This window comes from Brackiella oedipodis DSM 13743, from assembly GCF_000621025.1.
GTDB lineage: Bacteria > Pseudomonadota > Gammaproteobacteria > Burkholderiales > Burkholderiaceae_B > Oligella > Oligella oedipodis.
Genome location: NZ_JHZJ01000009.1, coordinates 57672 through 113493 on the forward strand (window position 1 = coordinate 57672; position 55822 = coordinate 113493).

The window sequence follows — 55822 nt, forward strand, 5'->3', positions numbered from 1 at the left end:
AGAAATGCACAAGGCAAACCAGAGTTAGTCCACACCCTCAATGGTTCAGGCTTGGCCGTCGGTCGGGCTCTAGTCGCGGTGCTCGAGAACTATCAACAAGCGGATGGTACAGTCAAAGTACCAGAAGTCTTACAACCTTATATGGGTGGTTTGACGGTGCTCACTCCTGATGCTTAACAATCGATTGACAAGGATAAAAAATGCTATTTGTTTTATCTCCTGCCAAAAAACTGGATTATGACTCGGCACTTTCTCAGGATTATGACGCGACCCAACCCTTGATGGTGGAGCCGGCGACAGAACTCATAGCAGTGCTTAAGCAAAAATCACCGCAAGAAATCGCTGACTTGATGAAACTTAGCGATAATCTAGCGCAACTCAATTATGAGCGTTACCAAGATTGGCAGCCAGAGTTTAACCAAAGCAATGCCAGGCAAGCCATTTTGGCCTTTAATGGTGATGTCTACGAAGGCTTACAAGCGAATACATTAAATCAGCAGCAGATGCAATGGGCGCAAGAGCACGTCTTGACCCTTAGCGGGCTTTATGGCGTGCTTAGACCGCTTGATCTCATGCGTCCTTACCGTCTCGAGATGGGCACCCGTCTAGCCACAGACAAAGGCAAGAACCTGTATGAGTTCTGGGGCAGTCATATTGCAGACTATATTAATCAACGCTTGGCCCACCACAAGAGTCAATTTCTGATCAACCTGGCCTCTGAGGAATACTTTAAGTCGGTTGACCGCAAAACGCTCAAGTACCCTGTGATCACTGTCGTGTTTCAAGAAAAACGCGATGGTAAGTACAAGGTGATAAGTTTTAATGCTAAAAAAGCACGTGGCTATATGACACGTTTTGCTATTGAGCAAGAGGCACAACGTCCAGAAGACCTCAAGGCCTTTAACACAGAGGGTTATGCGTTTGATGCGAGTGCCTCTGATGAAGAGACATTCGTGTTTAGGCGCGAGCAGCCTTAGAGTTTCAGAGGTGTCATTGCCATTACCGTGATGACTTACTTTATAAAAAAGGTCGGTGCCTTATGAAGCACCGACCTTTTTTTTGGCTAAGTGTGCCTGACGCCTACGACTTAGTCTCGACCATTTGCAAAGGCTCTGACGCTTGTTGCTCAGCGACTTTACGTTTGCGACCTAATTTAGGCGCTTGAACAGGGGGCGTGTCTTGCACTAACTCAGCTTTTGTTTGTACCAGTTGTAACTCGGCCTGAGCGGCAATTTGCTCAAGTGAGTCAGTGCCGTTTGTGCGCTCTGCGTGGCTAGGTGCAGTGGCTTGAGAGGCCGGAGCCGCGTCGTTACCATCTTCTGACTCTTCAAGACTGGCAATCGACTCGACTGCCGCCGGCTCGATGCGCGGCGCAGGCTCAGCGCTTGCTGCTGCCTGAGTGTCAGGTTGGGCCGCTGAGGTTTGAACCTCGTCATTGCCCGCCACTGACTCGCCAGCCGCTTTGGCCGTTGCAGCAGGAGCTACTTTCGTAGCGGTCGTGGCTGAGTCATCTGACGCCGTGGCGACTTGATCCCCGGATACTGTAGCTGCCGTAGAAGAGGATGTCGCCGCGGCCTGATCCGCCTCTGGCGTTTTAGCTTTTGGGGTAGGGCTTGGCGCCCCTTGCTGTTCCTGAATAGGCTCACTGACCGTTGGCCAAGGCTCACTGACAGCAGCTTCCTCTTGTTGCGCAATTTGCTCAGAGACGCGCTGGTAATTATCATCGCCTGCGTTTAGCATGACCTCGTTTGGCACAAAGGCAGGTACGCCAGTGTTGGCATTGTCAGAGCGCTCGTTACGATCATTTCTATCGGCGCGACGACCACGACGATTACGACGACGGCGAGGGCGATTTTCGGTGTCACCTGTATGGTCGTCATTCTCTGAAGCCGTGGTATCCTCAGGCTTAGCGTCAGCGGCTGAGCTTAACGCGGCATTGTCTGCTGCAGCTGGCACGTCGGTAGCAGCTGTCTGCTTGGCTTGGGCCTCATTGACCTTGGCTTGCTGTGCGTTGTCTGCGCCTGCTTGAGCTGTTTGATCCACTGATTCCGCTTTTGTAGACTCTACGTCCCGCTCAGTTGCCTGATCTTCTCTCTGTGGCGCGCGAATCGATGCTTTAAAGCCTTTAGGGATCTGCGGTGCAGTAGTTTCTTTAGCTGCACGTTGAGTCTTGTCATTAGAGTTTTTATTTTTGCCCTTATTAGATTCATTACTACGCTCTTGTTTGTTGCGAGCATTGGTTTTTTCAGCCTGCGTATTTTTGGCATTGGCTTTGTTCGCGTTTTTGCCATTATCATTGGCTGGAGCCGTCGAGTTTTCGTCTTTGTTAGGTCGTTTATCGGCTTGATTTGAGCTATGACGACTACGTTTGTTTTTGCCATCTTGGTTTTGTTCACTCAAGACCTTGTCGTCAGACTTATTCGTTTGACCACGTTTACGTGGCGTACGACGTTTGTTAGAGCCCCCATCTTCGGTTTTTTCGAGACGTTCAGCACGGCGTGATTTACCCATGCTATGAGAAGCGTCTTTTTTGCGTTTATTGTCTTGCTTAGATTGGTTACTAGCACGTCGCTGCGTCTGAGACGATGATGGGCTTTGTGCGCTTTGCTCTGACTCTGGACGATTAGGTGTATTTTCGGAGAATTTGAACCAACCTAAAACACGTTGAATAAAGCTTGGGTGCAAGCTGACATCGGCATTTTTGCTGTGCGCTTTGACGGCTTGTTTAGGCGCAGGCTCAGCATGTGTAATGCCTTTGACAATGGCTACTGGTTTACTGCGATTTTCGGTTGTGCTCCTGTCAAAATCGTAGCTCTGCACACCTTCTTGGGTTTCGACCAAATCAACGCTGGAAATTTGCTCATCTAAGCGGCTGTCATCATAACGAATACGTTCGATATGATGATGCGGTGTATCCAAGTTGCGGTTTGGAATCAGCATGACATGGACTTTCATGCGAGCTTCGAGTTTGACGATATCGGTGCGTTTCTCGTTGAGTAAGAAGGTGGCCACATCAACCGGTACTTGCACGTGCAAGGCCGCGGTGTTGTCTTTCATGGCTTCTTCTTGTAGTAAACGCAAGATATTGAGCGCGCTCGATTCTACATCACGAATCACGCCTGTGCCATTACAACGTGGGCAAGTAATGTGTGAACCTTCATTGAGTGAAGGGCGTAGACGTTGGCGTGACAACTCCATAAGACCAAAACGTGAAATCTTGCCCATTTGGACGCGGGCACGATCTACTTTGAGAGATTCGCGAAGTTTTTGCTCGACTTGGCGTTGGTTTTTGTTGTCATTCATATCGATAAAATCGATGACAATCAGCCCCCCTAAATCGCGCAAGCGCAGTTGGCGAGCGACTTCTTCAGCGGCTTCTAAATTTGTCTTAAGCGCGGTTTCTTCGATGTCGGTACCACGAGTCGAACGCGCAGAGTTAACATCGACGGCGACTAAAGCTTCTGTGTGGTCAATGACAATGGCACCACCCGAAGGTAATTGCACGGTGCGAGAATAGGCCGTTTCAATCTGATGCTCAATTTGAAAACGTGAAAAGAGTGGCACCGCATCTTGATAGCGTTTAACGCGAGGCAGGTTGTCTGGCATCACGTCTTGCATAAAAGCCCGTGCTTGCGAGGTGATGTCATCAGTATCGATTAGAATTTCGGCAATATCGGGAGAAAAGTAGTCGCGAATCGCGCGAATGACGAGACTGGATTCTTGATAAATCAAGACGGGGGCTGGATATTGAGAAGCCGCTTTATCGATTGCCGCCCAGAGCTGTTGTAAATATTTTAGGTCCCAATCCAACTCTTCGACACTACGACCAATGCCCGCCGTGCGCGCAATAATACTCATGCCTTGAGGCAGAGATAATTGGTCCATAGCTTCGCGTAATTCTTGACGATCTTCACCCTCAATTCGGCGAGAAATACCACCACCGCGTGGGTTGTTGGGCATAAGCACTAAATAGCGACCCGCCAAAGAAATATAGGTAGTGAGTGCCGCGCCTTTGTTGCCACGTTCCTCTTTGTCGACCTGGACAATCAGTTCTTGGCCTTCACAAAGGGCGTCCGTAATGCGGGCGTTACGAAAATCAGTGCCTTCTTTGAAGTAGCTACGTGCCACTTCCTTAAAGGGTAAAAAACCATGGCGCTCGTGACCATAATTAATAAAGCAAGCTTCGAGGCTAGGCTCAATTCGAGTAATCACCCCTTTGTAGATATTGCCTTTACGCTGTTCACGACCAGCGGTTTCGATGTCGATATCTACCAATTTTTGGCCATCGACGATAGCAACGCGTAATTCTTCTTGATGCGTTGCATTAAATAACATGCGTTTCATAGAACTCTCCGAAAATATCAATGCATTAGGATTAATGCATTCCCGGAAGTTCCTGGTTTGATTTGTCTTGTTGTCTGGCTCGGACCAGTATTATTGTGAAGGTTAAGTGAGTACTAGGTTGTATAAGACAAAAGATACACAAGTCAACTTAATCGCAACAAACAAAACCCTCGGTAACCTTAACTCTTAACTAAGGCATGGAGTGTAGCGGGTATCCTCCCGCTCCTCTGACAGGCATGACGCTTTTGAGAACTACAGCACGATCGCTTGAGCCACGCCGTAATAACTTAGGCGGGCGTTTTTGGGCCGCCAGCAAGCCGCCTACAGATAGGTAGGAGCAAAGCAGCAGGCTAGACAAAAATCTTAGGGGATCTAACGCAGTGTTCATGCAGTTAATGGGCTAATACAATAATCTGGAAAATGGCTACGACTAAAACACCCAGGCGATAGTAGAGTTTGTGGAAATTTATTGGTTCTATTTCTGCAAAGCCGACTATCTACCTGTGATGCATAAAAATACGGATACACAAAGACAATTCAGGTTTATTTTTGGGGGCTGTGGGCAGAAATATAACACTGCCGCATTAAAAACAAGCACGCCAAACAATAAAGCTCCCAGTCACTTCGGAAAATAGTGCGTAATACCGCCATCAAGGGGATCTACTAGGTGCCTCTAACAGGTGATCCTAAGAGATGGTCCTAACGTATGCCTTGATTGTCAGTACGTTACAATATAGACAATGAAAACACCTTGGGGCGGAGTGCGAAATCATATGTATTGCCTCTACGCAACCCAAGGTACACCCTATTCTCCACAGGGTATATTGATTATAAAGTAGTATCGAATATATGTGCAAACAATCTTCATCGCCAAATTCATCTTTTTCCGTGCAATGGGTGACGGTGGATGCCGCCTCCGATGGCCAACGAATTGATAATTTTTTGCTCAAATACTGTAAAGGCGTCCCCAAAAGTCATCTCTATAAAGCCTTGCGCTCAGGTCAGGTGCGTGTCAACAAAGGTAGGATCAATGCACAGTACCGTCTGCAAGTCGGAGATGTGCTGCGTATCCCGCCTTTACGAATGGCACAAAAAGATCAAGCGATCCCTGCCCCCAAGGCCGAGTTTCCTATTGTTTTTGAGGACGATGCCATAGTCGTGATTGACAAGCCGGCCGGCGTAGCCGTGCATGGTGGCAGTGGCGTTTCGTTTGGGGTGATTGAACAAATGCGCGCGGCTCGACCCCAAGCCAAGTTTTTAGAATTAGCGCACCGTCTCGATAAAGAGACCTCAGGGTTGTTAATCATTGCCAAAAAACGCTCCGCCTTAGTAAAACTGCACGATATGTTTCGTCAAGGTAAAGGCGAAAAGCATTATTACGCTTTAGTGTGTGGTGATTGGCAGAACCAACGGCAGCATATAAAATTGCCGTTGACTAAATACCTGACGCCGCATGGTGAGCGTCGAGTTCGGGTTGATAAATCTGAAGGAAAGTTTGCCCATACGATTATTGAGTGTATACAACGTTTTGGTGATTATAGTTTAGTCGATGCTGAGTTGCGCACAGGACGCACACATCAAATCCGCGTTCACTTGGCGGCCAGTGGCTTTGCGATTGCGGGTGACGAAAAATACGGTTCCGATGAAGTGCGTGCTAAACTGCAACAAGCGGGTTTCAAGCGCATGTTCTTACATGCCCATCATCTGATTATCGAGCACCCATTGACGGCCCAGCTGCTCAACCTCAAAGCGCCTTTGCCACCCATGTGTCAGGCACTGTTGCAGTCACTTCAGTCTCGGGGCGTGCCTTCATCCAAATCTTAACCCTCTTAGGAATTCTCATGGCATACAATACGATAGTTTTCGATTGGGACGGTACCTTAATGGACTCAACGTGGTCGATTGCAGTCGCCATTCAGGGGGCTTGTCGAGATTTAGGGGTGCCTGAACCAACGATGCAAGAAGCCAAGTGGGTGATTGGTTTAGGCATGAGCGAGGTCATCCCCAAAATTGCGCCTAATCTTTCGCAGCCCCAGCTACAAGAGTTTTTGCAAGCCTATCGCCGCCATTATTTTACCCAGGACCAGGATTTAAAGCTCTTTAATGGAATTCCACAATTACTCCAACAACTCAAGCAGCAAGGGCTAAACCTCGCCGTTGCTACCGGTAAAAGCAGAGTGGGGCTTAATAGAGCCCTCGACAAACATCAACTGACGCCTTTATTTGACATCACACGTACGGCTGATGAAACTCGCGGTAAGCCCCATCCGCAAATGCTTTTTGAAATTATTGATGAGCTCATGGTTGAGCCAGAGCAAGTGGTGATGATTGGCGATACCAGTCATGACATTCAAATGGCTCAAAATGCGGGCGTCGATAGTATAGCGGTGACCTATGGTGCCCACGAAATCGAAGAGTTGGATAAGGCCCAACCAAGTAAAACCGCCGCCTCAGTAGAAGAATTGGCCAGATTATTGGAATTATTTACTGTACATTAATGCCTGGGCTGACTTTTCTTAAATATAGGTAGAAAATATAAGGATAGATCAGTCTAGGAAATACACATGGTACACAGATTAAGTCACCATAAGCATTTTAATCAAGAAGAATCGATAGCTTATTTTCGTAAATTTAGAAGCCATTTTATGGTGTTGTTCGCTATCCCCGGCCTACTAGGCTTGTGGATTAGTCTCGATCCAGCCACTAAAGAATCTTCACAGTGGGCGCTGTCACTGCTGTATTACAGTAGCTTAGCCGCCTTATTGATGTTAGTGATTGCGCTATTGATTAAGCCCATCCGAGTGTTTAGTGGGCGCTTAGGTATCAATCTATATCGTGCGCCTGCACTTTATTATGCGGCAGCTTATGCCAGTGCTTTTGCTTTGATCTGGTTTTGGGCAAATATCAATCATCATGCCTTACTAGCACAGGCTAATTTGAGTTTCAGTCTTTATGCGCTCTTAGCAATGGCGTCATGGCTTATATTAATAGTGCTGGCGATTTCTGCCAGCTCACTCATGATTCGCAAAATCGGTAAAGCCTGGCATCTCCTACAGTGGTTATTTTATGCGGGATGTGTAGCCTGGCTGGTTCATGTTTGCGTCGATTTTGAGCTCAGCGCTGCGGATATCGGGCTGTGTGCTGTCTGTGTATTATTATTAGCGTGGCATGCGGGTTATGCGATCTGGCAGCAGCAAAAACAGCAAAAAACGCTGGCCAATATTAAACCACCTACCAAGGAATAAGGTAGCCTATTGGATCTTGCTAGCATTTAAGCGCTCGTGATTCGAGCGCTTAAGTGTATTAAGGGTGCTTAGGCCAAGAATAAAAACAAGGTGGCTAATTTATTGAGATCGGGTAAGCTTTGTTGCCGCCATTGTGCCACCGTATAGGTTTGAATCAGTTCTTGTGGCCCGGTGAGGTCTCTGGCCACACACAAGCGAGTGTCAGGCTTAAGCGAACTGATTAAGGTCTCTAACATGGCCTGATTGCGATAAGGGGTCTCAATAAAAATTTGCGTTTGCTGTAGCTTATGCGAATCGCTCTCCCATTGTTTGAGCTGCTGCGTGCGTTCATGAGGTTTGATGGGCGCATAACCATGAAAGGCAAACCGTTGGCCATCCAAGCCACTGGCCATCAGTCCCAACAAAATAGAGTTTGGACCAACATGAGGACGTACCTTAAAGTTCAGTCGTTGTGCTTGACTAACGACTATCGCCCCTGGGTCGGCAACAGCCGGGCAGCCGGCTTCAGACACTAAGCCGATAGCACCGTCGCTTGGCACGGCTTGTAACCATTGTTTTACCTCAGAGGGCTGGGTACTTTTGCTGAGGGTATGGATTGTGATGTCACGAATGGCTTTTTGGGGCTCGACCAGTTTCAGAAAGGCTCTAGCCGTTTTAGCATTTTCGGCAATATAAAGGTCGAGTTGGGCAGCCATTTGGCGACTGTGAGTTGGTAACCACTCTTGAATGGGCGCTTGGCTTAGGCCCACGGGGATCAAATGTAAAGTCTTCATAACTGAGCAGACAGCGTTGGATTAACACCAAAATGGCGTAACATGCGGCATAATTCAATCAAGGGTAAACCAATGATGGCGGTGGGATCGTCCGAACGCATGCTTGACATCAGACTAATGCCCAGCGATTCAGCTTTGGCGCTGCCCGCCGTGTCATAAGGTTGTTCGACCTCAAGATAATGCTGGATCTCGGCATCCGTTAGATCTCTAAAGTGACATTCAGTGATGACATCATAACTGAGGGTCTCGGCACCACAACAGACCGCCAGTGCGCTATGGAATTGGACGCTTTGGCCACTCAGAGCCTGCAATTGCTGAAATGCCTTTGCAAAACTGCCGGCTTTGCCAATGATGTTGTGACCGAGAGTGGCGACTTGATCAGCGCCAATCACAATGCTGTGAGGGTGTTGTTGAGCAATGGCCTGAGCCTTGGCAATGGCTAAACGTTGCGCACAAGCAGGCGGGGTTTCGCCCTTTTGTGGTATTTCGTCCACATTTGGACTCATGCTCTGAAAAGGCAGCCCCAGCCTTGCAAACATCTGTTTTTTGTAGATTGAAGTCGTCGCTAAGATGATATTTGCGTGGTCTAAACTCATGATTTATATTGACCTGTAACTTGATTGCAGGTTATTATACTATGTTTACTAGTAGTTAAGTGCAAGGGTATAAGTGACTTGTGATTTAGGTAAATCAGTCCCAAATACTGTCGAGGATCATACACAAGTTATTAGACAATTGTATTTGTCTAATGTTTATGATTTTATTCGCAAGGGGCAATCGATAAGCGGTCAAGCGCCGCTGGCGACCTTTGAGCGCGTAATGACTAGTTTGGCTGATGATATGCTGGAATGGTTAGCGGATCATTCTCCAGAAGCCGGTAATTCTGCACAGGGCGTTACGCAACGCCCCCAAGGATCAACCGCTTTGTCGTCTAGCGCTCATCACGACAAGCCGAATTTATCGAGTTTGAGCCAAGCTAAGCAAGCCCTGGTGGCTTCTGTGCTTGAGCAAAATAAATCTCAACTTGTGCAATGGCAGTTACAGCCCGAACTGGCGCATAGCGAGCAGTATTTTTTGCATTTTCACGTGCAAGCCAACGTTGTTTTGCTGTGCCAGCGTTGCCTTAAACCGTTTATCTTTGAGGTCGATAGCCGAGCCACGGTGCAACCCGTTAATTCTGAGCAGGCTTTTGATGATCTGGATGAATCGGGTTTTATTGATGAGCAGGCCTACGATAAGTTGCTGGCTAACCCAAAACTGGATGTGGCGCATTTACTCGAAGATGAAATTCTCCTTAGTTTGCCTTATATCCCAAGGCATGAGAACGAGTCCTGTATAGACATGACAGCGTATGCCCCCCAAAAAGACCCTTCGCCGTTTGCCATACTAGAAAAACTCAAAAAAGAGTCATAGTCGTTGCGATTGGTTAGCGACTAGCTCACTGAATATTCCTTTAATAGATTTTGCTTATTGCTTTGTTTCACAAAGCTTTTTAACTTGGAGTCATCATGGCTGTACAACAAAATAAAAAATCTCCTTCACGCCGCAATATGCGTCGTTCTCACGATGCCATTTCTGCGCCTTCTACAGCAGTAGAGCCAGGTAGTGGTGAATTACATTTGCGTCATCACATCAGCCCTAACGGCTTTTATCGTGGTCGCAAAGTGCTGAAATCAAAAGACGAAGAGTAATCATTCTCTAACCAAACAGAATATAACTCTTAAGTAATTTGTCATAATACTGTAATATTCTGTTTTACGTTTTTTTGACAGAATTTATTGTGATTAAAATTGCTATAGATTGCATGGGTGGTGATCACGGACTGAGCGTGACTATCCCCGCTGTATTACAAGCTGCCCAAAAACTTCCAGATGCCCACTTTATCTTAGTGGGTTTCAAGGATCAGATTGAGGCAGCTTTACGCAGCGCCACCGTGCCTAATGCATCACAGTTTGAAGTCTTACATGCCTCCGAGGTCGTCACTATGGACGATTCAGTGGAGGTCGCTTTGCGTCGCAAAAAAGACTCATCCATGAAAGTAGCCATTAACTGCATCAAACAAGGTCAAGCCGATGCCTGTGTGTCGGCTGGCAATACGGGTGCATTAATGGCTATTTCGCGTTTTGTTCTCAAAATGCTCGATGGTATCGATCGTCCAGCAATCGCCACTTTATTGCCCAACCAAAAAGGCACAGGTACCACTGTGCTTGACTTGGGCGCCAATGTGGATTGTAGTGCCAAGAATCTCATGGAGTTTGCGATTATGGGATCCGCCTTGGCACAGTCCATTGATGGCTTGAGTAATCCTAGCGTGGGTTTACTCAACGTGGGCGAAGAAGCCATCAAAGGTAACGAGACCGTCAAACAGGCTTCGCAACTCTTACAGCGCAGCAATTTGAACTTCATCGGCAATGTCGAAGGCGATGATATTTTTACAGGCAAAAGTGATGTCATTGTCTGCGATGGCTTTGTGGGTAATTCTGTGCTCAAATCCATCGAAGGGGTATCGCGTTTAGTCAACAACGTCATGAAAACTGAGTTCAAACGCAATATCTTTAGCAAATTGCTTGCTATATTATCTTTGCCAGTTCTCAAAAATATTCGTGGCCGCCTAGACAACCGTCGCTACAATGGCGCTTCATTGTTGGGCCTGCGTGGTGTTGTCATCAAAAGTCATGGTTCAGCGGACGTTTTGTCTTTTGCCTGTGCCATTGAGCGAGCCTACGAAGCCGTGTCCCATAATCTCTTAGCCAAAATTAGCAACAGCGTTCAGCACATTAACCAAATGGTGCATGCGGATGCAACGGCTGCTAATGCTCCCGAGCAAACGAGCACGCCCGTCGCCAGCAGTCATGCGGCGCCTGACAGTATTTCATGAATTAATCATTTACCTTGCCGGCACTGGGCAACGGTCTTTTGTGGAGTTTATTAATGAGTCTATATGCCAAAATCATAGGTTCAGGCAGCGCTTTACCCGAAAAATGCGTCTCTAACGACGAACTGGCCGCACAACTGGCCACTCAGGGTATCGAAACTTCCGATGAATGGATCCGAACCCGAACGGGTATTAAACAACGCTATTTAGCGGCGCCTGAGCAAGAAACCAGTGATTTGGCAGCAAGCGCCGCTAAACAAGCACTGCAAAGTGCCGGTGTACAAGCCAGCGATGTCGATCTCATTATTGTGGCCACCTCGACCCCCGACCATATTTTTCCAAGCACGGCGTGCATGGTTCAAGCGAAATTAGGGATTAGTGGCTGTGCATCGTTTGATGTACAAGCCGTATGTAGCGGTTTCGTGTATGCCTTGACTACCGCCGATAGCTTTATTCGGGCAGGTAATGCCAATTGTGCGCTGGTGATTGGCGCCGAGGTATTTTCTCGCATTCTCGATTGGCAGGACCGTAGTACATGTGTCTTATTTGGCGACGGTGCTGGTGCAATGGTTCTCAAGGCCGATAAGCAGCCGGGCATTAAGGCGACTCAACTCAATGCTAACGGTTCACTCTATCCCATTCTCAATACCGAAGGCCGTGTGGAACATGGCCATATTGTCGGTGATCCCTTCCTCCGCATGGATGGCCAGGCCGTCTTTAAAACAGCAGTGTCGGTACTCGATCAGCAAGCGCGAGAGGTCTGCCAAAAGGCGCAACTCGATGTCGAGCAAATCGATTGGATGGTGCCACATCAAGCTAACGAGCGCATTATTTCCTTCTTAGCTCGTAAACTACACTTGCCATTAGAGCAAGTAGTGATCACTGTGAATCAACACGCTAATACTTCTGCGGCCAGTGTGCCACTCGCCTTCGATGTGGCGCAAAGAGACGGCCGCCTCAAAACCGGTCAGCATGTCTTGTTACAAGGAGTAGGGGGCGGTTTTACTTGGGGCTCAGTGCTCGCTCAACTATAATTTAGACTCATCATTTAAAAGGGGTAAATGTATGACAAAAGTCGCGTTTGTTTTTCCAGGTCAAGGCTCACAAAGTATCGGTATGATGGATGCTTGGGCTGATAACAAAGTGGTACAAGCGGCCATCCAAACCGCCTCTGAAGCACTTGGGCAAGATCTTGCGTCCCTTATGGCACAAGGCCCTGAAAGTGATTTAAATTTAACGACGAATACGCAACCCGTCATGCTTAGTGCTAGTGTGGCTATGTATCAAGCCTGGCTCGAGATGGGAGGTCGTGTCCCTGAGGTCATGGCGGGACATAGTTTGGGAGAATATTCTGCCTTAACCGCTGCTGGCAGTCTCGATTTAGCCAGCGCTGTCAAGCTCGTACGCGTTCGCGCGGATGCCATGCAACAAGCCGTACCGGTGGGCACAGGCTCGATGGCGGCTATTTTGGGTCTCGATGACGATACGGTTTTGCAAGTGTGTGAGCAAGCGGCACAAGTTCCCGAAGTTGTCGAAGCCGTCAATTTTAATGCACCTGCACAAGTCGTGATTGCTGGTCATGTCGACGCCGTTGAGCGCGCGTGTCACTTAGCTAAAGAAGCAGGTGCGAAACGCGCCTTGGTATTGCCGGTATCAGCGCCGTTCCATTCCTCCTTACTCAAGCCTGCGGCGGCTGTCTTACAAGACGCCTTAGCGCAGATCAATCTAGCGGCCCCTAAAGTCCCAGTCATCAATAATGTTGATGTCAAGATCGAGCAAGAACCTGCTAAAATTGCAGACGCGTTAGTACGCCAAGCTTGGCATCCAGTACAATGGGTCAAAACCATTCAAGCCATGAAAGCTCAAGGTATCACCCATATTGTTGAATGTGGTCCAGGTAAGGTCCTCACCGGTTTAGTTAAACGTATTGATCGCGATCTTACGGCGCTTACGATTAACGATCCAGCCTCTCTGCAAAACGTATTGCAAACTTTAAACTCCTAAGGAATGACAATGTCAGAACCCGCTCCTCTGAAAGATAAAATTGCTTTAGTGACTGGTGCAACGCGCGGTATTGGTAAAGCCGTGGCACTAGAATTGGCACGACAAGGCGCTCGTGTGGTCGGCACCGCTACCTCTGAGGCCGGTGCGCAAGCCATTAATCAATACTTAACCGAATTTTCTGGTCGAGGCGTCGTCCTTGACGTGACTGATAGTCAAGCTTGCGACGATTTATTAGCGGATCTTGCTAAAGAGGGCGGTCCGCATATTTTAGTGAATAATGCGGGTATTACTCGCGATAATTTAGCAATGCGTCTCAAGGACGATGATTGGTCAGCAGTGATCGAAACTAATCTCAACTCGATTTTCCGTTTGAGCCGTGCCGTCATCAAACCCATGATGAAGGCTCGTTCTGGTCGTATTATCAATATCACCTCGGTCGTCGCCTCTATGGGTAATCCAGGGCAAGCGAATTATGCCGCTGCCAAAGCGGGGGTTGCGGGTATGTCACGAGCCCTAGCACGTGAACTCGGTAGTCGCAATGTCACCGTCAATTGCGTGGCGCCTGGCTTTATTGATACGGATATGACGCGGGCTTTGGGAGATGAGCAAACCGACGCCTTGCTCAAACAAATTCCGTTGGCACGTTTAGGTAAGCCCGAAGATGTGGCCCATGCTGTGGCCTTTTTAGCAGGTCCAAATGCGGCTTATATCTCTGGCACAACATTGCATGTCAACGGCGGTATGTACATGATTTAGCGCCAAATTGCGTTAAAATTAGCATTTATTCGTGGTATGAAACTACACAAGGATTCAAAAAATCAAGTTTCTTGCAAAGAAAAGATGTTTTTAATGAATCTTGTAATAAATTTTTATAAAATGCTGTATTGTTTTTAAACAGTATTTTATTTTTTGATACTTAAATGATGTTTTAAGTATTCGCTTTTTTCTTATAACTCATCCGAGTTCAATTGATAACTTATAGGGCAAAGCCCAAATTGGAGAATTACATGGACAGCATCGAACAACGTGTTAAGGCAATTATTGCAGAACAACTAGCAATTAAAGACGAATCAGAAATCAAAAATGAATCTTCTTTCCTTGACGACCTAGGTGCAGACTCTTTGGATATGGTTGAATTAGTTATGTGTCTAGAAGACGAATTCGAAACTGAAATCCCAGACGAAGAAGCTGAAAAAATCACTACTGTTCAACAAGCTATCGATTACATCGAAAAAAATAGCAAAAAATAATTACATTACAATGGCTCTTTTCTAGATTGGAACTTTGTACCAAGGATGAGAGCCATTTTTACGTCATTACGATAAGCCGCGCTTGCTCGTTGCGGTGACTAGTTCTACGACTAGATCTGTTGATGCAGCTCGCTGTATCTGCACGTAACGGTTATTTTCTTTGCTTTTTACGTACAGCTCACACAGCTTGTATAGTTAATTTTTATTTCTAGCTACCAAGCTGGGGATACTGGAGTTTTTTGTGAAAAAACGTGTCGTCATTACAGGTTTAGGTATTGTCTCCCCTGTAGGTAATACCATTCAATCTGCATGGGACAACCTTATTAACGGTCGTTCTGGCATTAGCAAAATCAGCCGCTTTGATGCGAGTAATTTTAGTTCTCAGATTGCGGGTGAGGTCAAAGACTTTGATATTACCCAATACATCAGTGCCAAAGAAGCCAAACAAATGGATACCTTTATCCATTATGGGATTGCTGCTTCGCTTGATGCTTGGCGCGATTCAGGCCTCGAAATCAGCGCAGAAAACGCCGATAGAGTCGGTGTTATTGTAGGCTCTGGCATTGGGGGGTTACCACGCATCGAAGAAACCCAAGCTGATTACCTCAAAAAAGGCCCACGCCGCATCAATCCATACTTTGTACCGGCGTCTTTAGTCAATCTAATTTCTGGTCAACTCACGATTCTTTTGGGAGCCAAGGGCCCGAGCTACGCCGTCGTTTCTGCTTGTACCACAGGTTTGCATTCTATTGGTGATGCTGCTCGTATCATCGAATATGGCGATGCCGATGTCATGGTGGCTGGTGGTGCAGAATCTACAGTTTCTCCTCTAGGTATTGGGGGCTTTGCGGCGATGCGTGCTTTATCGCAACGTAATGACAGTCCAGAGACAGCTTCACGTCCTTGGGATATCGATCGTGATGGTTTTGTCTTAGGTGAAGGCGCGGGCGTCTTAGTCCTTGAAGAGTACGAACACGCCAAAAAACGTGGTGCCAAGATTTATGGTGAGTTTGTTGGCTATGGTATGAGTTCAGATGCGCATCATATTACGGCACCTAATAGCGACGGTCCACGTCGTGGTATGCTTAATGCAATGCGCAACGCCGGTATTAATCCAGAGCAAATTCAGTATGTGAATGCGCATGGCACCTCGACGCCACTCGGTGACAAAAACGAAACAGCGGCGCTTAAACTTGCCTTGGGTGAGCATGCCCAAAACGTCGTGGTAAACTCTACCAAATCAATGACAGGCCATTTATTGGGGGCTGCCGGTGGTATTGAAGCTGTCTTCACGACTTTAGCGGTTCATAATCAAGTATCACCACCGACCATTAATATCTTTAACCAAGATCCTGAATGTGATTTGGATTATTGTGCTAATCAAGCGCGTGATGTAGCCATTGATTATGCCTTATCTAATTCATTTGGCTTTGGTGGTACCAATGGCTCAATGATTGTTAAACGTTTTAATGACTAATGATGCAAAGCAAAGACTAGACAAGATATGGCAGCAAACGCTGCCACTTGTGCCACTTAAATACCAGAACTTAGTGGTTACCAGTCTAGTCTTTGTTTCTGTACTCAGTATTTTTAATTACGAAGTTGCCGCTGTTATGGCGGCGCTAACGCTTTTAAAGCAATCCACTCAACTCTCTACCGAGCCGCCCACCTTGCTGTTACAAGCACAGCGTCAATGTCTTTTAATCCGCCAGGGTCAGGCCTCGGCTTATCACATCCACAAAATTCGTTGTAGCTTTACGTGGTGTCATCTCGTTTTGCGCGATCCACTAAGCCAACGTCAATCTTCCTTTATCTTTAGTCTCTGGCAATGGTCGCCCGAACAACAACGACGTTTTCGTGTGCTATATCATTATTTGCGACAGCAGGGTGCCCATGACTGAAGCCAACCAAGACACACTCTGGGTTACACAGGCGCAACAGGGTGATAAAAAAGCCTTTAGCCTCCTGATGCTTAAATACGAGCAACGGATTTTACGTTTGCTCTCACGGCTATTGCGCAATCCTGCCGATGCCGAAGATGTAGCCCAAGAAACCTTTATAAAGGCCTATACCGCCTTGCCGCGTTTTCGCAGTGATAGTTCTTTTTATACTTGGCTGTATCGTATTGCCGTCAATACCGCCCATAATCACCTCAAAAAAGGCAAACAAAATCTACATCTAAGTGCAGAGTTTGCCAACCAAGATGGTGAAACTTTTAACAAGATCAATACTCTAACAGATGAGGAAACCCCAGAGACACAACTCATCAACCAAGAGATTGTGCAGACGGTTAACCAAGCCATAGAACAATTATCCGATGAGTTGCGCGAGGCCATTGTGCTGCGTGAGCTCGAAGGCATGAGCTATAAGCAAATTGCCGATGTTCTCGATTGTCCCGAAGGGACAGTACGCTCTCGGATTTTCAGGGCCCGAGAGGCAATTGCCAAAGCTCTCAAACCCGTATTAGACACAACAGGTAAGCAACGATGGTAATTTTTCTTAATAAGGTTCTGCTATGAATACGCGCCCAAGCACCTGCTCTGAGCCCGAAAGTTTTAGTGCCTTCATAGATAATGAGTGCTTTGATTTTGATCCTATAGCACTCAATGCACAGCAGCAGGAGAATTGGTATACCTACCATTTAATTGGTGATGCACTACGTAGCCAATCGGCCAATGTCGTGTGCAGCAGCCAATTTGTAGCGCGCTTGCATAGTGAACTCGATAAATTACCTTGCCACCACAAGACGGCACAAGCAGAATCGCAAGCCGTCCAGCTGAGCCAATTACAAAAAGCTAAATGGCGATTTTTTGGCACTAAGGCCAGTGACGCCAGGCCTAAAATTTTTGCCTGGCTCGGTTCAGGTGCGATGGTGACGGCGGTGCTGGCCTTAGTCGCGGTGATTATTAATCAAGGGGCCCATACTGAGTCTAGTCGCTCAGACGCTGTGTTAGCCGCTCATCAAGCGGATGCTGTGAGCGATGAGGCGCCTGAGGTTTTGGTAAAACGTGCCAGTCCGGCGGTGGCAGCTTTTATGAATAATCACCCTGATTTACCTGAATTATTGCAGTCGTCAATGCCAGCGGATTTACAATCCCTACCGTTTTCAAGACCGTCAGAAATGGTGGGTTTAGGTCAATATCCTTATAACCAATATATCCGTGCTCACACCCAACGCTCAGGGCATTTGCCTTTTGTTGAAACCAGCTATGCGACACCATAATAGGGACATGGCTTATGCGTAGATCATATGATTTTTTAGTCTTTGGAGCGCTGCATGAATAGCTCACTCGCTAAGCTGAGTCAGTACGTCTTGATGCTCGTGTTAAGCTTTAACGCTACCTTGACGCTGGCTGCAGAGCAGTCACTGAGTCGCGAACAATTAGTGCAAGAGTTACAGGCCATTCAAAAGGCGGCCACCGCCACTAATTATCAAGGGGTCTATGTCGCTCAGGATCCAAATCACGATTTGCAAGTCAGCAAGATTGCCAATCGCACCGATCAAAGCGGTTTGCAGCGTCGGGTGCAACATCTTAATCAGTGGGCCCAAGAGGTATTGCGTCATAACCAACGAACTCTGCATTTATTTCCTAAACAACGCCAAATCTATCAGCAGGCGGCCGATGACAGCGAATTTCCGGGGTTGCTTTATTTACCTGCTGAGCATATTGCTCATTATTATCGTGCCACTGCCTTGCCCAACGCAGAACGGGTGGCTAATACCCCTTGCCAAGCTTATCTAATTGAACCTGTCGATCAACAACGATATGGCTTTCGGCTTTGTGTTGACCCCCACAGCCACCTCTTACTTAAATTTCAAAGTTTAGACCAAGCCCATCAACCGATTACACAAATGCTTTTTAGTGAGTTAAACCAGAGCGGTGTCATCGCTGCACAGGACTTGCAATCAGACTATGATTATCATGATTGGCCAGAGCAAGCATTGCCGTCATTCGATGCCTACAGTCGCTATTTCAAATTTAGTTTAGCGCCCGGGTTTCAAATTGTTGCAAGTCTGCATATGATGGTAACGAATCAGGCTGGAACCAAACAAGCTGTAGAGCAACTAACAGTCACAGATGGTTTAGCGAACTGTTCGCTTTTTATCCAAAAAGCGAGCAAGCAAGATCCCTTTTATACAGAACATATGGCTGTAGAGGATGGAATCAATGTCTATAGCCAAATAAAATCGGGTTATCTCATCACCGCGATGGGGGCTTTACCACTATCGACCTTGGCGGCGATGGTTGAGTCAGCGCAAGCGACTCGTCACTAGCCAAAAAATTGTTAATAATAAAGGAATAGTATGAATTTTAAGAAAAGCGTATTGTTTGCCGTTTTAAGTCTTAGTTTATTCAATGTTGGCCTAGCCAATGCCGAGGAAACGGGAATCAATTCCGTCCAAGCTAATGTGGCGAACGCGCCTGCCGTCAACCCGCAAGCGCCATTAGTGACGGGTTTGCCAGACTTTACGCAAGTGGTCAAGGCCACCGAAAACGCTGTGGTGAATATCCGTACCGAAGAAACATTGAGTCGTCGTGGGCTAGGAAGTTTTGCGCCAGGACAGGACCCCGATGAAATTTTCCGCTTCTTTTTTGGTCCCGAGTTTGATAATTCACCGTTTTTTGGACAACAAGGCCCTTATCATCGCGCCAACCCTTATGATAGACAGGCCCCTAAACCTAACCCTGACGAAGAAGAAAGAACAGTCCCTTCTGGCGTAGGTTCTGGGTTTATTATCTCTGAAGACGGTTATATTATCACCAATAATCACGTTGTTGATGGTGCCTCCAAAATCATTGTGAGTCTAAACGATGGCAAAGAATACAAAGCCAAAGTCATTGGTACTGATAAGCGTACAGATATTGCCTTACTAAAAATAGAAGCTAAGCATTTGCAATCGCTCAAAATCGGTCATGCTGGTGATTTGCAAAAAGGTCAATGGGTGCTAGCCATTGGCTCGCCTTTTGATTTAGATTCGACAGTAACGGCGGGTATTGTTAGTGCGATTAATCGAGATACGGGAGATTATTTACCCTTTATTCAAACCGATGTGGCCGTTAATCCGGGTAACTCAGGCGGTCCATTAATCAACCTCAAAGGCGAAGTGGTAGGGGTCAACTCACAAATCATTTCACGCAGTGGCGGCTTTATGGGGGTGTCCTTATCGATTCCTATTGATGAAGTCATGAAAGTCGTTGAGCAACTCAAAGCCACCGGCAAAGTCACACGTGGTCGAATTGGTGTCTCAATTTCTGAAATTCCCAAAGAAGTCGCCGAAACGCTTAATCTGCCAAATAGCAATGGTGCCTTAGTGGGTAATGTTGAACCCCAAAGCGCCGCCGCTAAAGCGGGCGTCCAAGCAGGTGATGTCATCCTTAGTTTTGATGGGCAAAAAATCAATAAATGGAGTGATTTACCACGTATTGTCGGTCAAACTAAACCCGGCAAAAAAGTGCCTATGCAAATCTGGCGTCGCGGCAAGGATCAGACGCTAGACATTACCGTCACTGCCTTGCAAGATCCAAGTGGCCTAGCACAAGCAGGATCTAACGCCGATGGTCAGAACACGCCAACCACGGCCGATCGTTTTGGTTTAACTGTGTCTGATTTGACGCCAGACATTGCCCAACGAGCGAATGTTAAAGGGGGTGTGGTGGTCCGTAGCATTACACCAGAAGCCCAGCAACAAGGCTTAATGACAGGGGATATTATCTTGGCTGTCAATAACCAAGAGGTGGTCAATAGTGAGCAGTATCTTAAAGCCGTCAAGGCCTTAGCCAAAGATAAACTCGCGGCACTCCTGATTCGTCGTGACAATACGACCCAGTGGGTCACTATTAAACCCAAAAAATAAAGTACAATAAAAGCATTACGCTAATTTAAAAGGGGGCGCTGCGCGCCCTTTTTTGTATTTCTTAAATCAATTACAAACCTAATGCAAAATATCCGCAATTTTTCTATTATTGCTCATATTGACCACGGTAAATCGACCTTAGCCGACAGATTAATTCACCGCTGCGGTGGTCTTGATGACCGCGAGATGTCACAGCAAGTGCTTGATTCAATGGACATTGAGCGCGAACGCGGCATCACCATTAAGGCGCAAACAGCCACCCTAGACTACAAAGCCAACGATGGTCAAACCTATCGACTCAATCTGATCGATACTCCAGGGCATGTTGACTTCTCCTATGAGGTGAGTCGCTCCTTATCTGCCTGTGAAGGGGCACTATTAGTGGTCGATAGCACGCAAGGGGTAGAGGCACAAACCGTAGCTAACTGTTATACCGCCATTGAGCTCGATGTCGAGGTCATTCCGGTACTCAATAAAATGGATTTGCCTTCAGCTGACCCCGAAGCGGCCCAACAAGAAATCGAGGACGTGATTGGCATCGATGCTTCACAAGCCGTTAGAGCCAGTGCCAAGACAGGCATGGGGATTGATGAAATTCTCGAAGATATTGTCACCAAAATTCCACCTCCTAAGGGTGATCCAGAGGCGCCGCTGCAAGCGCTGATTATCGACTCCTGGTTTGATAATTATGTAGGCGTAGTGGTGTTAGTGCGTGTTGTCAATGGCACGATTCGCCTCAAAGACAAATTGCATTTTATGGCCACGGGCTCGAGCCACCTGTGTGAACAAATGGGGCAATTTCGCCCCAAAGCGGCCTCCTGCACTGAGTTATCCGCAGGTAATGTAGGTTTTTTGATTACAGGTATTAAGGATCTCAAGTACGCCAAAGTCGGCGATACCATTACCTTGGCTAATCAACCAGCTGAGCAGCCGCTACCAGGCTTTAAGGAAGTCAAGCCACAAGTATTTGCTGGCATTTATCCAGTCGAAAGTAGCGAATATGATCAACTCCGTGATTCCCTCGAAAAACTACAACTGAATGATGCCTCGTTAATGTTTGAACCTGAGGTCTCGCAAGCCTTAGGCTTTGGTTTTCGTTGTGGTTTTTTGGGGCTTTTACACATGGAAATTGTCCAAGAACGGCTCGAGCGCCAGTTCGATATGGACATTATCACTACAGCGCCATCGGTCATTTATGAAGTGATTAAACATGATGGCGAGTTGATCCAGGTTGAAAGCCCATCTCGTATGCCTGATGTTGGCGAAATCCAAGAAATCCGCGAGCCAATTGTCAATGTCACTTTATTTATGCCCCAAGACTATGTGGGCCCAGTGATGACCTTGTGTAATAGCAAGCGCGGCATCCAAACCAATATGGTCTATCACGGCCGCCAAGTGCATTTAAATTACGAAATGCCGCTATCAGAGATTGTTCTGGATTTTTTTGATCGCCTAAAATCCGTCTCCCGTGGTTATGCCTCTATGGACTATGAATTTTTGGAGTACCGCGCTGCGGATGTGGTGCGAGTGGATTTACTCATCAATGGCGACAAAGTCGATGCCTTGTCAATGATTGTGCATCGTAGTATGGCTCGCTATCGTGGTCGCGAAGTCGCCGCCAAGATGCGCGGCTTGATTCCCCGCCAAATGTATGACGTAGCCATTCAAGCGGCCATTGGGGCCGAGATTATTGCCCGCGAAAACGTCAAAGCTTTGCGCAAAAACGTCTTGGCCAAATGCTATGGCGGTGATATCACCCGCAAGAAAAAACTCCTAGAAAAACAAAAAGCCGGCAAGAAACGCATGAAACAGGTCGGTACCGTAGAGATCCCGCAAGAAGCGTTCTTAGCCATCTTGCAGGTCGAGGACAAATAAGGAAACGACATGAGTGCAGATTTTGGCCTAATCCTCTTTTGTATTCTGGTGGTAATGTTAGCCATCATGCTGTTGGATCAGCTTTTTTTCAAAAAACAGCGTCTGCCGCGCAAGCAGGCTTATGAGCAAGCAAAACAAAACCCAGGGCAGAGCGGTGCCTATAGCCAAGTGGGCAAACCCACAGTGCTCGATAAGATCATCGAGATCGCCTATGGTTTTTTTGGGGTGGTGTTGCTGGTTTTTGTGCTGCGCTCATTTGTCGCTGAACCCTTTAAAATCCCTTCGGGCTCGATGTTGCCGACCCTACAATCGGGCGATATGATTTTGGTAAACAAATTCACTTATGGTATTCGTTTGCCAGTCATTAATCAGAAAATTATTGATATCGGTGCACCTGAGCGCGGTGATGTGGTGGTTTTTAGATTTCCGCCAGATCCTAAGGTTGATTACATCAAGCGCGTGGTGGGCGTGCCAGGCGATGAGGTGCATTATGACAATGCGACCAAAACGTTGCAGCTAAATGGCCAGACAGTAGCGCAAAAGCCACTTGGTGATTACATCAAACCCGAGCAACAAGCGGGTGCGGCGCAAAGATTCGCAGAGCAACTTGGAGAGCATGAGCATGATTTACTCAAGCTTCCAATCAATACAGTCGCCGCGCCAGAGCAAGATTTTAGTGGCGACATCCAAAACTGCCACTACCAAGACCAAGGGTTTACGTGTAAAGTGCCTGAGGGGTATTATTTTGTTATGGGTGATAATCGCGACAATAGTCGTGATAGTCGGTTTTGGGGCTTTGTACCTGACCAAAACTTAGTCGGCAAAGCATTCTTTATCTGGATGAATTGGCAGGGTGAATTCAGTCGTTTAGGTTCCTTCAAATGAAATTAGATCAATTTGAGACCAAACTAGGTTATCAATTTAGCAAACAAAGCCTTTTACAACGTGCGCTTACGCACCGTAGTTATGGTCACAAACACAATGAGCGTTTAGAGTTTTTAGGGGATTCGATTCTTAACTTTACCGTGGCTATGTTGCTTTTTAAACAGCTCACAACGGTCGATGAAGGTGACTTGTCTCGAATTCGCTCTAGCTTAGTCAATCAAGGGACGCTCGCCAACCTGGCCAATCAACTGCAGATGAGTGAAGTCCTGCGCCTGGGTGAGGGTGAGCTCAAAAGTGGTGGCTTTAAACGTCCATCTATTTTGGCGGATGCGCTCGAGGCGGTCTTTGCAGCGATTTATCTCGATAGTGATATGGAACATGTCCAAAAGGTCATCAGCGACTTATATCAACCCCTGTTGGCTAATTTAGATGTCAAAACCGCAGGCAAAGACAGTAAAACCCTGTTGCAAGAGATCGTTCAAAGCCAGCATATGGCCTTGCCCCAATATGCCATCATTGAAACTCGAGGCGAAGCCCATCACCAAGAGTTTATTGTGCAGTGTCGTTTACCACAATTTGACATTGTCACAGAGGCCAGCGGCTTGAGCAGGCGCCAGGCCGAGCAAGATGCCGCTAGCGCCGCCATTTCTAAAATTCAGGGCTTGCTGGCTGATCCCACCACTTCAAAAAAACATCGTAAAGTGAGCCAACTGAGTTTAGCCGTTGCCACCCGACAGGAGCCAAGCCATGACTGAATCGCAGGATCAACAGTCCTCAGCCAGCTCAACAGATATGCAAGAACCGCACACTCGTTGCGGTTTTGTTGCAGTCGTAGGGCGCCCTAACGTCGGCAAATCTACCCTTACTAATGCCCTGGCAGGTAGCAAGGTGTCGATTGTCTCACGTAAGCACCAGACGACGCGACACCGTATTCATGCGGTGTTGACACAAGGTGATCATCAATTCGTCTTTGTCGATACGCCGGGTTTTCAGACCCGTCATCAAAGTACGCTCAATAGCATGATGAATCGCGTGGTCACCCAGACCTTGGGCCAAGTGGATGTAATCTTACATTTGGTTGAAGCCAATAAATGGTCGGCTGGCGATGAGCAGATTTTGCCTTTGTTACCCGCTAACAGCAAATGCATTTTAGTGATTAGCAAAATTGATGAGGTCAAAGACAAAAATTCCTTATTTGCCTTTGTTCAAGGGATTGTCCAAAAATATCCATATGAGGCCGTCGTACCTATCAGTGCTCTCAAAGGCATTCAAACTGACGTATTGCTGTCGGAAATTGCCAAGTACTTACCGGCAAGTGAATTTATGTTCGAAGCCGATGCCTTGACCGACAGACCGGTGCGCTTTTTGGCTGCAGAATTAATCCGTGAAAAAATCTTCCGATTGGTGGGAGATGAATTACCTTATGCCTGCACCGTGGTCATAGAAAAGTGGCAGCAACTAGATCAGGGCGTGCACATCAATGCCTGCGTCATCGTCGAAAAAGAGGGCCACCGACCCATCCTATTAGGCGCCGGGGGTCAACACATGAAACGAATTGCCACAGAAGCCCGCCAAGACATCAAAGAACTGCTGGATCAGCCCGTATTTTTAGAAATTTATATCAAGGTCCGCAAAGGCTGGGCTGACAAAGTCTCATTGCTCAAAGAATTGGGCTATGAATAAGCCATTAGCGCCGTCACACCGCCACTTTCGGGTGAGTGAAGCGCCAGGTTATTTGCTGCATGCCATGGCTTGGAGTGAAACCTCGTTAATCACTCGCATTTTTACCAAGGATCATGGCTTGCAGACCATGGTTGCTAAGGGGGCGAAACGACCTTATTCGACGCTGCGACCTATTTTGTTGCATTTTCAACCCTTGTTATTGTCTTGGTCTGGCAAAAACGAAGTCAAAACCCTCACAAAGGCTGAACTTAACGGCATCTGCTTTCTTAAAGGCCGTTTACTCATGTCCGGTTGGTATATGAATGAGCTGCTGTTGCACTTTTTGGCTTTGGAGGATGCGCATCCGCGCCTGTATGAGGCGTATGAACTGAGTCTTCAAGCCTTGGCACAAGGGGAGGAGGCTGAAGCCAGTATACTAAGACGGTTTGAATGGATTTTGCTCGAAGTCTGTGGTTATGGTACAGAGCAAGCCATGCCGGACTTTAAAGATCCCCAGAAGACCGTGTATTGGCGCCAGCAGTTAAGACAACGCATCGATCGCCAAATCGATAATAAGCCCATGCGCACACGGCAAGTGTTACAGTCTTTTCGGGATTTAGATATCCCTAAAATAAAATCATAATCATTTACCAAGCCCTTGTGATTGCAAGGGTTTTTCTTTGATTTATCAATTCTTTTGCTAAAATTACCTTTCTTCTTAAGGGAGTAGTTGTTCGGAAACGAAGCAATGGTCAACATATTTGCCTTCTGGCATGGTCATTGCGTCTGTTAGCGCATTGCAAGCAATGTGGGCAGATTAACGAGACTTAAGACATTAATCGCAGTGCAACGTGGGGCCTGTGGCTAATGTCTAAGTTTCGACCCACAGGTATTTTTTGTAATGGATGCTTTATTTTCTTCAATAGGGGCCGTATTTCTGGCCGAAATTGGTGACAAGACACAACTACTTGCTCTTTTTCTTTCACTGCGTTTTGCCCAAAAACACATGATTGTCTTGGGCATTTTCCTATCCTGTCTGATTAATCACCTCGTCTCTGCCTATTTAGGTGTGTGGCTTGCACAATGGCTGCATGGACCAACACTGACCTGGATTCTTGGTATTAGCTTTATTCTGATTGGGCTCTGGCTCTTAAAACCCGATAAGGCCGAACGTCCCGATGATAGTCAATTTCACAAATACGGCGTCTTATTGACCACGATTATCCTCTTCTTCTTGGCTGAATTGGGGGACAAAACACAAATCGCTACTGTGATTTTAGCGGCCAAATTTCAGGTCGTGACCCCCGTGGTGCTGGGTACTACCATTGGTATGCTATTAGCGAACGCTCCTGTAGTTTATTTAGGTGGCTGGTTAATGGGTAAGCTGCCCTTCAAGACGATACGAATAGTCGCTTGTATCCTATTCTTATTATTAGGCGTGTGCACGCTAAGTTCCTTGCTCTTCAGATAAGCGAGGATTGGCCACAAAAAAGCCCCCAAATGCGATGGCGTTTGGGGGCTTTTAGATTGTAGTGAGTGATTAGTTGCGTGAAGACAAACCAATAATATTAAGCAAGCTCACAAAAACATTATAAATATCAAGATATAAGGTTAAGGTCGCGCTAATGTAATTAGTCTCGCCACCACGCACCACGCGTTGCACATCGACCAAGATGAAAGCAGAGAAAATCACCATGGCCAAGACAGAGATGGTCAGTGAGAGGGCAGGTACTTGGAAGAAAATATTCGCAATGCCGGCCAGAATAATCACGACAACACCCAAGAACAAGGTCTTAGACCAGGTAGAGAAGTCTTTTTTGGCAGTACTGGCAATGGTTGCCATGGTGGCAAAAATAATCCCTGTGCCACCAAAGGCCATCATGATAATTTGTGGGCCGTCTCGTAGTTGTAAGATCACACTAAGAATTGGAGAGAGCATGGCTCCCATGAAGAAGGTGAACAGGTACAACATAAAGACGCCCGTACTACTATGGCGATTACGTTCTACTAAATACATCAGACCGAAGGCACCAACAAAGAATAGCAGCGTAAAAATGCCTGGTCGCATGTGCATAAAGAATTGATAATGCATCGCGAGCATGGCACCCAATACAGTAGGCACCATGGAACTAGCGAGTAACCAATAGGTATTGCGTAGCACACGATTCTGCGTGTTGCTGACACTGGAGGAGCGTTGCTCCTGGATTTGGTTAGGAAATTGATTCATTTAGAGGCTCCAATTAAAGAGTCAAGTCATAAGAGTATCATGGACTAGACGATAGGCTTAATAGCGCTTAGTCAAGGATACGTGTATAAAACAATATAAAGATAGTTAGCGAAAGTTAGGCTATATTTACACTTATATTACTACAAAATAAATAAACAATTAAATAATAAAAATCAACAATGGCCTGCTATTTTGAGTCATTTTGAAGTCAAAAGTTCCATCGTTATTAATCAACCCGGGGCTCGTTATGCAAAGTTAAGCGTTGCTCAAGCACTCATGCCCAATCCTTAGAAGACTTCTGTAGACTCAGGTAAGAAGACTCACGTAAAGGCTACCTCTGGCATGTACTATGCACTACAAACCATGCTTGCTGAGCTCTCTGTCGATTCTAGTGCTGATGCGCTGACGGGCGAATTCCAACTCTTCATCGATAATTTCATCGACAGTGGCCTTAAGACTTGAAGACTTGGCAGCATACTCATAGGCAGGCGGCTCAGTGCTTGATGGTCTGGAGACCGGGTTGTGATAGGTCGCCCCAGGAGTTTGTAATGGTACCGCAGCAGCTGGGGTATCTGGATGCTGCGTACCAAGCACAGGATAATCCTCTTGTGCAACGTCCTCAGGGTCGGGCCCTGCTGGACGCAGTACTGGTAAATCGTCATCCTCAAAGCGCTCATGTTGCGGGGCATTGGGACGTTTACGGAACAAAATACTCATTAGTGATTTACTCCTTAAGCAATCTGGAATGCAGCTCAACGCCTTGAGCTTTATAGTGGCGCCAGCGTTCTCGAGCTAATTCAAGATCTTTTTGGTGCGTTGACACCACCTCCAAGATACGAGGGTAGTTTTTGTAATTGGGCGGACACTCTACGTCCAGATTGAGTAACCAAAACTTTTTGTCAGTGCCTGTAGGAGGCAGTGGCAATTGCGGACAAATAACGACATCAAGCGGCTTAGCTGGCATCGTATCTAAGACAAACTCATGCGCGATAAAGGCCGTGTCCTGTACGGCCCATAAGGCTTTACTAAAAGCCAGATTGCGTTTTTCATCGGCGCAGTAAACAAACACCTGCTCCTGACGTTGGTACAAGGTTTGGACGATTTGAGCCGCCTTGACGAGACGATTTTGGGCGCCAAAGGCAAAATCCACCCTAACGTTCATCTTGGACGCGATTGAGTAAGTATTGCGCGAGCAAAGGTACAGGACGGCCAATCGCGCCCTTGTCTTCACCATTTTTGTTCCATGCTGTGCCGGCAATATCCAAATGAGCCCATGGGTAATTTTTGGCAAAACGCGATAAGAAGCAAGCCGCCGTGACCGAACCCGCTTCACGACCACCGATATTAGCCATATCGGCGTAGTGGCTTTTCAGTTGTTCTTGGTAGGCGTCATCTAAAGGCATTGGCCAAGCTTTGTCTTGAGCTTCTTGGCCGGCGTTTTGGAGAGATCTGAGTAGGGCTTCGTTATTACTATAAAGTCCCGTATTGACTGAGCCCAGGGCAATAACGCAAGCGCCCGTCAGCGTCGCCATATCAATCACAGCCGCTGGTTTGAAACGTTCAGCATAGGTGAGGGCATCACACAGTACTAAACGGCCCTCAGCATCAGTGTTGAGCACTTCGATGGTTTGACCAGACATACTGGTAATGACATCACCCGGCTTAGTGGCTTTGCCACTTGGCATATTTTCGGTGGCGGCCACTATACCGATGACATCTTGGCTGTATTGAGCCTCAGCTAGAAAGCGCATCACGCCAAAGACCGTAGCTGCGCCACACATATCCCATTTCATTTCGTCCATGCCCAAACCTGGTTTCAGAGAGATACCGCCGCTATCGAAAGTCACGCCTTTGCCGACGAGGACGACGGGCGCTTGTTGACTGTCTTTTTTGGTGCCTTGATATTTCATGACAATAAAACGTGGCGGTTGCTCGGTGCCCGCCGCAACCGCAAGAAAGGCACCCATTTTGAGACTTTCGATTTGTTTTCTTTCGAGAATCTCGACCTTGATAGATTTAAATTCTTTGGCGAGGCTCTTGGCTTGATCTGCTAAATAAGTAGGCGTACAAATATTGGCCGGTAGGTTTCCTAAATGGCGTGTTAATTTCATGCCTGCAGCAATCGCTCGACCTTCTGCTAAGCCGTCTTGTGCAGCTGTTGTATGGTTTTTGGCGATACTGAAGGTGACGGTTTGTAAATGCACACTAGGTGCTGGGCGTTGCGTGATGGTCGTGTGATAAAAATAGCTGGCGTTGTGTAAGGCGCGAGCCGCAAGACGGGCTTTGTGGTGTACTCCTAAGCCATCACAATCGACCTCCAAGAGGGTATTAGTGGCTTGCTCAATAGAAAGCTCATTTAGGATAGAAAAAAGTTGGCGATGTATTTTTAGTAAGGCGTTCGCGTTATAATCGTCTTTCTTACCTAAACCCATTAAAATAACACGCTGCGCGGCAACGCCTTCTAGATTGCGCAAAATTAAATACTTAGCGAGGCTGGCTTTAAATTCTTTTTTTAGGAGCTCAGCAATCACGTTGTGTGATGCAAGATCAAGAACAGAGGCCGCTTCTGTCAGGCTCCCATCTTCAAAGACGCCAATAATCAGCGCAGGAGTTTTTAGTTGTTGATAAGCTTGCGTTGTTTGTGTCTGAAATTGCATTTTTGTCCCTGTAATTGTTTAAACTATAAACCAGTATTTTAGCCTTTATAAATCCCTATGTCGCTTTTTAAACGTTCCATCACCGCCGAAATCTGCAGTCATGGCGGTGTCGTATTCTCTACCTTAATCGTTGTTTGGTTAAGTGTTTTATTGGTACGTTTATTAGGCGAAGCGGTTCAAGGTACGATTGGCACCGATATTGTCTTAGGCATTGCGGCCCTATCGACGATTACGGCCTTGCCGACGATTCTAACCGTCGCCTTGTTTATTGCGGTATTGGTGACTATCTCTCGTAATTACCGCGAATCCGAAATGGTAGTGTGGTTTTCGAGCGGACAATCCATTCTAAACTGGCTCACACCGATAAGTATCGTGGCTATTCCCACGACTGTTGTGATCGCCTTTCTCTCAATTCAAGGCTCACCTTGGGCTTATAGCCAAATCGAGGAATATCGTCAGCGCTTTGAGCAGCGCTCAGATTTTTCGAAAGTGGCACAAGGACAATTTCTCGAAACCGGTGGGGGCTCGCGGGTCATTTTTATTGAGTCCTCCGATAACAAAGAATACCCAATGGGTCGCGTCTTTGCGACTGCCGTCGAAAAAGGGTGGGAGACCATTATTACGGCAAAATACGCACGCTTTAGGACCAATAATGATAACGAGAAATTCGTCGATTTAGGCCCCGGCAATCGGTATGACAACGAAATTGGCACGGCTCGCTTTCGCATTGCTAAATTTGATAACTATACGCTTCGCATAGAAAGTCACAAGGACGTCAGTGACGATAAAATTCACGAGCTCATCCAAAGTAAACTCAAGGCCAGACAATTTGGCAAGCTCCTAAGCGATGATAATCCAAAGAGCGATGCCCAAATTATGTGGCGTTTGTCATTGCCACTGGCGGCTCTCAACTTAGCCTTATTGGCGATTCCATTGGGCGCTGTTAATCCCCGACTAGGGCGTTCTCTGAACCTGGTGATCGCTGGTCTGATCGCTTTGTTCTATATGAATTTAATCAATTTGGTTCGAGGTTGGATTGCTAACGATCAATTGAATTTTATGGTGGGGACGATAACTCTAAATGCACTGGCTTCGATTTTGTGCGTATACTTATTCTGGCGCGCTTTGCATGTCAAAAAACCTCGTGCACCCCGTGCCACTTAGTGCTTATTACAACGGTAGAAATGCATGAACCTGCATCAATTTAAGTTTATCCAAGAAACGATTCGCCATAATTTTAATTTGACTGAAGCAGCTCGTGCGCTTTATACCTCACAACCCGGTATTTCTAAGGCTATTATCGAACTCGAAAATGAATTAGGTTTACGTATTTTTGAGCGCTATGGCAAACGGATCAAGGGCTTGACCCAACAAGGTAAAGAAATCATTAAAGTGATTGATACCATTATGCATGAGATCGATAATCTCAAAAAGCTCAGTAATGAGTTATCGCAACCTGATGACGGCACCTTATTAATTGGTTGTACCCATACTCAAGCCCGTTATTATTTGCCAGACCTGATTCTCAAATTCAAACAACGCTATCCCAAGGTCAAAATTTCAATCGTTGAAGGCAATCCCGAGCAGTTAGCCAAAATGGTCTTACAAGAGCGCGCGGATATTGTTTTTGCTACAGAAACACTCTACAAAACCGAAGGTTTAGTGACGCTACCCTGCTATGACTGGCATCATGTCTTAGTGATGAACAATAATCATCCACTCACCGAGCTAACGTCTAGTCAAGCCCGTAATATCAGCCTCGAGACCATTGCTCAATACCCCATTATTACTTACGATCCAAAATTTTCAGGACGCAGCAAAATAGATGCCGCTTTTCAGCAAGCCGGTTTGCAACCCGAAATTATTCTTGAAGCGATTGATTCCGATGTCATCAAAACCTATGTCAATCTTGGTATGGGTGTCGGGATTATCGCCGAGATGGCGTTTGATCCTCGGCGCGATCAAGGCATGAGCGGTATTCCCGTTGGACATTTATTTGGCACCAATCGCACGCATTTAGCCTTTCGTAAGGATATTTTTATTCGCGCTTATATTATGGATTTCTTGATTATGTGCTCGAGTGGCATGGATAGGGACTCTTTATTTGAGCTTCTTGAGAGAGTTTAAACAGCCCCCAAAAGCAGAATCTAGAAAGTCTCTAAGTCAAGCTTGTCACTTGCTTAATTAGACGACATAAAAAGCAGCCATCAGGCTGCTTTTTTGTGTGAGAGCGACGGTCCTCTGAGTTAGATTTTTATTAATAAAAACTATTAAAAATATTTGATAATAAAAAACTTTTAGTTGAAAGTTTGAATGCAAATAGTAATAATTATCATTACCGATTTAACCAAGGGAATGATATATGGACATGACACAAGCATTGATAGTGGGTGCCGATAAGCTTGGCAACCTACCCCTACTACTCAAAGAACACAATATCGAAATTGGTCATCACATTACAGGTCGTGATACCTCTCACCAAAAGAAAGTATTAAGCCTACCCAATGGCACTAAATTAGTGATTTTGTTGACGGACTTCTTGGGTCACAACGTGATGAAATCTTTCCGTGGTGCTGCCCAAAAAGAGGGCGTGCAAGTGATGGCTTGTAGACGCTCTAAGGCCAGTATGCAGCAAGCACTGACCCAATGCGGTTTCTGCTCGAATTGCGCGAACTGCCCGAACCGCCAAAATCTCAAAAAACATTAATTAGCAAACCTGGGCTAATCCACTTAGCAACGGACTAGCGTCCATAATCGTCGTCTGCTTTTACCTGACATTGACTTTATAAAAAGGAATTATCATGCAATGGGCTTTTCAATTACAAAAGATTTTGATTGCTTTAATCGCCATGGTCGTTCTATGTAGTTCGATTGGTTTTAAAGTCAATTACAATTTAGGTGAAAACAGCCTAAAATGGTCGAGTTTGCGCGTATTTATTAAGACTGAGCCACAGTTTCAAATGCTTTATTTACTACCAGAAGCGCGCTAGTAATGCGTCTGATCACCCTAGACCGTGTTGCTTGCATACTAGCCATTAAGCGTTTGCGATTAGTCAGATAGCTCAGCGCTTGCAGGTCTGAGCGGCCACACAGAGTGACCGCTGTACACAAAAGCCCCCATACCAAAAATGGTTGGGGGCTTAGTCATGACCGTTTCAAGCCGTTGCCAAGAAAATAGAAATGCGCTTAGCTCTCATGGTTACATAGGATCTAAGCGCAAAATTAAATAATTTAGAAGTGGACTTTTTGGGTGGTGGTACTGAGTCGACGAGCGCCGTTGTAGCGCTTATCCCAGTAGGCACTGATTTTTTCGACGCGAACCGTGGCGCCCGTGCGCGGCGCGTGAATGAATTCGTTATTGCCTAAATAAATGCCCACATGTGAATTACGGTGGCCACGCGTATTAAAAAATACTAAATCACCCGGTTGGAGGTCAGCACGACTCACACTCGTGCCAATATGTGCTTGTTTAGCGGCAACGCGAGGAATGCTAAGACCAAGGTGTTTGTCGGCGATGTATTTGATCAATCCACTGCAATCAAAACCACCAGGTGTAGCGCCACCGAATTTATATTTCACCCCTAAGTAGTTCAGGGCGGCTTCTGCTAATTCACTATTAAGATCACTCTCGAAGTTAATGGAATCAGATCCATTGGCACCATTGATTAACAGGGCAATTTGATCCGTGTTGTTATTGCTAGAGAGGCCTTTGGGTTGCGGCGTGTAGGCGACTCTTTGCACTTCGATGTGATTCTTGGGCTGAGTTTGCGTTTGGGTGCTGCGAATAAAATCACCAATCGTGTCTTCTTGGGGAGCAGCGTGAGCGAGCGATGTGCTAAGTAGTAAGCCAAAAGGTACTAAAACAGCACTAAGCGCATTGCTAAATCGTGTAAATCGAGCAAAAGAGGGTGGCATGGTTGTCACTTATCATTGGCAGGGGTTAATCTGTACGGTGGGCTCTGTAAAACAGATTCCTAAAAGTTTATATAGTTTGTAATTTTTTTACAAGGCTTTTTACATTTAAAAGGCAAAGATTTGATTTAAAAGCAATTATTTGGTTTTTTAAACGAAAAAAAGCGCTGTTTTTGCGGCAAAAACAGCGCCAATTGGGGCTTTAAATGAGAATTATTAACGTTGCTAATTCACCACTTACATGCCACTATAAATGGGACCCTCACCACCTTCTGGGGTGACCCAAACAATGTTTTGGGTGGGATCCTTGATATCACAGGTCTTACAGTGCACACAGTTTTGAGAGTTGATTTGTAACTGCTCTTTACCCTCCTCATTTTGGATGAACTCATACACGCCCGCAGGGCAATAACGCTGCTCAGGTCCGGCATATTCTTCTAGATTGATACGTACCGGGACCGTAGGATCTTTGAGTTTGAGGTGGCACGGCTCATCTTCGCGGTGGTTGGTATTAGAGAAGGACACCGAAGTGAGTCGATCAAAGGTGATTTTGCCATCGGGTTTAGGGTAGTCGATTTTTTGACATTGAGCCGCTGGCAATAAGCACTCATGGTCGGCCTTGCTGTGGTGAATGGTCCATGGGAATTTACCATTGAGGATTTTTTGTTCGAGACCGGTCATGAGGATGGCAATTTTGCGGCCTTTTTTGAACCAGTTTTTAAAGTTGCGTGCCTTGTAAAGCTCATCGTATAACCATGATTTTTCAAAAGCTTGTGGGTATTCAGTCAGCTCATCTTGGGCTCTGTCTGCCTTGAGGGCATTGAAAATCGCATCAGCGCATAACATACCTGATTTAATGGCAGCATGGCTACCCTTAATGCGTGAGGCATTGAGGTAGCCGGCATCACAGCCGACTAAGGCGCCACCTGGGAAGACCGTTTTGGGCAATGAAAGCAAGCCCCCAGCGGCAATCGCTCGAGCGCCATAGGCTAAGCGTTTACCGTTTTCGAGGTAAATGCGAATATCTGGATGCGTTTTGAAGCGCTGAAATTCCTGATACGGTGAGAGGTAAGGGTTTTTGTAGTCTAGTCCTACAATAAAACCAATAGCCACTAAATTGTCGTTGAGATGATATAAGAAAGAACCGCCATAAGTATCGGTATCGAGTGGCCAACCCGCTGTGTGAATAGCCAGACCTGGTTGGGATTTTTGGGGATCAATCTCCCAGAGTTCTTTGATACCAATGCCGTAGCTTTGGGGATCTTTGCCTTCGGCTAGTTTGAATTTATTGATTAGTTCACGACCTAAGTGGCCACGTGCGCCTTCTGCAAACACAGTGTATTTGGCGAGTAATTCCATACCTGGTTGATAGTCGGCGGATTCTGAACCGTCACGGTTTAGACCCATAACACCGGCGACGACACCTTTTACGGCGCCATTTTTGTCGTAGACGATCTCGCTAGCCGCAAAACCAGGAAATACATCGATTTCTAGGGCTTCGGCTTGTTCGCCTAGCCAACGTGTGAGTTCACCCAAGCGTACAATGTAATTGCCGTGATTCTGGAAACAGGAGGGTAGCAACCAATCGGGTGTTTTTTTGGAGCTGCTTTCGTTCAGGAATAAAAAGCGGTCTTCTTTGACCTCTGCATTCATAGGCGCCCCTTGCTCTTTCCAGTCGGGGATGAGCTCTGTCAGTGCCTTGGGATCCATAATCGCCCCAGACAAAATATGGGCACCGATTTCAGGAGCTTTTTCGAGCACACAAATGCTGTAATCCTGGTTATTTGCTTGGCATAGTTTTTTTAGGTGAATCGCAGTTGCCAAACCGGCGGGACCACCGCCGACGATGACAACGTCATATTCCATTTGTTCGCGTTCGCTCATAAGAGTCTGTGCTCCTTGAAATAAAATATTTTTATAATTTGTGACTAAAATTAGCTAAAACGAGGCTTATGGCCCAAAAGTTTAATTAAATATTTTAGCTAAACTAGACTATAGGCATCGCTGTAACAGCACTTAATAAAAAATAAAATGGCTGTCTAAGTACTTGAAATATAAAAATCTAATACTGAAAATCCCAAAAATGTACTAAACTAAAACGTGTGTTTGACACAGTAGACGGTGTCCACAGAAATAGAATGGGTGACTTTCCAGTGGCTTAAGCAACTTTCAGTTATAGCCAACTTTCAACGATTAATAAATTATGGAAAGTCTGTATTTTGCTTTTAAGGAGACAACCATGGATAAAGTTTATCCAAATGCCCAAGTGGCACTTGCCGACATTGTGGCTGATGATCAAATGATCGCTGTCGGCGGTTTTGGTTTATGTGGTATTCCAGAATTACTCATAGAGGCGCTGCAAGCCAGTCAAGTCAAGGGGCTAACATGTATTAGTAACAATGCTGGTGTCGATGATAAGGGCCTGGGCAAGTTACTCTATAGCCGCCAAATCAAAAAAATGATCGCCTCCTATGTAGGCGAGAATAAAGAATTCGAACGTCAATTTTTATCCGGTGAGGTCGAGGTCGAATTTAGTCCGCAAGGCACCATGGCTGAGCGTTTGCGTGCCGGTGGTGCGGGCATTCCTGCCTTTTATACCGCTACCGGCGTGGGAACCCTGATTGCAGAAGGCAAAGAAGAGCGACAATTTAATGGTCGTACTTATATTCTCGAGACGGGCTTGGTGCCTGATATCGCCCTCGTAAAAGCCTACAAGGCCGATCGTAGCGGTAACCTAGTCTTTCGTAAAACAGCCCGTAATTTTAATCCAGATGCGGCTATGGCTGGACGTATCACTGTGGTTGAGGTCGAACACCTGGTCGAGGTCGGAGAGATTGAACCTGATCAGGTCCACTTACCAGGGATTTTTGTACATCGCATTGTCCACAACCGCAATCCCCAAAAATACATAGAACAACGTACATTACGATCATAAGGAGACACAACATGGCTTGGACAAGAGAGCAAATGGCCCAGCGCGTGGCTAAAGAACTCAAAGATGGTTTTTATGTCAATTTAGGCATTGGTATGCCGACCTTAGTGGCCAATTATATTCCCGATGATGTCGATGTGTATTTGCAATCCGAAAACGGCTTGCTCGGCATCGGACCATTTCCCACCGAGGATGAGCTGGATGCTGACTTAATCAATGCCGGTAAACAAACAATTACCACCCGAGCGGGTGCCGCATTTTTTTCTTCTTCCGAATCATTTGCCATGATTCGCGCTGGTAAAGTCAATCTCGCTATTTTAGGCGGTATGGAAGTTTCCGAAAAAGGTGATTTGGCCAACTGGATGATCCCCGGCAAAAAAGTCAAAGGCATGGGCGGCGCGATGGATTTGGTCGCTGGTGTGCAAAAAGTGATTGTGATGATGGATTTTGTGGCACATGCCAAAGACGGTTCTACGTCCCCAAAAGTGCTCAAAGAATGTCATTTACCGCTGACAGGCGTCGGGGTAGTGAATATGATTGTCAGTGATTTAGGGGTGCTTGAAGTAACCGACAAAGGCCTGGTGGTGACCGAGTTAGCGCCTGAGGTCACTTTTGAGGAAATCCAATCCAAGACACCCGTGTCATTGCTTCAGGCCTAGAGAGCTAAAAGCTTTCGGCGTCACTTGGCATTCGCTATACCTAGTGATATGTAAAACCCCCATGCTCGTTTTGATCGACTGGGGGTTTTTTGTGGCGGTACTAAAGACTAAAAACTAAAAACTAAAAACTATAGTTCTTGGCAGCGTTCAGTCAGCCATTCTAGTGCCGCACCCTTGAGGGAACCGTGCAAACGCTCATAAACCATGGCATGGTATTGGTTCAGCCACTCAATTTCTTCATGGCTCATGAGTTTGAGATCAATACAACGGCTATCGATAGGGCACAGGGTGAGGGTTTCAAAGCGGCTAAATTGCCCAAACTCAGTCGTCTCGGCGGCATAGCAATACATGAGATTTTCTATGCGAATGCCCCATTCATGCGGTCGATATAAGCCAGGCTCATTGGAGGTAATCATGCCGTCACGCATGGCGGTATGAGGTCGTTGATAAGCAGGATGGGCAATCACTTGAGGGCCTTCGTGCACATTCAAAAAATAGCCCACACCATGGCCTGTGCCATGACCGAAATCAAGACCAGCCTGCCACAATGGCTGGCGCGCATACATGTCCAGCAAGGGCGCCGGAATATTACTAGGAAAAACTGCCTGACTCAGTTGAATCATGCCTTTGAGGACAATTGTGAAATCGCGTTTTTGAGCTTTGCTAGGTTTCCCAATAGGTATAACTCGCGTGATATCGGTAGTGCCATTCAGGTATTGGGCACCTGAGTCAATGAGCAACAGGCCATTGCCTTGGATTACGGCATGAGATTGAGGAGTGGCTCGATAATGGGGTAGGGCGCCATTGCCATTAAAACCAGCGATCGTTGCAAAACTCAAACTTACAAAATTCGGATCTTGGGCGCGATATGCGGTCAGTTGTTCATCTACATCTAACTCGGTTAGGGTTTTGCCACTTTGTAATTGGTGCTCGAAGTCACTAAAGAATTGACATAGAGCGATACCATCTTGAATCATGGCTTGTCGTACATGCGCGATCTCATCAGGCGTTTTGAGCGCTTTAAAGCGTTGACTTGGATTCAAAGCTTGTTGCAGTTGTCCCATATAAGGCTGCACTAAACCAAAGACCACGCGATTCGCATCCACAAGTAGGGTGTCTTGCTGAATTTGCTCGAGGGTATGTGCAATCGCCTCATAAGCGAGGACCTCGACTCCATCGGCTTGCAGGGCTTGAATGATTTTATCGTCGAGCTGCTCGGGATTGACGTGTAAATAGGCACGCTCTTGGGCAATTAATAAATGGCCTAAAAAGACGGGATTATAGTCGACATCGCTACCTCTTAAGTTTAAGCACCAAGCCATATCATCTAAAGAAGAAATTAAATGCCAGCGGCAACCTTGTTGGCTCATGGCGTCGCGAACCATTTGTAATTTCTGGGCGCGGCTGTGGCCTACATATTGAGATTCGTGAGCATAAATGGCCGCTTGGCTCAGACGCGGGCGATCTTGCCAAATGGATTTCAGTAAATCGACAGAAGTTTGAAACTGCAAATGTTTTGCTTGTAATTGTTCGCTAAGTTGCTGATATAAGGCAAGGCTAAGGGTCATGCCATCACACGCGACGTTGTCGCCTGGCTGGAGGTATTGTGCGAGCCAGCTGCATAAGCTAGGGGTTTTTGCTTGGCCGAGTTTTTGTAGGCTAAAACCGCTATCTTGTAATTGCTGACCCGCTTGCTCCCAATAGCGGCTATCCGTCCACAAAGCGGCTTCATCCTGAGTGATCGCCAGAAAACCAGCCGAACCATCAAAGCCACTTAGCCAAGCGCGCTGTTGCCAATGCGCCGGCAAGTATTCCGACAAGTGAGGATCCGCTGAAAACACAATATAGCCTTGGATATTGTGTGCTTGCATGGCTTGTCTTAAGGCTTGAAGGTTTTTTTTGCTTTGCATTTGAATTGGCCTCTAAGTTGGTTAATCAAGATCTATTATTATAGTGGATGTCTTGTGTCGCTAGAAAAAAGCATTCGGCATCCTGGTGTACATGGACTTGTTTTGTATCAAAACCTAGCGCCAAGACTCTCTGTTGGTATGACTGTTTTTTAAAAAAGAGGAAAAAATGCGTGTGTTTATTGTGTTAGCAGCGCTATTAGGCTTAAGCGCTGTGGGCTTGGGAGCGTATGGAGCGCATGGACTCACGGCCTTTGCATCAGAACGTTATTTGCAGCTATGGCAAACAGCGGTGCATTATCAGGCTATTCACAGTTTAAGTATCTTGGCCGTGGCGATTTTGGCATTATGGCAACCTGGGCGCCTTTTGACGTGGGCGGCGGCATGCATGGTACTTGGGGTGTTGATGTTTAGTGGCAGTTTATATGCGATTGTTCTGATGAATGTGCATGATTTAGGCATGATTACCCCAATCGGTGGCACCTTGTTGATGATTGGCTGGCTCTTATTGGCTATCGGGGCGTTTGGACTCAAGCAACGCCTGCCCTCCATCTAACAAAAAAGTAGAACCACAGCGACAAAAAAGCCTGCATGACCAGAAGTGATGCAGGCTTAATTCAATATTAAAAAATCAATACTGAAAACGTCACTAATTACTTAAGTTTAGTTTCTTTGTATTCAACGTGTTTACGTGCCACTGGATCAAATTTTTTGATCAGCATTTTTTCGGGCATATTACGTTTGTTTTTGGTAGTGGTATAGAAGTGACCCGTACCAGCCGTAGATTCTAGTTTGATTTTTTCGCGAACACCTTTAGCCATGATATTTCCTTATAGGTTATGTTGGATTCTGAATTGCTGGGCAATTAAATGGATTGACCGTTAGCACGCATTTCGGCGACAACGGCTTCGATGCCTTTTTTGTCGATAGTGCGCAAGGCGCTAGTGGAAATGCGCAAACGAATCCAACGGCTTTCGCTCTCGAGCCAGAAACGGCGAGTTTGAAGATTAGGTAAGAAACGACGCTTAGTTTTGTTGTTAGCGTGAGAGATATTGTTACCCACTAAAGGGCGTTTACCTGTAACTTGGCAGACCTTAGCCATGATTAAATCCTTATTACAAAATAGTTGAGGTGCAGTAACATTGCAGGTTCGATTTTTGGCCCGAACCAGCCTTCTTGATCCCAATGTGTTCATTTGATACGCTCAAATCACTTTGACTTTTGACCATCTAATTTAAGCCTAAATCTATATACCAGCGGTATATCAATTCTTTGGCGCCACACTGAGAGTCCATTATTATATATTTAAAAACAAGTAAAATCAATGTTTTATAGCGGTTTTGCGACAAAAACACAACGTCATCAGTAATCAAGCCTGCTGGTCAAAGGCTACGTCTTATTATTGGCAAATCGAGCCATGGCATTGCGATGTGTATGCATATACCAATAAAGGAGCGTAATGGTGCTCACCACTAAGCTGCAGGCGGCCATCAACCACAAACTAGACACTCCTGTAGGGACACCCGGCGTCAGGATATCGCTGACCATCGATAAGGCGCCACGCGCTGAACCGTAACCAAATAAATAACCCCCACCTAAGCCTAAAACCAGTAAGCTCATGCCCTGCAATATAAATGGCAAAATAGCGACTCGATGGGCTCGCAACACAAAAATGCTCATGCACTGCAAGACGTCGAAGAAGTGAAAATAAGGAATAAAAGCGATCAAACCACCTACAAGTCCCAGGGTTTGCGGAATAGACGTATAAGCGTTGGCAATGTCCTGCTTAAAGACGATCACAATGATGATAGTGAGTAGGGCGCCAGCCATAGCTATAATAAAACCAGTGACGATAATTTGGTGCGCTAAGGCTGGCTTTTTGGCCCCTAAATACTGGGCCGCTAGGGCAGAGGTAGCAATTGCAAAGGCCATCGGCATCATATAGGTAATGCCAATTAAGTTCGACATAATCTGGTGCGCCCCAGACGCATATAGCCCCTCGCGCGCCGCTAAAAGCGCCATAAAGGTAAAGGAACTGACTTCGACTAAATAAGATCCCCCCATTGGGATACCTAATCGCAGCAATTCCTTTAATAAAGCCGCCACGGGTTTACGAAAACGCAAATCAAATTGCGCATAAAATGGGTCTTTTTGGACCAAGACGACGCCTGCGATGAGCGTGACCCAGGCGACCAAACACGTCGCAAGCGCAGCGCCGGTACTGCCCAAATCCAAAGTAAAAATAAATATGTAATTACCGATGGCTTTGACTGCAATCCCTGCCACACTCAAATACATCACTAGACGGCTTTTTTGGGTGGCGGTACAGAGGGAATAAATCACACGAAATAGCAGTATGGCTGGTAAAGCGGCCGCACACACATGTAAATAGGTATTGACCTGCTGCTTGACTGTCGCGCTGAGATTGCCAGACATCGCTAACAAATAGTTGGGATTGATGAGCAATAAAATACCGAGAATAGTGGCACCAATAGCCAACCAAATACCTTGACTCCAGAACTCGCCCACACGCTTTATTTGGCCACTACCAATGGTCTGTGAAAAAATCGGGATCAAGGCATGTACCACGCCCATCAATGTAATGTTAATCGTAATAAAAATTGATGTGGCCAAAGAAATGGTCTGCACCGATTGAGCACTGTAGTGCCCTAACATCATGGTATCGAGTACCGCATAAGAAATACCGGCCCATTCGCTGATAAGAATGGGCCAAGCTTGCTTGAGAATAAGCGCAAAAAAACCACGCTCTTGAAGAGTTGACTGCATGGTTATACAGAACAAATAATTATTTGAGTGAAGGTAAGCTAATTAATTGGAAAATTTCACCATGGCGTTCGCTGCTGCGATTGCCTTGCCAGACTGTTTTGCCTAGGGTGGCAAAAGGCGAGAGTTCGTCGCGGACCTTAGGTAGGGTAGTTTGGACCAAGACCCAAGGGCAAAATAAACTGTCGCTAAATTGCAGATGCTTATAAATATAAAAGAGCGCGCGCTGACCGTCTCCCAACCCCGTACTACTGACGCATTGATCGGGCGCGACATGGCGACTGATGGCACGATCCAAGTCGGCACTCAACGCCACATAACTGCGTTGATAATTTACGGCAGGCAACCATAGTGACAATAATAAACACCAGGCACTGGTCAAACCCACTGCAGCCAGCAACACACCGCGCCAAATAGCGGTGGGTTTGGCGTGCAAACGCCAAACAATCAACAATAACCAAATCAGCGTAATAACGACCGCACACAAAACCGCAGGCCAATGGATACTAGCTTCGAAACCTTGGATAAGACGATCAATATTGTGATGTAACTCCGGAATATAAGGCGTGTAATAGGCAAACCAGGCGACCCAAATAAAGACCATGCTCAAGGACAAAATCATGATACTGAACCAGTCCAAGGTATTAAAAACACCTCGTCTGAGGGTAGGTAAGGCCATAGAGGCTAAGATCGCGATGGGAATAATAATCGGCGCGAATTCCAGTTCAAACGGCTCAGCTAAGACCGTAAATAAGACACAATGACTGATTACTAAAAAGAGTGGTAAAAAGATATGCGGTGCATACCACCATTTGCGCCATTGGTATAAGGCCAGTATGGCAAATGGCCAAGCGGGCCATGTAAACCACAATAAGTCGCGGATGCTTTGCGCAAATTGTCTAAATACCTGAGTCCCAAAGGCCTCTGCTGTGTTGGACAACCAAAGCTCAAACCAAGCAGGATTTTGCAGGTGTACCTGCCAGCACCAGAGAGCTACTAAGAGTAGGCTGAAAATTAATATAAGGGCGATCGCACGGCGGCGTTTAGGACTATAAAAAGGATAGAACAAGCAAATTAGACCACATAAAAATAGTGGAATATAAGTCACGACGCCGCGTGCAAAAAAGCTTGCACTAAGACCCAATAAAAACACTAGACATGCGCGTCTTGGATACACCAAAAATAACACTAAACCATAAAAGGTGAGGGCATTGACAGCGATGATTAAGGGGGCTGTCGAGGTCTCGTGCATACGGATCACGATACCAATGCTGGCAATAATAAAAAAGAAAGCGCAATCGGCGATAGTGCGACTGTATTCGGTTTTGTGCGGTTCGCCCCCAAAAGGTAATGGCAAAGGTTGCGCTTCGGCGCGGCGCGCTAGAATTCGACAACTATGCCAGCTACACCAGAGCAGCACCGTAATGTAAAAAAAGTTGGCTAAACGTACTGCTTGGATCTGTGCTTGTAAAGGACGATTAAAGAGTTCAAAAAGAGGGGCAAAAAGCTTGACGAATAGAGCACCAATCCAAATTAATAATGGCCCGTCGTCGACATGAGGATATTGACCAATATAGGTCGTTAACCAAGAATGAGCCGGAACCTCATTGCAAAAGCTAAGAATAGTTGCTAAACCGACCGCATCATCGGTTTTCCAGGCATCTCTAAAGCCCAAACCCGCAAAAATATACACCACCGCCAGTAATACCAAAACCCAACGCGGGATAAAAGGGGTGGCAAGTTTATTAAGCCTAGCAGGCGTTTTTTTGGGTACGTAGCTCACAAAGCGATTCCGTCATGATTTTCTGAGTCATTATATTCTATATCAGTGGCTGAAACAGTAAAAGCAGCCACCGTCTGAGCCCCGAAGGACTGTCCTAGGTGAAGAGTGATTGGGACGTCTTGGAGGAAAGGCAAGAATATAAATGAAATGTGATATACAACAAAAAAGGTAACCTGATGGTTACCTTTTGGGGATGCAAAACAATAGCTAAATAGCCTATAGTCAGATTATTTAGATGGCGTTGATTATTCTGCAGCTTTCTTTTTGAATGCACCAGAAGTGCGAGCGAAACGAGCGCGGAATTTTTCGACGCGACCGGCTTCGACGATGCGAGTTTGTGCACCTGTGTAGAATGGATGGGATTCAGAGGTGACGTCACATTTGTAAAGCGGGTAAGTTTGACCGTCTAAATCGATAGTCTCACGAGTAGGTGCTGTTGAACGAATAATGACTTTATTGCCCGTTTGTTGATCCAAAAACACAACATCACGGTATTCTGGGTGAATGCCTTGTTTCATAATAAATCCTAATCAAAATAGTTGGGTCGCCGGCCAAAGAAATACTAGCTATCATTCACTAAAAATGCATAATTAATTAGCCGGGTGGTAAGCCAATCAACTCAAAATTAACGCTGATGATAAGTTTATTGCTCATCATCTATATAGCTCAACTATAAAGCTCATTAAATAAGTGACGATAAGTAGACAATAGCTTCAGCTACGTATCCTTAAACGCAACATTATATACCTATTTAGTCCTTTCAGTAAAGATCTGAACGTTCGAGTTAATGATTTAAGTCGCTGTTTTTGCAACAGATTTGGGTTAGTAGACAGTCGCCAAGCGCTTAGACTTGATTTTGTTCGGCCATGGAATAAGATTTGCCGCCGCTTACGATCACATGATCGAGCAGCTTAACGTCGACCAATTTAAGCGAGTTCTTAAGCAGTTGCGTCAATTGCAAGTCAGCCGTACTCGGATATAGCAGACCCGAAGGATGATTGTGTGACATTATGACAGCGGCTGCATGATGCTTGAGGGCAGATTTTACGACTTCTCGAGGATAGACGGAGGTTTGACTTAATGTGCCTTGAGAAATGTCTTCGCTGCAAATCAGGCGGTACTGACTGTCGAGATACAGCGCAATGCAGTGCTCGATCGTGAGATCACCCAAGCGACTGCAGCAGTAGTGCTTGACTACCTCGGATCTGTGTAGGTCCACGCCAATTTTGAGTTCCTCGTGCAGACAACGATTGGCTAACTCCTTAATGGCTAAGAGTTGGCAGGTTTTGGCGGCACCTAGACCCTTAATGTCTTGGAGTTGCTTACTTTCGGCGTTTAGAAGTTTGCGTAAACTACCGAAGTGGTTTAATAACTGATTACAAAACTGAACCACATTGCAGCCATACATACCTGTGCCCAGAATCAGGGCGAGTAGCTCTGAGGTAGTTAATACCTTGGGTCCATGTTGTAGTAGTCTTTCGCGTGGCTGATCGATACGGGAATTCATGCGTAAATCACTCATAATCGGTAAAATAACAAGTTATAAATAAATGCCTTTTATGGTGTTCACTATACAGAATCAGTTGTCAGGAAATTTCAAACGTGAATCAAATTGTCCATGGTGATTCTTATGTCACTTTGCATTATCGAATTCGTCTAGGTTCAGGCTCAGGTCAAGGCGAAACCTTTATTGAGACCTTTAGTAGCCAGCCTTCAACCCTGCAAATGGGCGCAGGACAGTGGTTAGAAGCAATGGAGCAACCCTTGATTGGTATGCACGAGGGCGAGCAAAAGAGTTTTACGGTTCCCGCTGCACAGGCCTATGGTCTACGCAACCCCGAGTTATATCAGTACGTTAGCCGCCAAATGCTAGCCGAGAATGCGGGTGAAGAGGCCGAATTCAATGACAATGACTTGGTCGAATTTACAGCCCCTAATGGCGCTAAATACTCAGGTTATTTCCGCCGTTGGGAAGGCGATAAAGCCTTATTTGACTTTAATCATCCCTTGGCAGGGATTGACCTGTTAATCGATGTTTCGATTATTGGGGTACTCTAAATGACACAGGATAATCGTTCCGAAATCCTCTTAGCAGAGCCGCGCGGCTTCTGTGCTGGGGTTGACCGTGCTATTGATATCGTCGAACGGGCCTTAGAGTTGCATGGCGCGCCTATTTATGTACGTCACGAAATTGTGCATAATCGCTTTGTGGTGCAATCCTTGCGTGACAAGGGGGCTATCTTTATTGACGAGTTGGATCAAGCGCCCAAGGGCTCCATCGTGGTGTTCTCCGCGCATGGTGTGCCCCTTAGTGTGCGCCAGGAGGCTGAACAACGTGGTCTACAGGTATTCGATGCGACCTGCCCACTTGTCACCAAAGTGCATATGGAAGTCAAAAAAATGCACAATGCAGGCAAAGAAATCATCATGATTGGTCACCGTGGCCACCCCGAGGTTGAAGGGACGCTGGGGCAGGCCAAAGGCCGTATGCACTTAGTAGAAACGCCCGAGGATGTTGCGCAATTAGTCGTAGATGATCCCGAGAACCTAGCCTATGTAACGCAAACCACTTTGTCTGTCGATGATGCCTCATTGGTGACGAGCGCTCTCAAAAAGCGTTTCCCTAATATCGCTGAACCCAAAAAAAGTGATATTTGTTATGCCACCCAAAATCGTCAGGATGCCGTCAAAAAAATCGCCTCTCAATGTGATGTATTTTTTGTTGTGGGTAGCGTCAATAGCTCTAACTCTAATCGCTTACGAGAAGTCGCCGAAAGACTAGGCTGTCCTTCCTATTTGATCGATGGGCCAGATTCCATCAAGCCAGAATGGTTGCATGACAAACAAAACATTGGTATTACTGCTGGGGCATCGGCACCAGAAGTTTTGGTGCAAGATGTGATTATTCGACTCAAGGAATTAGGGGCGATTGCGGTTCGCAAAATGGATGGTATCGAAGAAAACGTGTCATTCCCTTTACCTAAGGCCTTATCACGCAAAATCGCGCCCAGTAGCACCTAAACGTTGAGGCGCTGCAGTAGCTGCCAGGTCTCATGTGCAGGTAAACCCATGATGCCGCTATAACTGCCTTTGATGGCTTCTATAAAGGCTGCGCCCAAGCCTTGTACCGCATAACCGCCCGCCTTGCCTAGCCCCTCTTGGCTACGAACATAATGTTCGATGTCAGTGGCGCTGAGCTTTTGTAACTTGACCCAGCTAACACTTCGACATTCCAAACGTTGTTCATGGGACTGTAACACTACATAAGTATGTACTTGGTGCCAAGTATCCGAAAGGGTGTGAAGGGACTGGCGCACATCGGCATCACTGCGTGCCTTGTCTACTACCTTGTGATCCAGCATGACGCAGGTATCAGCGCAGAGGACGGCTTTGGGCGACAGTGCTTGTTGCTGAATGTAGAACAAAGCGTCTTGCATTTTTTCTTGGGCTGTGCGTTGCACATAGTCTTCGGCCGCTTCGCCCGCCAAGATTGGTTCATCGGCCTGGCCCGCAGGACTGGGTATCTTCAGTACTTCATGAACAATACCGAGTTGTTCCAGGATTTGTCGACGGCGTGGACTGTTAGACGCCAAGTACAGAGGGGCAAACGGAGCCAGTAACTGTGTCATAGGATGAGAGGATTAGGCACGATGATAAGGGTGGTTATTGAGAATACTCCAGCCTCGATACAATTGCTCTGCCAAAATCACGCGTACCATGGGATGAGGGAGCGTTAATGAAGATAAGCGTAGCAAGCGCTTGGCGGCTTGCTTGAGCTGTTTATCAAGACCATCAGGGCCACCAATCACCAGGGCTACGTTTTGATTGAGAGTTTGCCAGCTGCGCATACACTCAGCTAATTGCATGGTATTGAGATCCTTGCCGTGCTCATCCAGCGCCCATAGTTCATAATCGCTAGGAACAGCCTCCAGGATGCGTTGAGCTTCGGCTTGCATCAGTTGCTGTGGTGTTTTACCTGTGTTGCGAGGTTCGGCTTTGATTTCTCGCAAAGTTATCTGGTATTCGTTACTAGGCAGACGCTTTAGGTATTCATCACTGGCAGTTTTGACCCAATCAGGCATTTTTTGGCCAACCGCCACGATCAAAATTTTCATGGATTTTGGGGATCAAATTGGCTAAATGGGCTTTCTGGCTTAGTTAAGGAGTGCGGCAGTAATTTAACACGTACAGGCTTACCACCCCAAATAGCTTCCAAATTATAGTATTGGCGAATAGCGGGTTGCATACAATGCACCACAATATCACCTAAATCCAAGACCACCCACTCACCAGTGTCTTCACCCTCAATAGAGATGACGTCAACATTTTTGTCACGGGCGGCAGTGAACACACTACGAGCCAAGGCACGTGTCTGACGGTTAGAGGTCCCACTAGCAATAATTATTCGATCAAATAGGCTCGTCATATCTGCAGTGTTAAAGACCTTGATATCGGTGGCTTTAACATCTTCGAGCGCATCAATCACTAAACGCTGTAACTTGCTTAATTCCATAATTAATTCTGATAAAGATGATGTTCTTGAATGTAACGATAGACGTCGGGATGAATTTTGTGAGCAGGAAAACGATGCTGCTCAAGTGTTTGTCGAATGTCGGTAGAGGAGACTTCGTGCTCAGCAAAATCAATTAAATAGACTGGACGCTTAAGGTGCTGCAAATGCTGTTGCAGTGGTGCAGGCAATTTAAGTTCATAGTCGGGGCGTTTGGCGACAGCTAAATACACAAGCTCAACAATTTCTTGCCAACCATTCCATGTACAAAAATTCTGTAATTGGTCACTGCCCATGATCCAGACGTACTCGTGCGTCTTGGGTAAGGCCCTAACGGTATCAATCGTATAGGTGGGGCCACCACGCTCGATTTCTGTGGTGTTAATGTGCAGTTGTGGATAGTCTTGAATCGCCAATCTAAGCATGGCCACTCTGTCGGTGGTGCTGGCCTCTAGCGGGTCTTTTTGCCAAGGTTGTGCCGCTGGCAGTAATTGCACCTCTTGCAAGCTCAATTGTTGCCAAGCCGCCAAGGCTAACTGCACATGCGTTAAGTGTACCGGGTTAAAACTACCCCCTAAAAGGCCGATTTTATTGGCTTGTTTGGTCATAGGCAATTAGGCTTGCTTGAGCGCACGCCAAGCAATGTCGCTACGGTATTGCGCGCCTTCAAAATGAATGGCTTGAACCGTGGCATAAGCTCGATCACGAGCGGCTTCGAGGTCTTGGCCGAGTGCTGTGACACATAAGACACGACCACCACTCGTGAGCAATTGACTATTGGCGGCTTTGTTGGCCAACGCCGTGCCTGCATGAAAGACAACGCAATCAGCTTGATCTTCGGGCAGACCGGTAATGCTATCGCCCGTGCGCGGTTCAACGGGGTAGTTGTAAGCGGCCATCACCACCCCAATGGCTGGGCGTGGATCCCATTGCGCTTGAATTTGGTCTAAACGTTGTTCTTGGGCCGCCTGTAATAGGGCCACAAAGTCGCTTTGTAAGCGCATCATAATTGGTTGTGTTTCGGGGTCACCCATACGGGCATTGAATTCTAATACCTTTATAGGGCGTTCTTGGTCGTTACCCTCACCAATCATTAAACCCGCATATAAAAAACCCGTATATTCGATGCCATCTTTGAGCATACCTTGCATGGTGGGCTCAATCACTTCTTGCATAATGCGACGATGCAATACTTCGGAAACAATGGGCGCTGGTGAATAAGCGCCCATACCACCGGTATTAGGGCCTTGGTCGTGATCGAGCTGACGCTTATGATCTTGACTGGAGGCTAGAGGCAAGACATGTTTGCCATCGGCCATCACAATAAAACTGGCTTCTTCGCCAGTAAGAAATTCCTCGATCACCACTTTGGCACCCGCCTGACCAAAGAAACCGCCTAGCATATCATCAATCGCTTGATCTGCTTGCTCGAGCGTTTCGGCGACAATAACCCCTTTACCGGCAGCCAAACCATCGGCTTTGATGACAATGGGGACTCCCTGTTGCCGTACATAGTCATGAGCTTGTTGGGCATCATTAAAGACGGCATAGGCGGCCGTCGGAATATGATGCCGTTGCATGAACTCTTTGGCAAAGGTTTTGGAACTTTCAAGTTGGGCAGCGGCCTGCTTAGGACCAAAAATAGCGAGTCCATTGGCACGAAAGAGATCCACGATACCCGCTGCCAGCGGGGCTTCTGGGCCTACTACCGTGAAATCAATACCTTCTTGAAGCGCAAATTCGAGACATTGTTGCGCCGATTTTGCGTTGATATTGTGCAGATTGGGCGCCAATGCGGTGCCACCGTTACCTGGTGCCACAAACACTTCAGTCGCTTGGGGTGATTGAGCAATTTTCCAGGCCAAGGCATGTTCGCGTCCGCCAGCGCCGACCACTAAAATCTTCATGAAAGTTCTCTAAGTAGTAACAAGGTTAAAACAAAAGTGAATTAATCGATGTCTATGACCGCATTGGTATAGACCTCTTGGACATCATCCAAGTCCTCTAGAGTGTCGAGGATTTTTTGCATTTTTTCGGCCTCGGCGCCTTCGAGTTCAATCTCATTGAGCGCCTTCATAAAGACGCGAGAAACCTCGGGTTTAAGCGCTGCTGCTTCAAAGGCATCACGCACAGTGGCATAATCACTCGGTTCGCAAATGACTTCAATGACACCTTCATCATCGGTTTGAATGTCTTCGGCCCCGGCTTCTAGAGCGACTTCCATGATTTTTTCTTCGTCAGAATTAGGGGCAAAAATAAATTGGCCGCAATGCTTGAACATAAACGTCACAGAACCATCGGTGCCTAGATTACCGCCATTTTTGGTGAGGGCATGGCGCACATCAGAAACCGTGCGCGTACGGTTATCTGTCATGCAGTCGACAATAACAGCCGCGCCAGCGACGCCGTAGCCTTCGTAGCGAATAGATTCATAGTTAGCACCGTCTGTGGCACCGCTACCTCGGGCCACTGCGCGTTGGATATTATCCTTAGGCATATTTGCCGCCGTGGCTTTGTCCCAAGCCATGCGTAGAGCGGGGTTAGCAGCGGGATCAGGACCGCCAGCACGGGCTGCTACGGTAATTTCGCGAATAATTTTGGTCCAAATTTTGCCACGTTTGGCATCTTGGCGCCCTTTACGGTGTTGGATATTAGCCCATTTACTATGACCTGCCATATGGTATGAACTCTCTCGTATAGTTGTGAAATAGATGTGAAAATTAATAATAAATTTTAACCCGAGTTAGACTTTTTTTTTATAAAATGTGCAAACCTAGAAGGATTACATGTATTTACTAAGGAATTTTTATGGCGGAGCCAGTCGTTGTTGGTCAGAATTCAGAGCAAAAAGTTGCGATTATTCCTAAACTCATCAATCGCCATGGACTTATTACTGGTGCCACTGGTACGGGTAAAACGGTCTCCTTACAGGTCTTGGCACAAGCCTTTTCGGAGTTAGGTATTCCAGTCTTTATGGCCGATGTCAAAGGCGACTTGACGGGCATCGCGATCGCTGGCCAAGACAGTGCCAAACAGCAAGAACGTCGAGCACAGCACAATTTGCCTACGCCTCATTGGGGCGCATGCCCAACGGTGTTATGGGATCTCTATGCTGAAAAAGGCCATCCAGTGAGGGCAACAGTTTCTGATATGGGTCCATTACTGTTGGCTCGGATCATGGATTTGAATGAAACTCAAACGGGTATTTTGCATGTGCTCTTTAGGGTGGCCGATGATGAAGGCTTGCTGATTCTGGATTTCAAAGACCTCAAGGCTATGCTGCAAAATATCGATGAGCGTTCGTCCGAGTTGCGCAGTGAATATGGCAATATTGCGAAGACCTCGATAGGTGCTATTCAGCGTCGTTTATTAGAGCTCGAGAGTGCGGGTGTTGATCACTTTTTTGGTGAGCCTATGCTCGATATTCACGATTTGATGCGCCAGGTAGACGGCAAGGGGGTGGTCAATATTCTTGCCGCCGATAAGTTAATGCAATCGCCTAAGCTTTATAGCATCTTCTTATTGTGGTTACTGGCAGAAATTTATGAGCACTTACCAGAAGTGGGCGACCTAGAGATTCCAAAATTTGCCTTCTTTTTTGATGAAGCGCATTTGCTCTTTAACGACATTCCCAAAGTTTTATTAGAACGTATCGAGCAAATCGTCCGTTTGATTCGTTCCAAAGGCGTAGGGGTGTACTTTATTTCACAAAGTCCTTCAGATATTCCGGATAGTGTGTTGGGGCAGTTGGGTAATCGTATTCAACATGCCTTACGGGCGTTTACACCAAAAGACCAAAAAGCGGTCAAAGTAGCGGCCGATACCATGCGTCCGAATCCTAAGCTCGATATTTCCCAGGCCATCACAGAACTAGGTGTTGGTGAGGCTCTGGTGTCTTTCTTAGAAGCCAAAGGGAATCCAGCCGTCACTGAAAGAGTATGGATGTATGCACCGGGCAGTCAAATCGGTCCCGCTAGCCCAACAGAGTTGGCGCAAATTCGTCGGCAATCACCGTTTGCTGATAAATATGAGCAGAGTATTGATCGTGAGTCGGCCTATGAGGTGTTGCAACAGCGTACCGCCCAAAAAACAGAAAACGGGCAAGCCGTGGCTGCGCCTACCGAAGAGTCAGGCGGTTGGATGGACGCCTTCAAAGATTTGATGGTCGGTTCGACGGGACCCCGAGGTGGACGGCGTGATGGTTTGGTACAGCAAATTGTCAAAAGTGAAGTTCGTTTGGCAGGACGGCATTTATTGCGAGGCGTTTTGGGCTCTTTGATTGGCCGTAAGTAGCCTGTAGATGGCCCCTTATAGTATAAGGGGCAATTAACAGGACGTAGAGGAAGACGTTGCGGTAGTAGAAGGCGATTTGCTCTTAGTTTTGTGGGCTGTGTCTATTGGCTTAAGAATGTGCGGACGTACCCGGGCGATGATTTTTTTGAGAATGCTGCGTAGCGTATCAAGTTCTTCTGGGCTTAGTTCATCAAAATGTGCATCCAGCACTTTTTCGATGGAGTTTGAAATCTGATCGTTAATCTGTTGGCTCTTGTCCGTGAGGTATAAGTTAGTGACGCGCTTATCTGTCTGACTGGTGCAGCGTCGTACTAAACCCTTTTTTTCGAGGCGATCGAGTAAACGTGTGATGGCCCCAGAATCAATTTCGAGTCGGCGAGCTAACTCGGTCGCTGTTTTGACGCGGCCACGACCAATCAAGGCAAGGGGCTTCCATTGAGCGGCGGTGAGGCCAAGTGGTTGCAGTTCTTGATCAAGTTTGCGTTCGATAGAGACCGTGATAATACGCATCAAAAAACCGACGCTAAGGTCGTTTTGATCGTTATTGTGTGGGTCGTATATATGGCGCGCAGACACGGGTAATCAATGAATAAATAGCTGTCAATATCTGTATTATTCTAACTGCTTAAGGAACCAATGTCATGTTGTTTATAGCAGTTTTTCTGGCTACATTATTGATGTTAGCCAAAAGTTACACAACTTTAGCGTAGTGATGAGGAGAGTTGCATGAAGACCAAACAAATTATCATCCAACAACACGGAGAGCCAGAGGTTCTGCAAACCGTCGAGGTCGAGTTAGCGGCACCCGCCCCCAAAGAGGTGCAGATCGAACAAAAAGCCATCGGGCTTAACTATATAGATACCTATTTTAGGACAGGATTGTATAAGCATGATTTACCGCATGGTTTAGGTTTTGAAGCAGCCGGTGTAGTCACGGCGGTGGGCTCGAGTGTGACGGAGTTCAAGGTAGGGGATCGTGTCGCCTACGGTCAAAGTCCCATCGGTGCTTATGCGCAATTTCGTAATATTCCCGCGCGTTGCCTGGTTAAACTGCCTGAGCAGATTGATTTTAAAACAGCCGCGGCCATGATGCTCAAGGGTCTGACAGCACAGTATTTGCTGCGCCAGACCTATCGTGTGGAGGCGGATCAAACGATTTTGCTACATGCGGCGGCCGGTGGGGTAGGTTTGATTGCTACGCAATGGGCCAAAGCGCTCGGGGTCAAGGTGATTGGTACGGCTTCAACACAAGCCAAGATCGATTTGGCGCTACAGCATGGCGCTTGGAAAATGATTAATTACACCCAAGAGGACGTGGTCCAAAAAGTCCTTGAATTCACTGATCATCAAAAAGTGCCTGTGGTTTATGATGGCGTAGGTAAAGATACCTTCATGACGTCCTTGGATTGCTTGCAACCTTTGGGTTTATTAGTGAGTTATGGCAATGCCTCAGGCCCCGTTACCAATGTTAATTTAGGTACTTTAGCCAACAAGGGCTCATTGTTTGTGACTCGTCCTGTGCTGGGCACTTATGTCGCCACCCGTGAGCGGCTGCAAGCGGCAGCAGATGATTTATTCGAGGTTGTCCAAAGGGGTGACGTGAAGATCGAGATCGGTCAGGAATTTGCGCTTACAGAGGTGGCACAAGCGCATGAAGCCCTGACTACAAGACAAACGACGGCCTCCACCATTTTAATTCCTTAAGCACAGCAGAAGGCAGCGGTTCTCATGATGAAAGCCGCTGCCAATAGTGACCTTACCCTTGTGCTTGAGGCGTATAGTTCTGCGCTAATTTTTGACTTAAAAATCTCAACAGCATGCCGTAAGCGGGTAAAAAGAACACGCCACACACGGTAATTTTGACGATATAGTCTAAGACAGCGATTTCAAACCAATGTTGGGCCATGAAGGCATTGGGACTCCGATAGAAGGCTACAAAAAAGAAGACTAGGGTATCAATTGCATTGCCCAGAATCGTTGAGGCTGAAGGCGCTACCCACCAGTTTTGCAGACGACGTAAGCGATTGAACACTGTTATATCCAAAAATTGGCCCACGATATAGGCCGCAAAGCTGGCTAAAGCGATGCGCGCGACAAACACATTAAACACCCCTAAATTAGCCCATCCTTGCCAGACGCCATCCTGCCACAGCACCGATATCACATAGGACAATAGCAAAGCAGGCCACATCACGACAAAAATAATCCTTCGAGCTAAATAAGCCCCAAAAATTCTAACCGTGAGATCAGTGGCTAAGAAAATGAACGGAAAGCTAAACGTCCCCCAAGTGGTTTCAAAACCAAAAATCTGGAAGTTTAGCTGTACGAGGTAATTACTGGCGCAAATAATAAATATATGAAATACACAAAGACGCCAAAGCGCACGGCGTTGCTGCGTTTCGGTCAGGGGCAGCGCTTGCCGAAGAATCGGAGAAGACATGAGAGTTCCTTAGTTTTTTTGTGTGGGAGGATTGCGAACCACAATGATGAATTGCGATGGTTATAGGCACATCGCCCAAGGCCTTTTGCTAAGCCGTAAAAAAGCCGTAAAAAAGCTTGGTTCAAGCCACTTGAACCAAGCCTTAAGCATTATAAAAGAAAACTTATTGTTTGTGTTTTTGGTAGTAGTCGGCGACGGTTTGCACCTCCTGAGCTGATCCTAAAATAACACTTAATCGTTGGTGCAAGCCTTGGGGATCAACATCGAGAATGGCTTTGTCGGCGTTAATGGCTTTGCCACCGGCTTGTTCAACCAAAAAGCTCATCGGATTGGCCTCATACATAAGACGTAACTTGCCTGGTTTGCTTGGATCACGTTTGTCCCAGGGATACATAAAAATACCACCGCGCATCATAATGCGATGGACATCGGCTACCATGGAAGCGATCCAGCGCATATTGAAGTTTTTGGCGCGTGGCCCTTCGGTGCCGGCTAAACAATCTTTTACATAGTGACGAATCGCCTCATCCCAATGCCTAAAATTAGACATATTAATAGCAAACTCTGCGGTTTCTGGGGCGATCTTAATATCCACGTGGGTCAGCAACCATTCATCACGATTTGGCTCCAGTGTAAAGCCAAATACCCCATGACCCAGGCTAAACAGTAGCATCGTTTGAGGACCATAAATGGCGTAACCCGCTGCGTGTTGCTGACGACCATTTTGTAAAAAACTATCGTCCGTAATTTCGGTACCTGTGGGTGCTTTCAGTACCGAGAAAATCGTGCCCACAGAAACATTTACATCGATATTAGAAGAGCCATCGAGGGGATCGAATAAGAGCAAATAGGGACCCTTGCTATACTCGGCGGGAATAGCATAGTGATGGTCCATTTCCTCGGAAGCCATGGCCGCTACACAACCCCCTTGTTGGTTGCCTTCAAGCA

The 55822-nt window shown here is 46.6% G+C and carries 60 protein-coding genes and 1 riboswitch (2 of these 61 only partly in view); of the genes, 35 read left to right on the top strand and 25 right to left on the bottom strand.

Going from position 1 to position 55822, the window contains the following annotated elements:
- Positions 1 to 177: the 3' portion of a serine--tRNA ligase gene (serS, locus tag Q335_RS0100265; RefSeq protein WP_028356898.1), read on the top strand. The gene continues 1161 nt to the left of window position 1, outside the view; the window shows 177 of its 1338 coding nt (coding positions 1162-1338); its start codon lies beyond the left edge, outside the window; the stop codon is at positions 175 to 177.
- 23 nt (positions 178 to 200) lie between these two features.
- Positions 201 to 977 carry a peroxide stress protein YaaA gene (gene yaaA, locus Q335_RS0100270; RefSeq protein WP_028356899.1) on the top strand — a complete coding sequence of 259 codons (777 nt, stop codon included), beginning with the start codon at positions 201 to 203 and terminating at the stop codon, positions 975 to 977.
- A 103-nt stretch (positions 978 to 1080) separates the two neighbouring features.
- On the opposite strand, the gene Q335_RS0100275 is transcribed toward yaaA, so the two are convergent.
- A complete protein-coding gene (locus Q335_RS0100275; RefSeq protein WP_028356900.1) occupies positions 1081 to 4344 on the bottom strand; it encodes an Rne/Rng family ribonuclease in 3264 nt (1087 codons plus the stop codon).
- A gap of 849 nt (positions 4345 to 5193) precedes the next feature.
- On the opposite strand from Q335_RS0100275, the gene Q335_RS0100280 reads away from it, so the two are divergent.
- From Q335_RS0100280 to Q335_RS0100290, 3 genes are all read left to right on the top strand, one after another.
- On the top strand, positions 5194 to 6168 hold the full coding sequence (locus tag Q335_RS0100280) for an RluA family pseudouridine synthase (protein WP_028356901.1): 975 nt from the start codon (positions 5194 to 5196) through the stop codon (positions 6166 to 6168).
- A 17-nt stretch (positions 6169 to 6185) separates the two neighbouring features.
- Positions 6186 to 6842, top strand: a complete 657-nt coding sequence (locus tag Q335_RS0100285) for an HAD-IA family hydrolase (RefSeq protein WP_028356902.1) — start codon at positions 6186 to 6188, stop codon at positions 6840 to 6842.
- A 66-nt stretch (positions 6843 to 6908) separates the two neighbouring features.
- Complete coding sequence (locus Q335_RS0100290) at positions 6909 to 7589, top strand: cytochrome b family protein (protein ID WP_028356903.1); 681 nt, start codon at positions 6909 to 6911, stop codon at positions 7587 to 7589.
- A 68-nt stretch (positions 7590 to 7657) separates the two neighbouring features.
- On the opposite strand, the gene Q335_RS0100295 is transcribed toward Q335_RS0100290, so the two are convergent.
- A complete protein-coding gene (locus Q335_RS0100295; RefSeq protein ID WP_028356904.1) occupies positions 7658 to 8362 on the bottom strand; it encodes an SAM-dependent methyltransferase in 705 nt (234 codons plus the stop codon).
- On the bottom strand, positions 8359 to 8958 hold the full coding sequence (locus Q335_RS0100300; protein ID WP_028356905.1) for a Maf family nucleotide pyrophosphatase: 600 nt from the start codon (positions 8956 to 8958) through the stop codon (positions 8359 to 8361). The genes Q335_RS0100295 and Q335_RS0100300 overlap by 4 nt, the downstream gene beginning before the upstream one ends.
- 73 nt (positions 8959 to 9031) lie before the next feature.
- On the opposite strand from Q335_RS0100300, the gene Q335_RS09920 reads away from it, so the two are divergent.
- The 19 genes from Q335_RS09920 to Q335_RS0100395 all read left to right on the top strand — a co-directional run bounded on the left by Q335_RS09920 (position 9032) and on the right by Q335_RS0100395 (position 26241).
- Positions 9032 to 9775 carry a YceD family protein gene (locus Q335_RS09920; RefSeq protein WP_051532182.1) on the top strand — a complete coding sequence of 248 codons (744 nt, stop codon included), beginning with the start codon at positions 9032 to 9034 and terminating at the stop codon, positions 9773 to 9775.
- Between the two features lie 95 nt (positions 9776 to 9870).
- Positions 9871 to 10053 carry a 50S ribosomal protein L32 gene (gene rpmF / locus Q335_RS0100310; protein ID WP_028356906.1) on the top strand — a complete coding sequence of 61 codons (183 nt, stop codon included), beginning with the start codon at positions 9871 to 9873 and terminating at the stop codon, positions 10051 to 10053.
- Positions 10054 to 10142: 89 nt separating this feature from the next.
- Entirely contained in the window at positions 10143 to 11240 is a 1098-nt protein-coding gene (plsX, locus tag Q335_RS08770; RefSeq protein ID WP_038369103.1) for a phosphate acyltransferase PlsX, read from the top strand.
- 53 nt (positions 11241 to 11293) lie between these two features.
- Complete coding sequence (locus Q335_RS0100320) at positions 11294 to 12271, top strand: beta-ketoacyl-ACP synthase III (protein ID WP_028356907.1); 978 nt, start codon at positions 11294 to 11296, stop codon at positions 12269 to 12271.
- Between the two features lie 31 nt (positions 12272 to 12302).
- Positions 12303 to 13241, top strand: coding sequence for an ACP S-malonyltransferase (gene fabD / locus Q335_RS0100325; protein ID WP_028356908.1), 939 nt, complete (start codon positions 12303 to 12305; stop codon positions 13239 to 13241).
- Between the two features lie 9 nt (positions 13242 to 13250).
- On the top strand, positions 13251 to 13997 hold the full coding sequence (gene fabG / locus Q335_RS0100330) for a 3-oxoacyl-ACP reductase FabG (RefSeq protein WP_028356909.1): 747 nt from the start codon (positions 13251 to 13253) through the stop codon (positions 13995 to 13997).
- Positions 13998 to 14248: 251 nt separating this feature from the next.
- The gene (acpP, locus tag Q335_RS0100335) at positions 14249 to 14491 is read left to right on the top strand and encodes an acyl carrier protein (protein ID WP_028356910.1); all 243 of its coding nucleotides are present in this window, start codon (positions 14249 to 14251) and stop codon (positions 14489 to 14491) included.
- A 241-nt stretch (positions 14492 to 14732) separates the two neighbouring features.
- Positions 14733 to 15968 (top strand): beta-ketoacyl-ACP synthase II, encoded by a 1236-nt coding sequence (gene fabF / locus Q335_RS0100340; protein ID WP_028356911.1) that lies wholly within the window; start codon positions 14733 to 14735, stop codon positions 15966 to 15968.
- Positions 15961 to 16392, top strand: a complete 432-nt coding sequence (locus tag Q335_RS0100345; RefSeq protein ID WP_028356912.1) for a hypothetical protein — start codon at positions 15961 to 15963, stop codon at positions 16390 to 16392. Before fabF ends, Q335_RS0100345 begins: the two co-directional genes overlap by 8 nt.
- On the top strand, positions 16385 to 16984 hold the full coding sequence (gene rpoE, locus Q335_RS0100350) for an RNA polymerase sigma factor RpoE (protein WP_028356913.1): 600 nt from the start codon (positions 16385 to 16387) through the stop codon (positions 16982 to 16984). The genes Q335_RS0100345 and rpoE overlap by 8 nt, the downstream gene beginning before the upstream one ends.
- Before the next feature lie 22 nt (positions 16985 to 17006).
- Positions 17007 to 17714: a sigma-E factor negative regulatory protein gene (locus tag Q335_RS0100355; RefSeq protein ID WP_028356914.1), complete on the top strand. Its 708-nt coding sequence runs from the start codon at positions 17007 to 17009 to the stop codon at positions 17712 to 17714.
- A gap of 54 nt (positions 17715 to 17768) precedes the next feature.
- Complete coding sequence (locus Q335_RS0100360) at positions 17769 to 18767, top strand: MucB/RseB C-terminal domain-containing protein (RefSeq protein WP_028356915.1); 999 nt, start codon at positions 17769 to 17771, stop codon at positions 18765 to 18767.
- 30 nt (positions 18768 to 18797) lie between these two features.
- A complete protein-coding gene (locus tag Q335_RS0100365; protein ID WP_028356916.1) occupies positions 18798 to 20348 on the top strand; it encodes a Do family serine endopeptidase in 1551 nt (516 codons plus the stop codon).
- Positions 20349 to 20429: 81 nt separating this feature from the next.
- Complete coding sequence (gene lepA / locus Q335_RS0100370) at positions 20430 to 22223, top strand: translation elongation factor 4 (RefSeq protein ID WP_028356917.1); 1794 nt, start codon at positions 20430 to 20432, stop codon at positions 22221 to 22223.
- A gap of 9 nt (positions 22224 to 22232) precedes the next feature.
- Positions 22233 to 23108: a signal peptidase I gene (gene lepB, locus Q335_RS0100375; RefSeq protein WP_028356918.1), complete on the top strand. Its 876-nt coding sequence runs from the start codon at positions 22233 to 22235 to the stop codon at positions 23106 to 23108.
- Positions 23105 to 23863, top strand: a complete 759-nt coding sequence (gene rnc / locus Q335_RS0100380) for a ribonuclease III (RefSeq protein ID WP_028356919.1) — start codon at positions 23105 to 23107, stop codon at positions 23861 to 23863. Before lepB ends, rnc begins: the two co-directional genes overlap by 4 nt.
- 37 nt (positions 23864 to 23900) lie before the next feature.
- Positions 23901 to 24791, top strand: a complete 891-nt coding sequence (gene era / locus Q335_RS0100385; RefSeq protein ID WP_028356920.1) for a GTPase Era — start codon at positions 23901 to 23903, stop codon at positions 24789 to 24791.
- Positions 24784 to 25413 (top strand): DNA repair protein RecO, encoded by a 630-nt coding sequence (recO, locus tag Q335_RS0100390; protein ID WP_028356921.1) that lies wholly within the window; start codon positions 24784 to 24786, stop codon positions 25411 to 25413. The genes era and recO overlap by 8 nt, the downstream gene beginning before the upstream one ends.
- Positions 25414 to 25671: 258 nt before the next feature.
- Positions 25672 to 26241, top strand: coding sequence for a TMEM165/GDT1 family protein (locus tag Q335_RS0100395; protein ID WP_028356922.1), 570 nt, complete (start codon positions 25672 to 25674; stop codon positions 26239 to 26241).
- A gap of 69 nt (positions 26242 to 26310) precedes the next feature.
- Here the strand turns inward: Q335_RS0100395 and Q335_RS0100400 are convergent, their stop codons facing one another.
- The 4 genes from Q335_RS0100400 to Q335_RS0100415 all read right to left on the bottom strand — a co-directional run bounded on the left by Q335_RS0100400 (position 26311) and on the right by Q335_RS0100415 (position 29654).
- Complete coding sequence (locus Q335_RS0100400) at positions 26311 to 26997, bottom strand: Bax inhibitor-1/YccA family protein (protein ID WP_028356923.1); 687 nt, start codon at positions 26995 to 26997, stop codon at positions 26311 to 26313.
- Between the two features lie 354 nt (positions 26998 to 27351).
- Positions 27352 to 27714 carry a hypothetical protein gene (locus Q335_RS0100405; protein WP_028356924.1) on the bottom strand — a complete coding sequence of 121 codons (363 nt, stop codon included), beginning with the start codon at positions 27712 to 27714 and terminating at the stop codon, positions 27352 to 27354.
- A gap of 7 nt (positions 27715 to 27721) precedes the next feature.
- Entirely contained in the window at positions 27722 to 28159 is a 438-nt protein-coding gene (locus Q335_RS0100410; RefSeq protein ID WP_038369106.1) for a DNA polymerase III subunit chi, read from the bottom strand.
- Positions 28149 to 29654: a leucyl aminopeptidase gene (locus Q335_RS0100415; protein WP_028356926.1), complete on the bottom strand. Its 1506-nt coding sequence runs from the start codon at positions 29652 to 29654 to the stop codon at positions 28149 to 28151. The genes Q335_RS0100410 and Q335_RS0100415 overlap by 11 nt, the downstream gene beginning before the upstream one ends.
- Before the next feature lie 57 nt (positions 29655 to 29711).
- Between Q335_RS0100415 and lptF the strand changes: the two genes are divergently transcribed.
- The 4 genes from lptF (at position 29712) to Q335_RS0100435 (ending at position 32644) form a co-directional block, all read left to right on the top strand.
- A complete protein-coding gene (gene lptF, locus Q335_RS0100420; protein WP_028356927.1) occupies positions 29712 to 30818 on the top strand; it encodes an LPS export ABC transporter permease LptF in 1107 nt (368 codons plus the stop codon).
- 24 nt (positions 30819 to 30842) lie between these two features.
- Positions 30843 to 31781 (top strand): CysB family HTH-type transcriptional regulator, encoded by a 939-nt coding sequence (locus Q335_RS0100425; RefSeq protein ID WP_028356928.1) that lies wholly within the window; start codon positions 30843 to 30845, stop codon positions 31779 to 31781.
- A 241-nt stretch (positions 31782 to 32022) separates the two neighbouring features.
- Entirely contained in the window at positions 32023 to 32361 is a 339-nt protein-coding gene (locus Q335_RS0100430; RefSeq protein WP_028356929.1) for a DUF2325 domain-containing protein, read from the top strand.
- A 94-nt stretch (positions 32362 to 32455) separates the two neighbouring features.
- Positions 32456 to 32644, top strand: coding sequence for a hypothetical protein (locus Q335_RS0100435; protein ID WP_028356930.1), 189 nt, complete (start codon positions 32456 to 32458; stop codon positions 32642 to 32644).
- 241 nt (positions 32645 to 32885) lie between these two features.
- Here the strand turns inward: Q335_RS0100435 and Q335_RS08775 are convergent, their stop codons facing one another.
- Together Q335_RS08775 and Q335_RS0100445 are read right to left on the bottom strand one after the other, a co-directional pair.
- Positions 32886 to 33569: a C40 family peptidase gene (locus Q335_RS08775; RefSeq protein ID WP_051532184.1), complete on the bottom strand. Its 684-nt coding sequence runs from the start codon at positions 33567 to 33569 to the stop codon at positions 32886 to 32888.
- Positions 33570 to 33803: 234 nt separating this feature from the next.
- Positions 33804 to 35450: an electron transfer flavoprotein-ubiquinone oxidoreductase gene (locus tag Q335_RS0100445; RefSeq protein WP_028356931.1), complete on the bottom strand. Its 1647-nt coding sequence runs from the start codon at positions 35448 to 35450 to the stop codon at positions 33804 to 33806.
- 355 nt (positions 35451 to 35805) lie between these two features.
- Between Q335_RS0100445 and Q335_RS0100450 the strand changes: the two genes are divergently transcribed.
- Positions 35806 to 36501, top strand: a complete 696-nt coding sequence (locus Q335_RS0100450; RefSeq protein WP_028356932.1) for a CoA transferase subunit A — start codon at positions 35806 to 35808, stop codon at positions 36499 to 36501.
- An 11-nt stretch (positions 36502 to 36512) separates the two neighbouring features.
- A complete protein-coding gene (locus Q335_RS0100455; RefSeq protein WP_028356933.1) occupies positions 36513 to 37157 on the top strand; it encodes a 3-oxoacid CoA-transferase subunit B in 645 nt (214 codons plus the stop codon).
- 128 nt (positions 37158 to 37285) lie between these two features.
- Here Q335_RS0100455 and Q335_RS0100460 read toward each other — a convergent pair whose 3' ends face one another.
- On the bottom strand, positions 37286 to 39067 hold the full coding sequence (locus Q335_RS0100460; protein WP_038369108.1) for an aminopeptidase P family protein: 1782 nt from the start codon (positions 39065 to 39067) through the stop codon (positions 37286 to 37288).
- Positions 39068 to 39233: 166 nt separating this feature from the next.
- On the opposite strand from Q335_RS0100460, the gene Q335_RS0100465 reads away from it, so the two are divergent.
- A complete protein-coding gene (locus Q335_RS0100465) occupies positions 39234 to 39620 on the top strand; it encodes a DUF423 domain-containing protein (protein WP_038369110.1) in 387 nt (128 codons plus the stop codon).
- A gap of 97 nt (positions 39621 to 39717) precedes the next feature.
- On the opposite strand, the gene rpmG is transcribed toward Q335_RS0100465, so the two are convergent.
- From rpmG to radC, 6 genes are all read right to left on the bottom strand, one after another.
- On the bottom strand, positions 39718 to 39885 hold the full coding sequence (rpmG, locus tag Q335_RS0100470; protein ID WP_028356936.1) for a 50S ribosomal protein L33: 168 nt from the start codon (positions 39883 to 39885) through the stop codon (positions 39718 to 39720).
- 44 nt (positions 39886 to 39929) lie between these two features.
- Positions 39930 to 40166, bottom strand: coding sequence for a 50S ribosomal protein L28 (gene rpmB, locus Q335_RS0100475; RefSeq protein ID WP_028356937.1), 237 nt, complete (start codon positions 40164 to 40166; stop codon positions 39930 to 39932).
- A 287-nt stretch (positions 40167 to 40453) separates the two neighbouring features.
- Positions 40454 to 41851, bottom strand: a complete 1398-nt coding sequence (locus tag Q335_RS08780; RefSeq protein WP_038369112.1) for an MATE family efflux transporter — start codon at positions 41849 to 41851, stop codon at positions 40454 to 40456.
- 19 nt (positions 41852 to 41870) lie between these two features.
- Positions 41871 to 43631, bottom strand: a complete 1761-nt coding sequence (locus Q335_RS0100485; RefSeq protein WP_028356938.1) for an ArnT family glycosyltransferase — start codon at positions 43629 to 43631, stop codon at positions 41871 to 41873.
- A gap of 245 nt (positions 43632 to 43876) precedes the next feature.
- The gene (locus tag Q335_RS0100490; RefSeq protein ID WP_028356939.1) at positions 43877 to 44149 is read right to left on the bottom strand and encodes a type B 50S ribosomal protein L31; all 273 of its coding nucleotides are present in this window, start codon (positions 44147 to 44149) and stop codon (positions 43877 to 43879) included.
- Positions 44150 to 44475: 326 nt separating this feature from the next.
- The gene (gene radC / locus Q335_RS0100495; RefSeq protein WP_245588257.1) at positions 44476 to 45138 is read right to left on the bottom strand and encodes a RadC family protein; all 663 of its coding nucleotides are present in this window, start codon (positions 45136 to 45138) and stop codon (positions 44476 to 44478) included.
- 95 nt (positions 45139 to 45233) lie between these two features.
- On the opposite strand from radC, the gene Q335_RS0100500 reads away from it, so the two are divergent.
- On the top strand, positions 45234 to 45689 hold the full coding sequence (locus Q335_RS0100500) for an FKBP-type peptidyl-prolyl cis-trans isomerase (protein ID WP_028356941.1): 456 nt from the start codon (positions 45234 to 45236) through the stop codon (positions 45687 to 45689).
- Positions 45690 to 46652, top strand: coding sequence for a 4-hydroxy-3-methylbut-2-enyl diphosphate reductase (ispH, locus tag Q335_RS0100505; RefSeq protein WP_028356942.1), 963 nt, complete (start codon positions 45690 to 45692; stop codon positions 46650 to 46652).
- On the opposite strand, the gene Q335_RS0100510 is transcribed toward ispH, so the two are convergent.
- The 6 genes from Q335_RS0100510 to Q335_RS0100535 are packed head-to-tail and all read right to left on the bottom strand — an operon-like array spanning position 46649 to position 50818.
- Positions 46649 to 47260 carry a Maf family protein gene (locus Q335_RS0100510; RefSeq protein WP_028356943.1) on the bottom strand — a complete coding sequence of 204 codons (612 nt, stop codon included), beginning with the start codon at positions 47258 to 47260 and terminating at the stop codon, positions 46649 to 46651. The two genes, ispH and Q335_RS0100510, sit on opposite strands and share 4 nt — an antisense overlap.
- Before the next feature lie 12 nt (positions 47261 to 47272).
- Positions 47273 to 47746: a 23S rRNA (pseudouridine(1915)-N(3))-methyltransferase RlmH gene (rlmH, locus tag Q335_RS0100515; protein WP_028356944.1), complete on the bottom strand. Its 474-nt coding sequence runs from the start codon at positions 47744 to 47746 to the stop codon at positions 47273 to 47275.
- Positions 47743 to 48144, bottom strand: a complete 402-nt coding sequence (gene rsfS, locus Q335_RS0100520; protein ID WP_028356945.1) for a ribosome silencing factor — start codon at positions 48142 to 48144, stop codon at positions 47743 to 47745. The genes rlmH and rsfS overlap by 4 nt, the downstream gene beginning before the upstream one ends.
- A gap of 2 nt (positions 48145 to 48146) precedes the next feature.
- Positions 48147 to 48749: a nicotinate (nicotinamide) nucleotide adenylyltransferase gene (nadD, locus tag Q335_RS0100525; protein WP_028356946.1), complete on the bottom strand. Its 603-nt coding sequence runs from the start codon at positions 48747 to 48749 to the stop codon at positions 48147 to 48149.
- 6 nt (positions 48750 to 48755) lie between these two features.
- Positions 48756 to 50048 carry a phosphoribosylamine--glycine ligase gene (gene purD / locus Q335_RS0100530; protein ID WP_028356947.1) on the bottom strand — a complete coding sequence of 431 codons (1293 nt, stop codon included), beginning with the start codon at positions 50046 to 50048 and terminating at the stop codon, positions 48756 to 48758.
- 41 nt (positions 50049 to 50089) lie between these two features.
- Positions 50090 to 50818 carry a YebC/PmpR family DNA-binding transcriptional regulator gene (locus tag Q335_RS0100535; protein ID WP_028356948.1) on the bottom strand — a complete coding sequence of 243 codons (729 nt, stop codon included), beginning with the start codon at positions 50816 to 50818 and terminating at the stop codon, positions 50090 to 50092.
- A gap of 131 nt (positions 50819 to 50949) precedes the next feature.
- Here Q335_RS0100535 and Q335_RS0100540 point away from each other — a divergent pair, with 131 nt between their 5' ends.
- A complete protein-coding gene (locus Q335_RS0100540; RefSeq protein WP_028356949.1) occupies positions 50950 to 52434 on the top strand; it encodes a helicase HerA-like domain-containing protein in 1485 nt (494 codons plus the stop codon).
- Positions 52435 to 52467: 33 nt separating this feature from the next.
- Here Q335_RS0100540 and Q335_RS08785 read toward each other — a convergent pair whose 3' ends face one another.
- On the bottom strand, positions 52468 to 52944 hold the full coding sequence (locus Q335_RS08785) for a MarR family winged helix-turn-helix transcriptional regulator (RefSeq protein ID WP_051532185.1): 477 nt from the start codon (positions 52942 to 52944) through the stop codon (positions 52468 to 52470).
- Between the two features lie 216 nt (positions 52945 to 53160).
- On the opposite strand from Q335_RS08785, the gene Q335_RS0100550 reads away from it, so the two are divergent.
- A complete protein-coding gene (locus Q335_RS0100550; protein ID WP_028356950.1) occupies positions 53161 to 54138 on the top strand; it encodes a quinone oxidoreductase family protein in 978 nt (325 codons plus the stop codon).
- Positions 54139 to 54190: 52 nt separating this feature from the next.
- On the opposite strand, the gene Q335_RS0100555 is transcribed toward Q335_RS0100550, so the two are convergent.
- Positions 54191 to 54874: a 7-cyano-7-deazaguanine/7-aminomethyl-7-deazaguanine transporter gene (locus Q335_RS0100555; RefSeq protein ID WP_051532186.1), complete on the bottom strand. Its 684-nt coding sequence runs from the start codon at positions 54872 to 54874 to the stop codon at positions 54191 to 54193.
- Between the two features lie 3 nt (positions 54875 to 54877).
- A riboswitch (PreQ1 riboswitch) is annotated at positions 54878 to 54922 on the bottom strand.
- 115 nt (positions 54923 to 55037) lie between these two features.
- Positions 55038 to 55822, bottom strand: the 3' portion of a protein-coding gene (locus Q335_RS0100560) for a class 1 fructose-bisphosphatase (protein ID WP_028356952.1). 220 nt of this gene lie beyond the right edge of the window; only the last 785 of its 1005 coding nucleotides appear in the window; the start codon falls outside the window, past its right edge; the stop codon is at positions 55038 to 55040.

What these genes read in the sequence shown, in the direction of transcription:
- yaaA (WP_028356899.1), top strand. Translation starts at nt 201, where the DNA reads ATGCTATTTGTTTTATCTCCTGCCAAAAAACTGGATTATGACTCGGCA.
- Q335_RS0100275 (WP_028356900.1), bottom strand. Translation starts at nt 4,344, where the DNA reads ATGAAACGCATGTTATTTAATGCAACGCATCAAGAAGAATTACGCGTT.
- Q335_RS0100280 (WP_028356901.1), top strand. Translation starts at nt 5,194, where the DNA reads ATGTGCAAACAATCTTCATCGCCAAATTCATCTTTTTCCGTGCAATGG.
- Q335_RS0100285 (WP_028356902.1), top strand. Translation starts at nt 6,186, where the DNA reads ATGGCATACAATACGATAGTTTTCGATTGGGACGGTACCTTAATGGAC.
- Q335_RS0100290 (WP_028356903.1), top strand. Translation starts at nt 6,909, where the DNA reads ATGGTACACAGATTAAGTCACCATAAGCATTTTAATCAAGAAGAATCG.
- Q335_RS0100295 (WP_028356904.1), bottom strand. Translation starts at nt 8,362, where the DNA reads ATGAAGACTTTACATTTGATCCCCGTGGGCCTAAGCCAAGCGCCCATT.
- Q335_RS0100300 (WP_028356905.1), bottom strand. Translation starts at nt 8,958, where the DNA reads ATGAGTTTAGACCACGCAAATATCATCTTAGCGACGACTTCAATCTAC.
- rpmF (WP_028356906.1), top strand. Translation starts at nt 9,871, where the DNA reads ATGGCTGTACAACAAAATAAAAAATCTCCTTCACGCCGCAATATGCGT.
- Q335_RS0100320 (WP_028356907.1), top strand. Translation starts at nt 11,294, where the DNA reads ATGAGTCTATATGCCAAAATCATAGGTTCAGGCAGCGCTTTACCCGAA.
- fabD (WP_028356908.1), top strand. Translation starts at nt 12,303, where the DNA reads ATGACAAAAGTCGCGTTTGTTTTTCCAGGTCAAGGCTCACAAAGTATC.
- fabG (WP_028356909.1), top strand. Translation starts at nt 13,251, where the DNA reads ATGTCAGAACCCGCTCCTCTGAAAGATAAAATTGCTTTAGTGACTGGT.
- acpP (WP_028356910.1), top strand. Translation starts at nt 14,249, where the DNA reads ATGGACAGCATCGAACAACGTGTTAAGGCAATTATTGCAGAACAACTA.
- Q335_RS0100345 (WP_028356912.1), top strand. Translation starts at nt 15,961, where the DNA reads ATGACTAATGATGCAAAGCAAAGACTAGACAAGATATGGCAGCAAACG.
- rpoE (WP_028356913.1), top strand. Translation starts at nt 16,385, where the DNA reads ATGACTGAAGCCAACCAAGACACACTCTGGGTTACACAGGCGCAACAG.
- Q335_RS0100355 (WP_028356914.1), top strand. Translation starts at nt 17,007, where the DNA reads ATGAATACGCGCCCAAGCACCTGCTCTGAGCCCGAAAGTTTTAGTGCC.
- Q335_RS0100360 (WP_028356915.1), top strand. Translation starts at nt 17,769, where the DNA reads ATGAATAGCTCACTCGCTAAGCTGAGTCAGTACGTCTTGATGCTCGTG.
- Q335_RS0100365 (WP_028356916.1), top strand. Translation starts at nt 18,798, where the DNA reads ATGAATTTTAAGAAAAGCGTATTGTTTGCCGTTTTAAGTCTTAGTTTA.
- lepA (WP_028356917.1), top strand. Translation starts at nt 20,430, where the DNA reads ATGCAAAATATCCGCAATTTTTCTATTATTGCTCATATTGACCACGGT.
- lepB (WP_028356918.1), top strand. Translation starts at nt 22,233, where the DNA reads ATGAGTGCAGATTTTGGCCTAATCCTCTTTTGTATTCTGGTGGTAATG.
- rnc (WP_028356919.1), top strand. Translation starts at nt 23,105, where the DNA reads ATGAAATTAGATCAATTTGAGACCAAACTAGGTTATCAATTTAGCAAA.
- era (WP_028356920.1), top strand. Translation starts at nt 23,901, where the DNA reads ATGCAAGAACCGCACACTCGTTGCGGTTTTGTTGCAGTCGTAGGGCGC.
- recO (WP_028356921.1), top strand. Translation starts at nt 24,784, where the DNA reads ATGAATAAGCCATTAGCGCCGTCACACCGCCACTTTCGGGTGAGTGAA.
- Q335_RS0100395 (WP_028356922.1), top strand. Translation starts at nt 25,672, where the DNA reads ATGGATGCTTTATTTTCTTCAATAGGGGCCGTATTTCTGGCCGAAATT.
- Q335_RS0100400 (WP_028356923.1), bottom strand. Translation starts at nt 26,997, where the DNA reads ATGAATCAATTTCCTAACCAAATCCAGGAGCAACGCTCCTCCAGTGTC.
- Q335_RS0100405 (WP_028356924.1), bottom strand. Translation starts at nt 27,714, where the DNA reads ATGAGTATTTTGTTCCGTAAACGTCCCAATGCCCCGCAACATGAGCGC.
- Q335_RS0100410 (WP_038369106.1), bottom strand. Translation starts at nt 28,159, where the DNA reads ATGAACGTTAGGGTGGATTTTGCCTTTGGCGCCCAAAATCGTCTCGTC.
- Q335_RS0100415 (WP_028356926.1), bottom strand. Translation starts at nt 29,654, where the DNA reads ATGCAATTTCAGACACAAACAACGCAAGCTTATCAACAACTAAAAACT.
- lptF (WP_028356927.1), top strand. Translation starts at nt 29,712, where the DNA reads ATGTCGCTTTTTAAACGTTCCATCACCGCCGAAATCTGCAGTCATGGC.
- Q335_RS0100425 (WP_028356928.1), top strand. Translation starts at nt 30,843, where the DNA reads ATGAACCTGCATCAATTTAAGTTTATCCAAGAAACGATTCGCCATAAT.
- Q335_RS0100430 (WP_028356929.1), top strand. Translation starts at nt 32,023, where the DNA reads ATGACACAAGCATTGATAGTGGGTGCCGATAAGCTTGGCAACCTACCC.
- Q335_RS0100435 (WP_028356930.1), top strand. Translation starts at nt 32,456, where the DNA reads ATGCAATGGGCTTTTCAATTACAAAAGATTTTGATTGCTTTAATCGCC.
- Q335_RS08775 (WP_051532184.1), bottom strand. Translation starts at nt 33,569, where the DNA reads ATGCCACCCTCTTTTGCTCGATTTACACGATTTAGCAATGCGCTTAGT.
- Q335_RS0100445 (WP_028356931.1), bottom strand. Translation starts at nt 35,450, where the DNA reads ATGAGCGAACGCGAACAAATGGAATATGACGTTGTCATCGTCGGCGGT.
- Q335_RS0100450 (WP_028356932.1), top strand. Translation starts at nt 35,806, where the DNA reads ATGGATAAAGTTTATCCAAATGCCCAAGTGGCACTTGCCGACATTGTG.
- Q335_RS0100455 (WP_028356933.1), top strand. Translation starts at nt 36,513, where the DNA reads ATGGCTTGGACAAGAGAGCAAATGGCCCAGCGCGTGGCTAAAGAACTC.
- Q335_RS0100460 (WP_038369108.1), bottom strand. Translation starts at nt 39,067, where the DNA reads ATGCAAAGCAAAAAAAACCTTCAAGCCTTAAGACAAGCCATGCAAGCA.
- Q335_RS0100465 (WP_038369110.1), top strand. Translation starts at nt 39,234, where the DNA reads ATGCGTGTGTTTATTGTGTTAGCAGCGCTATTAGGCTTAAGCGCTGTG.
- rpmG (WP_028356936.1), bottom strand. Translation starts at nt 39,885, where the DNA reads ATGGCTAAAGGTGTTCGCGAAAAAATCAAACTAGAATCTACGGCTGGT.
- rpmB (WP_028356937.1), bottom strand. Translation starts at nt 40,166, where the DNA reads ATGGCTAAGGTCTGCCAAGTTACAGGTAAACGCCCTTTAGTGGGTAAC.
- Q335_RS08780 (WP_038369112.1), bottom strand. Translation starts at nt 41,851, where the DNA reads ATGCAGTCAACTCTTCAAGAGCGTGGTTTTTTTGCGCTTATTCTCAAG.
- Q335_RS0100490 (WP_028356939.1), bottom strand. Translation starts at nt 44,149, where the DNA reads ATGAAACAAGGCATTCACCCAGAATACCGTGATGTTGTGTTTTTGGAT.
- radC (WP_245588257.1), bottom strand. Translation starts at nt 45,138, where the DNA reads ATGAATTCCCGTATCGATCAGCCACGCGAAAGACTACTACAACATGGA.
- ispH (WP_028356942.1), top strand. Translation starts at nt 45,690, where the DNA reads ATGACACAGGATAATCGTTCCGAAATCCTCTTAGCAGAGCCGCGCGGC.
- Q335_RS0100510 (WP_028356943.1), bottom strand. Translation starts at nt 47,260, where the DNA reads ATGACACAGTTACTGGCTCCGTTTGCCCCTCTGTACTTGGCGTCTAAC.
- rlmH (WP_028356944.1), bottom strand. Translation starts at nt 47,746, where the DNA reads ATGAAAATTTTGATCGTGGCGGTTGGCCAAAAAATGCCTGATTGGGTC.
- rsfS (WP_028356945.1), bottom strand. Translation starts at nt 48,144, where the DNA reads ATGGAATTAAGCAAGTTACAGCGTTTAGTGATTGATGCGCTCGAAGAT.
- nadD (WP_028356946.1), bottom strand. Translation starts at nt 48,749, where the DNA reads ATGACCAAACAAGCCAATAAAATCGGCCTTTTAGGGGGTAGTTTTAAC.
- purD (WP_028356947.1), bottom strand. Translation starts at nt 50,048, where the DNA reads ATGAAGATTTTAGTGGTCGGCGCTGGCGGACGCGAACATGCCTTGGCC.
- Q335_RS0100535 (WP_028356948.1), bottom strand. Translation starts at nt 50,818, where the DNA reads ATGGCAGGTCATAGTAAATGGGCTAATATCCAACACCGTAAAGGGCGC.
- Q335_RS0100540 (WP_028356949.1), top strand. Translation starts at nt 50,950, where the DNA reads ATGGCGGAGCCAGTCGTTGTTGGTCAGAATTCAGAGCAAAAAGTTGCG.
- Q335_RS08785 (WP_051532185.1), bottom strand. Translation starts at nt 52,944, where the DNA reads ATGCGTATTATCACGGTCTCTATCGAACGCAAACTTGATCAAGAACTG.
- Q335_RS0100550 (WP_028356950.1), top strand. Translation starts at nt 53,161, where the DNA reads ATGAAGACCAAACAAATTATCATCCAACAACACGGAGAGCCAGAGGTT.
- Q335_RS0100555 (WP_051532186.1), bottom strand. Translation starts at nt 54,874, where the DNA reads ATGTCTTCTCCGATTCTTCGGCAAGCGCTGCCCCTGACCGAAACGCAG.